At 75.5% G+C, this 42,457-nt stretch carries 10 protein-coding genes; 6 read left to right on the top strand and 4 right to left on the bottom strand.

Annotation, left to right across the window (positions count from 1 at the left end; all coding sequences use genetic code 11):
• Positions 1 to 296 (bottom strand): hypothetical protein (locus ACZ6Q9_RS32645; RefSeq protein ID WP_466021467.1); only part of this gene is annotated, 296 nt, incomplete at its 3' end.
• A 1,229-nt stretch (positions 297 to 1,525) separates the two neighbouring features.
• Here ACZ6Q9_RS32645 and ACZ6Q9_RS32640 point away from each other — a divergent pair.
• Positions 1,526 to 2,719, top strand: coding sequence for an ATP-grasp domain-containing protein (locus ACZ6Q9_RS32640; RefSeq protein ID WP_396831127.1), 1,194 nt, complete (start codon positions 1,526 to 1,528; stop codon positions 2,717 to 2,719).
• Positions 2,720 to 2,952: 233 nt separating this feature from the next.
• Here the strand turns inward: ACZ6Q9_RS32640 and ACZ6Q9_RS32635 are convergent, their stop codons facing one another.
• Both ACZ6Q9_RS32635 and ACZ6Q9_RS32630 read right to left on the bottom strand, forming a co-directional pair.
• Positions 2,953 to 3,993: a 3-dehydroquinate synthase family protein gene (locus ACZ6Q9_RS32635; RefSeq protein WP_396831125.1), complete on the bottom strand. Its 1,041-nt coding sequence runs from the start codon at positions 3,991 to 3,993 to the stop codon at positions 2,953 to 2,955.
• On the bottom strand, positions 3,974 to 4,813 hold the full coding sequence (locus ACZ6Q9_RS32630) for a hypothetical protein (RefSeq protein WP_396831122.1): 840 nt from the start codon (positions 4,811 to 4,813) through the stop codon (positions 3,974 to 3,976). Before ACZ6Q9_RS32630 ends, ACZ6Q9_RS32635 begins: the two co-directional genes overlap by 20 nt.
• A 226-nt stretch (positions 4,814 to 5,039) precedes the next feature.
• On the opposite strand from ACZ6Q9_RS32630, the gene ACZ6Q9_RS32625 reads away from it, so the two are divergent.
• From ACZ6Q9_RS32625 to ACZ6Q9_RS32615, 3 genes are all read left to right on the top strand, one after another.
• Positions 5,040 to 19,943, top strand: coding sequence for an SDR family NAD(P)-dependent oxidoreductase (locus ACZ6Q9_RS32625; RefSeq protein WP_396831120.1), 14,904 nt, complete (start codon positions 5,040 to 5,042; stop codon positions 19,941 to 19,943).
• A gap of 79 nt (positions 19,944 to 20,022) precedes the next feature.
• Positions 20,023 to 21,594 carry a bifunctional 3-(3-hydroxy-phenyl)propionate/3-hydroxycinnamic acid hydroxylase gene (gene mhpA / locus ACZ6Q9_RS32620; protein ID WP_396831118.1) on the top strand — a complete coding sequence of 524 codons (1,572 nt, stop codon included), beginning with the start codon at positions 20,023 to 20,025 and terminating at the stop codon, positions 21,592 to 21,594.
• A gap of 30 nt (positions 21,595 to 21,624) precedes the next feature.
• Positions 21,625 to 22,512: a class I SAM-dependent methyltransferase gene (locus ACZ6Q9_RS32615; RefSeq protein ID WP_396831116.1), complete on the top strand. Its 888-nt coding sequence runs from the start codon at positions 21,625 to 21,627 to the stop codon at positions 22,510 to 22,512.
• 71 nt (positions 22,513 to 22,583) lie between these two features.
• Here ACZ6Q9_RS32615 and ACZ6Q9_RS32610 read toward each other — a convergent pair whose 3' ends face one another.
• Positions 22,584 to 23,345 (bottom strand): thioesterase II family protein, encoded by a 762-nt coding sequence (locus ACZ6Q9_RS32610; RefSeq protein ID WP_396831114.1) that lies wholly within the window; start codon positions 23,343 to 23,345, stop codon positions 22,584 to 22,586.
• A 287-nt stretch (positions 23,346 to 23,632) separates the two neighbouring features.
• Between ACZ6Q9_RS32610 and ACZ6Q9_RS32605 the strand changes: the two genes are divergently transcribed.
• Both ACZ6Q9_RS32605 and ACZ6Q9_RS32600 read left to right on the top strand, forming a co-directional pair.
• Positions 23,633 to 29,206: a type I polyketide synthase gene (locus ACZ6Q9_RS32605; protein ID WP_396831112.1), complete on the top strand. Its 5,574-nt coding sequence runs from the start codon at positions 23,633 to 23,635 to the stop codon at positions 29,204 to 29,206.
• Between the two features lie 44 nt (positions 29,207 to 29,250).
• A partial coding sequence (locus ACZ6Q9_RS32600; protein ID WP_396831110.1) for a type I polyketide synthase occupies positions 29,251 to 42,457 on the top strand: 13,207 nt, incomplete at its 3' end.

Below are 42,457 nucleotides of genomic sequence, written 5' to 3'. Positions count from 1 at the left end.
CGCGACACCAACACCCCGAACCCCGGATCACCCGCCACGCCCACCCGCAACACACCACCCGACGACAGCCCCACCACCACCTCGCCCTGACCGGTCCACCGCGCCAGAACCGCCACGAGCCCCGCCACCACCACCTCACCGGCCGCCCCGCCAGGCAACGACGGGGACAGCGCCCGGAACACCGACGCCGCCCGAGCCGGCCACACCGCCGGCCGACGCAGGTCACCCACCAGGTCGAGGACCTCGGCGTCCACCGCACCGGCCACGGCGTGAGCACGCTCGAACCCGACAGACATGAGCTTGAACCTCCGATTGAAAGGGGGGCGACCGGAAAGCACCTGGCCGGAGTGGCCGGTCAGCCGATGTGCCGTACGCCGGACGGCATGGTGTGACACGCAGGTGCGGGGCGGCGTGGGATGCCGGTACCGCTCACGGGGACGCCCCAGGCGCGTTCCCGTCGGCGCGCAACCCGCCGTACCGCAGGTGATTCGCGGCTCGTGGGGACGGTTCGGCGACCGTACCGGCTCTGCCGGTCGGTCGTGGCCTCGGTGCCGCCCGTCGGGCGGATCCCGACCGGCGCGACATCCGGGCCGGTTCGCGTGCCGGACGGCCCGAGGTGTGGCCGTGGCGTGGGAACAGCCGTGCGGTCAGCGCGTGACCACCGCCCGGATCCCGGACCGTGACCACGTCGCCGATCGGCGGGAGCAGGTCGGTGTCCGATCCGGTCACCCGCGCCTCCCGTCCGTCAGGGCGCCGCGCACCCACGATCGTCCCCATTCGTTGCGGTGAAAGGGAACGACGAACCAATGGGGCCCGACCCTACGAAGCCCCGTGGAGGGGAGTACACCCCTAGAGCTACGTCCCGTCGACCCCTAGTGCCTCGGCCGGAGATCGCGGCCGGGGTTGGCCGGGGCCCGTTCCGCGTGACGGCCGGCATCGGCACGGGTGCGGTCTCGGTGCCGTCGAGTCGGCCATTTGAGCTGGTCAGTGTGGACCAGTCGTGGTTTGTCGGCGGAATGGTCCGCCGCGGCGTCCGTCCACCGTGGATCGTCGACGCCGCCCGGAACGGTTGGTTGCGATCGTCCGGTTGCGACTGCTCATGATCCCGTGGTCCTTCCGAATGCAGCTATTCGGTCAGCCCTCGGACGAGGGTCCCGCTCGGAGCATCGGCGATTCCGGCGGCGAAAAGGGCAGTCCGTGCTCGGCTGACCGGCCCATCCCGGGGCAATGAGATCTGACTATGCTTTCTCGATCATGACCCAGTCGGTGACTGGCATTTCAGACACCGCCTGATGGTGTGCACCTCGCCAACGCAGCGCTGACCACAAGCCAGTCCGCTACCTGGCCGGTCCAGCCTGAGACCCGTCCGGCCGGTGCACGCGGCACGCCCGACTCTCGTGGCCGAGCGGCCTCACCCCGACCCGGGAGCCCACAACGTCCACGTCCTCCGCTGTTCGTGGTCGTGGCGCACCCGGACTTCGTGCCACCCCGAGGCCCCGCGTGGGCCGGCATGTCAGGAGATTCCATGGATGCGCCTATCCAGGCACAGGTGTTCGCTCCGGATGGAGTGGTGCTCGCCCGACCACCGGATCCGGTGGCGACCGCCGGCAGCCGCTATCTCGCCGGCGCGGGCTCCGCCCTGTACAACGGCCTGGACATGATCACCGGACTTCACCTGACGCTGCCGCAGCAGGCGGCGGTCATCTGCAGCACCGGATCGAGTGCGGAGAAATCACTGCGCCTGCTCAGTCGGTGTGGTCTCAAGACGCCGACTGATCTGCGCGAATTCCGCTCCGGCGCGCAGGCGATGCAGCTCGCCCGGGAAGCCGCCGATCGGGGCGAAGTGCTGGAGTTCCAATTCCCTCCGCACGATCCACAGCTCCGGGAGGCGCGAGCCCGGGTGTCGCCGGATCTGCTGGCCCGCCTCAACAACAAGACCGTGCTGGAAACACTGATCGCACCGGAATATCTGCCCCGTCGCCAGGTCGCCACTCCCGCCGAGGTGCGACGGATCGTGCAGCAGGACCGCCGACCGGCCGTCGTGAAACCGGCCGGTGTCGAGGTGTACAGCGGAATCGCCATCTTCACCAGGCGGTTGCAGGACCGGTTGAACCGGTCACTGTTCAACCAACTGGAACAGGTGAGCGATCGGTGGATCGTCGAGGAGGAGGTGCCCTTCCGGACGATCTGGGGACTCCAGTTCGGCGTGACGGAAAGCGGATCGGTGCATTACTTCGGCGCGTCCGTACACCTGCCGCAGCCCACCTCGACGTGGGTCGGTTGTGTGATGGACGACGACGACCAGCCGCCGGCGGAACTCGTCGAAGCGCTTACGGTAGGGGTCCGGAAGGCCAGTGCGCTCGGATACCGGGGATACTGCGCGTTCGACGCCGGCATCAGCCGGGACGGCCAACTGCGGGTCATCGACCCGAACTTCCGGGTCAGCGGAGCCACCGCATCCGTGCTGCACCGCAGCTCGCTGCTGGGTCAACACCCCTGCGCCATGACCACGTTCTTCTCGCTCGCGCCCGGTGTCGACGCCGAGCCGATCCTCGCCCCGTTCATCGATCGTGGGGAACTGATCGTGTTCATGCACCACGACCCGGCGGAGACGGACAACGGCCCGCAGCCGGCGACCATCGTCGGCATGGTCGGCGCCTCGGACCGGTACGCCTGCGGAGTGCTGGTCGCGCAGATCCAGCGGGCGCTGGGCAGTTGACGCGTCACCCCCGGGCCGTGCAGGCGGCCCGGGGGCACCGTCACCCACCCTGACCCGGTACGACCGGCCGTCCTGGTTCGGGGGCGATCCGCTGTCGGCGCTGGAACGAGCTGTCGCGACACGTCGGACCGACCCCGCGCTGACGGCTGTTGAAGCCGACCGCGTCGCCGACGCGGCAGCCCATGTCCTCGCGACGGTGGGTGGGCGGGCGTGGGGCTGCGGCCGGTAGGCCGTCACATGCCGGTGAGGGCGGCGCGGACGGCGGGCTCGGGGACGTCGGCGACCAGCTCGGGGCCGGCCGGGCCGTCGAGCACGAACGACAGGCCGGACGTGGCCTTCTTGTCCCGCCGCATCAGCGCGAGCAACTCGTCGTGGTCGACGCCGGCCGGCAGCGTCGTGTCCAGGCCGTAGTCCGCCACCACGTTTCGGTGCTCGGCCACCCGGGCGCGTGGGATGCGGCCGAGGACGCCGGCCAGCCGGCCCGCGAAGACCGTGCCGACGCCGACCGCCTCGCCGTGTCGCAGCCGGAAGTCGGTGGCCCGCTCCAGCGCGTGCCCCAGCGTGTGTCCGTAGTTGAGGATGTGCCGCAGCCCGGAGTCGCGTTCGTCGGCAGCCACTACCGACGCCTTGAGCGCGACGCAGGCGGCGATCTGCTCCGCCACGGGCCGGTCGCGCAGCTCGCCGGCGCCGATGAAGTGCGCCCGGGCGATCTCCCCGTACCCGTTGCGCCACTCCCGCTCCGGCAGCGTGCCCAGGTGCTCGGTGTCGCAGAGCACCGCCCGGGGCTGCCAGTACACCCCGACGAGGTTCTTGCCCTCCGGCAGGTTGACCGCCGTCTTCCCGCCGACGCTGGCGTCCACCTGGGCGAGCAGCGAGGTCGGCAGGTGGATCACCGCGACACCCCGGTGGTAGAGCCCGGCGGCCAGCCCGACCACGTCCGTGGTGGTGCCGCCACCGCAGGAGACCACCGCGTCGGCGCGGGTCAGCCCGAAGCCGGCGAACGCCCGGCAGAGCTGCTCCACCGTGGCCAGGTTCTTGTCGTGCTCGCCGTCGCGGGCCGGCACCACCCGGTGCGGCACCCCCGGGTCGGGGGTCCACTCCGGCGGTCGGGCCGAGACCACCACGACCCGCCGCGCGCCGATCCGCGCCACCTCCGCCGGCAGCCGGTGACGCACGCCGGGGCCGATCAGCACCGGGTACGCGCGCTCGCCGAGCGCCACCTCGATCCGGGCCGGGTCGGCGGGGGCGGGACGGTCAGGCGCGGACGCGTGCATGCGGTTGCTGTCTCCTCTGCTGCGGGATCGGGGCCGGTGCGGGGGCGGCGGGGCGGTCGCGGACCATCGACAGGCGCAGCGCCAGCGCCGCCAGCGAGTCGACGTCCGGCCCGATACCCCAGCGTTCGTGGGTGAGTTGCGCGTGGTGCGCCAGCAGGAAGCCGCGCGGCGCTGCCGGGTGCTCCCGGCCGACCACGTGGGCCACCCGGTCCAGGTAGAGCTGCCACGCGACGGCGATCTCCCCGCCCAGCGGCAGGTCCCCGGCCGCCAGGACGATCTTCTCCGCCTCGGCGTCCGCCTGCGCGGCCAGGTCCCGCCGTTGCGCCCCGGTGAGCCGCTGGCTGCGGTCCTGCCAGTGCAGGAAGAGGAACGCCAGCCGGTCGGCCGCCGGCACCAGCCCGGTCAGGTGTCGCAGGTGCGCCACGGCCAGCGGCAGCTCGACGCCGGCCAGCCAGGGAGCGTCCCCGCCGAGCAGGGCCAGGGCCAGGTCGCTGCCGGCGGACGCGAGCGGGCCGCCCCGGGCAGCGTCCCGCACCGTGTCCGGGGCCGGCGCGAAGGACACCCGCGGGTCGTACGTGAGCAGCCGCGCCCGGACCGCGTCGAGCGCGGCCGGGGCGGCGTGGAAGCCGAGGCTGAGCCACCGCCCGGTGGACGTGTCAAGCAGGTCGAAGAACCAGTCCGTGCCCGGGTCGGCGCGGCGGGTGGCGGTGACGAGGTCGGTGAGGACCGTGCCGACCAACTCGGGCACCCGCGCGTCCGGGCGTCCGTCGGCCGGCACGGCCAGGCGGGCGAACAACCAGCAGCGTTCCAACGACGGCACCTCGGCTGACGGGGCGGGTGGAGCACGGGGCTCGACGGCCTGCGGGGGTCGCCCCATCATCGGCCTGCGGCGCGTCCCGCCATCGGATCGGCGGCCGGATCTGGGGACGACTTAGGGGGTGACAGGGGTAGGTTGCCGGCCGGGCGCTGGGAAGACTTGGGCCGTTACGGCGAGCGAGTCCAGGCCGCGGACGAGGGAGTCTCGCCGACGGACGGAATGTGGTGACATGCTGCGGAGCGACCTGATCCAGCCGTTGCCCGACCTGCTCGCGGCCCACGCCGCCAGGTTCGGCGACAAGGTCGCGTTCCGCGACGACCGCAGGGCGGTCGGGTACGCCGACCTCTACGTGCGGACCCGCCGACTGGCCGGGCACCTCGCGGCGTCGGGCGTCGGGCGGGGCGACCGGGTGGCCTTCTGCCTCGGCAACCGGGTGGAGACGGTGGAGACCTGGCTGGCCGTCACGCGGGCGGCGGCAGTCGGCGTACCGCTGAACCCGCGCAGCACGGACGCGGAGCTGGCCCACCTGCTGGACGACTCCGGCGCGGTGCTGGTGGTCACCGACCCGGAACACCTCGACCAGGTGCTGCGGCTGCGCGCCGAGCGGCCGGGTCTGCGGGTGGTGGTCACCGGCGACGGCCCGGTGCCCGCCGGGGTCACCGCCTGGAACGCGCTGGTCGACACCGAGCCCGGTGTGGCCGCCCGCGACGACCTGGGCCTCGACGAGGTCGCCTGGATGCTCTACACCTCCGGCACCACCGGCCGGCCCAAGGGCGTGCTCTCCACCCAGCGCACCTGCCTCTGGTCGGTCGCCTCCTGCTACGTGCCGATCCCCGGGCTCACCGCCGCCGACCGGGTGGTCTGGCCGCTCCCGCTGTTCCACAGCCTCTCCCACATCGGCTGCGTGCTCAGCGTGACCGCGGTCGGCGCCACGGCCCGGCTCGTCGACGGCTTCTCCGCCGACGACGTGCTGCGCGCGGTCGACGAGGACGAGGCCACCGTGCTGGCCGGCGTGCCGGCCATGTACCACCACCTGGTCACCGCCGCCCGGGAGACCGGCTTCCGCGCCCCGGCCCTGCGGGTCTGCCTGGTCGGCGGGGCGATCACCACCGGCGCGCTGCGGCGGGCGTTCGAGGAGGTCTTCGACGCGCCGCTGCTCGACGCGTACGGCAGCACGGAGACCTGCGGCTCGATCGCCGTCACCCGGCCGGACCGGCCCCGCGTCGAGGGCTCCTGCGGGCTCGCGGTGCCGGGCGTCGACGTGCGCCTGGTCAGCCCGCAGACCGGCCTGGACGTGCCGGCCGGCGCCGAGGGCGAGGTCTGGGTGCGCGGGCCGAGCCTCATGCTCGGCTACCACGGCCTGCCGGAACTCACCGCCGCCGCCTTGCGCGACGGCTGGTACCGCACCGGCGACCTGGCCCGGCGCGACGCCGACGGCAACATCTTCGTCACCGGGCGGCACCAGGAGTTGATCATCCGGGGCGGCGAGAAGATCCACCCCGCCGAGGTGGAGGAGGCGCTGCGCGCGGTGCCCGGCGTCGCCGACGTGGCGGTGACCGGCCGGCCGCACGACGTGCTCGGTGAGGTGCCGGTGGCGTTCGTGGTGCCCGGGCCGGAGGGTTTCGACCCGCGCGCCGGGTACGCGGCCTGCCGGGAGAAGCTCTCCTACCACAAGGTCCCCGAGGAGCTGTACGAGATCGCGCGGGTGCCCCGCACCGCCTCCGGCAAGGTCACCCGCCGGCTGCTGCTCGACCGGCCGGCCCGGCTGCGCGCCGTCAACGGCAGCCACCACGAGACGCTGAGCCGGCTCGCCTGGCAACCGCTGGACCTGACCGCCGTACCGCCGGTCGAGGCGCCCGTGCCGACGGCGGCCCTGACCGCCGCCGCCCCGGCCCGCCGCTGGGCGGTCGTCGGGCCCACCGGCGCGGCACTGGTGGAGGCGCTGCGCGCGGCGTCGACGGGGGACAGGTTCCGGTCCCACCCGGACCTCGCCGCCCTGCGCGGGGCCCCGGACGTACCCGACGTGACGGTGCTGGCGGTCGACCCGGCCGACGCCGTCCCGGCGGACCTCGCCGACCGGCTGCGCGGCTGGCTCGACGACGACCGCTTCGCCGGCACCCGGCTGGTGCTGCTGACCGCCGGGCCCGGCGACGCCACCTCGGCGTCCGCCGAGACCGGCGAATCCGTCGACGCGGCCAGCACGACCGCCGGGACCGACCCGGCGGCGGGCGCGGTGCAGGCCCTCGGACGCTGCCTCCAGGCCGCGCACCCGGACCGGATCGTGCTGGTCGACCACGACGCCGACGCGGCCTCGATCGCCCTGCTGCCCGCCGCGGTGGACGCCGGCGCCGCGCAGGTCGCCCTCCGCGCCGGGACCGCCCGGCACGCGGTCCTCGCGCCCGCCCCCGCGACCATGCCGGCGCGGCCGACCGCGGTGGTCGACCCGGCCCACCCGGCCGTGGTCACCGGCGCCGACGGGCCGACCGGCGCGGCGCTGGCCCGACACCTCGTCGCCGCGTACGGCGTCCGCCGGCTGCGGCTGCCGCACACGGGCGCCACCGCTGCGCCCGCGCTGGCCGACCTGGCCGCCGAGCTCACCGCCGCCGGCGCCGAGGCCGTCGCGCTGCCCGCCGACCAGGCGGGCGACGAGCCGGCCGGGGCGGTCTTCCTCTGCCTGGCCGAGGGCGACCTGGCCGACGACGACGCCGTCGACCGGCTGCTCGGCCTCGCCGGGACGCTGGGCGACGCCGCCCGGCACCCGGCCGCCGCGTTCACCGTCCTGGCCCCGTCCGCGCTGCTGCTCGGCGCCGCCGACCGGGAGCGGGCGGCGTCGGCCGTCGGCGCCCTGCACGCCCTGGCCGCCCACCGCCGGGCCGCCGGCCTTCCGGCCCGGCTCGTCGGCACGACCGCGCGCGCCGACCGGGAGCCGGCCACGCCGGCCACGGCCGGGGAGACGACCGGCGACCTGCCGGCGGAGGTGCGCGCCGACCTCGCCGCGTTCGACGTGGCCCACGACGGCGACGAGCTGGTGCTGCTCGCCCGACCGGCGGGCCACGCCGACGCCGCGCACCCCGCCTGGCGTACGCCCGTCGGGGCCGACCGCGACGCCGCCGACGACCGGGAGGCGGCCGAGCTGCGCCGCCGGCTGGCCGGGCTGACCACCGCCGAGGGCGACCGGATCCTGCTCGACCTGGTCCGCGCCGCCACCGCCGAGGTGGCCAACCTGCCCGGGCCGGCCGCGGTCCGCCCGGGCCGGGCCTTCAAGGAACTCGGCTTCACGTCGGTCAGCGCGGTCGCCCTGCGCGACCGGCTGGCCCAGGCCACCGGGGTACGGCTCTCCGCGACGGCCGCGTTCGACCAGCCCAGCCCGGACGCCCTCGCCCGACACCTCGCCGCCCGGCTGCGCGGCGCCACCCCGGAGCCCGGCGCGGTGCCCGACCGGCCCGCGCCGGCGTCCACGGTGGACGACCCGGTGGTCGTCGTCGCCATGGCCTGCCGGCTCCCCGGCGGCGTCAGCTCCCCCGAGGAGCTGTGGGAGCTGGTCGACCAGGGCCGGGAGGGGCTCACGGAGTTCCCCGCCGACCGGGGCTGGGACCTGGCGCACCTGTTCTCCGACGACCCCGACCGCCCCGGCACCTCGTACGTCCGGGTGGGCGGCTTCCTCACCGACGCCGCCGACTTCGACGCCACCCTCTTCGCGATCAGCCCCCGCGAGGCGCTGGCCATGGACCCGCAGCAGCGGCTGCTGCTGGAGACGTCCTGGGAGCTGTTCGAGCGGGCCGGCATCGACCCGACCTCGCTGCGCGGCAGCGCCACCGGCGTCTTCACCGGCGTCATGCACCACGACTACGCCGCGAACCCGCGCCAGGCGCCGCCCGGCACCGAGGGCTACCTCGGCGTCGGCACCGCCGGCAGCGTCGTCTCCGGCCGGGTCGCGTACGCGCTGGGGCTGGAGGGGCCCGCGGTCACCGTCGACACGGCGTGCTCGTCTTCGCTGGTGGCGCTGCACCTGGCCGCCCAGGCGCTGCGCGCCGGGGACTGCTCCCTCGCGGTGGCCGGCGGCGTGGCCGTGATGGGCACCCCGCAGGCGTTCGTCGAGTTCAGCCGGCAGCGCGGGCTCGCCCCGGACGGCCGGTGCAAGGCGTTCGCCGAGGGCGCCGACGGCACCGGCTGGTCCGAGGGCGTCGCCGTGCTGCTGCTGGAACGGCTCTCCGACGCCCGCCGGCGCGGGCACCCCGTCCTCGCCGTGCTGCGCGGCTCGGCCGTCAACCAGGACGGCGCGTCCAACGGGCTCACCGCCCCCAACGGCCCCGCCCAGGAGCGGGTCATCCGCCGGGCGCTGGCCGTCGCCGGCCTTGCCGCCGCCGACGTGGACGTCGTCGAGGCGCACGGCACGGGCACCCGGCTCGGCGACCCGATCGAGGCGCAGGCGCTGCTCGCCACGTACGGCGCGGGCCGCGGCGACGCCGAGCCGCTGCGGCTGGGCTCGCTGAAGTCCAACCTCGGTCACACCCAGGCCGCCGCCGGCGCCGCCGGGGTGATCAAGATGGTGCTCGCCATGCGGCACGGGACGATGCCGCGCACCCTGCACGTGGACGCCCCGACGTCCGAGGTGGACTGGTCCGCCGGCGCGGTCGAGGTGCTCACCGAGGCCCGCCCGTGGCCCGACGTGCGGCGGCCCCGCCGGGCCGGCGTCTCGTCGTTCGGCATCAGCGGTACCAACGCCCACGTCATCGTCGAGGCGCCCTCCGCCGACCCGGCGACCGACGGGCCGCAGCCGCGGACCGAGCGCACCGACGGCCGGCGGAGGCCCGTGCCGTGGCTGATCGCCGCTGCCTCCGGCGAGGCGCTGCGGGACCAGGCGGCCCGCCTGCTGACCTGGCTCGACGGGCCCGGGGCGGACGCCGACCCGGCCGACGTCGGGCACGCGCTCGCCACCACCCGCGCCGCCCTGGAGCACCGGGCGGTCGTGCTGGCCGGTGATCCGGCCGCCGCCCGCGCCGGGCTGACCGCGCTGACCCGGGGCGAGCCCGACCCGGACGTCCCGGCGCTGCTGACCGGCCGCGTCGTCGACGGTCAGCTCGGCCTGCTCTTCGGCGGGCAGGGCGGCCAGCGTCCCGGCATGGGTCGCGAGCTGCACGCGGCGTATCCCGTCTTCGCCGACGCGTTCGACGCCGCCTGCGCCGAACTCGACCGCTGCCTCGCCGGCCACGCCCCGCACCCCGTCGCCGACGTGGTGTTCGCCCCCGAGGGCAGCGACCTGGCCGGGCAGCTCGACCAGACCCTCTACACCCAGCCGGGGCTGTTCGCCTTCGAGGTGGCCCTCTACCGCCTGCTGGAGTCCTGGGGCGTACGCCCCGACGCGGTGCTCGGGCACTCCGTCGGCGAGCTGGCCGCCGCGCACGTGGCCGGGGTGTTCCCGCTCGCCGACGCGGCGGCGCTCGTCGCCGCCCGGGCCCGGCTCATGCAGCAGTTGCCCGCCGGGGGCGCGATGGTCGCCGTCGAGGCCGACGAGGCCGAGGTCGCCGCCCACCTGACCGACCGGGTCGGTCTCGCCGCCGTCAACGGACCGACCAGCGTGGTCGTCTCCGGCGACACCGACGCCGTACTGGCCGTCGTGGCCACCCTGCGCGCCGCCGGGCGGCGGACCAGCCGGCTGCGGGTGTCGCACGCGTTCCACTCGCCGCGCATGGAGCCGATGCTCGATGCGTTCCGCGAGGTGGCGGCCGGCCTCACGTACCGCACCCCGCACCTGCCGGTGGTGTCCAACCTGACCGGCCACCCCGTCGACCCGGCCCGGCTCTGCTCGCCCGACTACTGGGTGGCGCACGTGCGGGGCACCGTCCGCTTCCACGACGGCGTGCGGGCCCTGCACCGGCAGGGGGTCACCACCTTCCTGGAACTCGGCCCGGCCGGCGTGCTCACCGCCATGGCCCAGGACTGCCTCGCCGCCGAGTCCGACGAGCTGGCCTTCGTGCCCGCCGTGCGGGGCGGCGCCGACGAGCCGGCGGCGCTGCTCGCCGCCGTGGCGCGGCTGCACGTGCGGGGCGTCGCCGTGGACCGCGCCGCTCTCGCCGGCCCCGGCCCGCACCGCCCGGTCGACCTGCCCACGTACGCCTTCCAGCGCCGGCACTACTGGCTGCCCGCCGGGGCCGCGGCCGGCGGCCCGGCCGGCATCGGGCTGGCCGACGCCGGGCACCCGCTGCTCGGCGCGGTGCTGCCGGTCGCCGGCACCGGGCAGGTGGTCTGCACCGGCCAGGTCTCCGCGGCCACCCAGCCGTGGCTGGCCGCCCCCGGCGACGGCGCACCGGCGCTGCTGCCCGCCACCGCGCTGCTGGACATGCTCACCCACCTCGGCGAGCAGCTCGGCGCCCCGGCCGTGGAGCGGCTGCGCGTCCCCGAGCCGGTGCCGCTGCCCGCCGAGCTGACCGTCGAGGTGCAGGTCGTCGTCTCCGCGCCCGACGAGCACGGGCGTCGGACGGCGCGCTGCCACGTCCGGTCCGGCGACGGGCAGCCGTGGCGGGAGGTCGCCGAGGCGGTGCTCGCCCCGGTCGACGCCGAGAGCGGGCACAGCGTCCACGCCCCGGCCTGGCCGCCCGTCGGGGCCCGGCCGGTGGACCTGACCACCCCGCAGCGCCGGGCGGTCGCCGGGGAGCTGGCCCGGGCCGCGTGGGTCGCCGCCGACCGGCTCTTCGTCGACGTACGCCTGCCCGAGGACGCGCGGGATCCGGACGCCGAGCGGTACGGCGTGCACCCGCTGGTGCTGGACGCGGCCCTGCGCCTGCTCCCGCTCGCCGACTTCGCGCCGGGCGCCGACGCCGCGCCAACCGATGACGCCGCGCCCACCGCCGACCCCGACGCCGCGCCCACCGTCCGGCTGGTGCCCACCGACTGGACGGGCGTGCGCGTCCACGCCACCGGCGCGCACGCGCTGCGCGTCAGCCTGGCCCCCGCCGGGGCGGACGCGGTGACGCTGAGCGCCGTCGACGACGCGGGCGCGCCCGTGCTCGACGCGGACCGGGTCGTGCTGCGGTCCGTGGCGCTGCCGCCCGCCGAAGCGCCGGCGCCGGAGCCCGCCCCCGCCGGGCTGTACGCCGTCGACTGGCTGCCGGCGGCGTTCCCGGCGACGCCGGCGCCCTCCTGGACGCTCGCCGACGACACGCCCCCGGACGGGCCGCTGCCGCCGCTGCTGGTGCTGCGCGTCGGCGACGGCGAGCCGGGCGGCCCGGTGCCCGACCGGGCGCACGCCGTCGGCCTCGCCGTCCTCGACGTGCTCCAGCGCTGGCTGGCCGACCCCCGCGCGGAGACCACCCGGCTGGCCGTGGCCGTCCGCGACGGCGACCCGGTGCACGCCCCGGTGGCCGGGCTGGTCCGGGTCGCCCAGGCCGAGCACCCGGACCGGTTCCTGCTGCTCAGCCTCGACGCCACCGACGACGCCACCGTCCGGGCGGCGCTGGCCGTCGCCGCCGACGAGCCCGAGGTCGCGGTCCGCGACGGCCGGGCGTTGCTGCCCCGGCTCCGCCCGGTCGAGCACCCGCCGGCCGGCACGCCGGCCCCGGCGCTGGCCGGCGGCACCGTGCTGGTGACCGGCGGCACGGGCGGGATCGGCCGGCACGTCGCCGCCCACCTCGCCACCGTGCACGGCGTCGCCGAGCTGGTCCTGCTCAGCCGCACGGGCCGGGCCGCCGACTGGACCACCGACCTGGCCGACGCCGGCGTCACCGTCCGGGTGGTCGCGGTCGACGTGGCGGACCGGACGGCCCTCGCCGAGGTCGTCGCAACGCTGGCCGACCGGCTGGTCGCCGTGGTGCACGCCGCCGGGGCCACAGACGACGCGCTGCTCACCGACCTCGACCCGGCCCGCTGGGAGCGGGCCCTGCGATCCAAGGTGCACGGGGCGTGGCACCTGCACGAGCTGACCGCCGAGCTGGACCTGGCCGCGTTCGTGCTGTTCTCCTCGGCCGCGGCCGTCTTCGGCAGCCCCGGCCAGGGCAACTACGCGGCCGGCAACGCGTTCCTCGACGCGCTCGCCGCGCACCGCCGCGCGCACGGCCTGCCGGCGACCGCCCTCGCGTGGGGCCTGTGGGCCACCGAGGACGGGATGGCCGGCCGGCTCACCCCGGCCGACCTGGCCCGGCTCGCCCGGGGCGGCACCCGCCCCCTGGACACGGCCGCCGGCCTGGCGTTGCTCGACGCCGCGCTGCACGCCGACCGGCCGGCGCTGGTGCCGATCGGGCTGGACCTGGCCGCCGTCCGGGCCTCCGGCGAGGTGCCCGCCCTGCTGCGGGCGCTGCTGCCCCCGCCGCCCCGCCGGGCCGTCAACGCCGCCGCCGCGCCGGCCGCCACCGGTGGCTTCGCCGACCGGCTGGCCGAGCTGGCCGAGCCCGACCGCGCCGCCCTGCTGCTGGACCTGGTGCGCACCCGCTGCGCCACCGTGGTCGGGCACACCGGCCCCGAACAGGTCGAACCGCGCCGCCCCTTCAAGGAACTCGGCTTCGACTCGCTGATGGCGGTGGAACTGAGCAACCGGCTCACCGCCGTCACCGGCGTCCGGCTCGCCCCGCACGCCGTGTTCAATCATCCCACCCCGGAGCTGCTCGCCGCGCACCTGCACGCCCGGCTGCTCGGCACCGCCGCCGCCGAGGTCACCGACGCCACCACCGTCGCCCTGGACGAGCCGGTCGCCGTCGTCGCCATGGCCTGCCGGTTCCCCGGCGGCATCGGCTCCCCCGAGGAGCTGTGGCGGCTGCTCGACGCCGGCGCGGACGTCATCGGCGACCTGCCCGGCGACCGGGGCTGGCCGCTGGCCGACCTCTACGACCCGGTGCCCGGCACGCCCGGCCGGACGTACGTGCGGGCCGGCGGGTTCCTCACCGGCATCGCCGACTTCGACGCCGAGTTCTTCGGCATCAGCCCCCGCGAGGCCCTCGCCATGGACCCGCAGCACCGGCTGCTGCTGGAGACCTCGTGGGAGGCGCTGGAACGCGCCGGCATCGACCCGGTCACCCTGCGCGGCAGCCGCACCGGCGTCTTCGCCGGCACGCACGGCCAGGACTACGCCAACCAGGTCGCCCCGGGTGTCGCCTCCGACGACGGTGAGGTCACCGCCGACGAGGGGCACCTGCTCACCGGCACGGCCGGCAGCGTCCTGTCCGGACGGGTCGCGTACGCGCTCGGGCTGGAGGGGCCGGCGGTCACCGTGGACACCGCCTGCTCGGCGTCGCTGGTCGCGCTGCACCTGGCCGTCCAGGCGCTGCGCCAGGGCGACTGCGACCTGGCCCTGGCCGGCGGCGTGTCCGTGATGTCCACCCCGGCCGGGCTGACCGGGTTCAGCCGTCAGCGTGGCCTCGCCGCCGACGGGCGGTGCAAGGCGTTCGCCGAGGACGCCGACGGCTTCGGCATGTCCGAGGGCGTCGGGATGCTGGTCGTGGAACGCCTCTCCGAGGCCCGCCGCCGGGGCCACCCGGTGCTCGCCGTGGTCCGTGGCTCGGCGGTCAACCAGGACGGCGCGTCCAACGGGCTGACCGCCCCGAACGGGCCGTCCCAGGAGCGGGTCATCCGGGCCGCGCTGGGCGCCGCCGGGCTGACCCCCGCCGACGTGGACGTGGTGGAGGCGCACGGCACCGGCACCTCGCTGGGCGACCCCATCGAGGCGGAGGCGATCCTTGCCACGTACGGGCAGCGCCCGGCCGACGCCGCGCCGGTGCTGTTGGGCTCGGTCAAGTCCAACCTCGGGCACACCCAGGCCGCGGCCGGCGTGGCCGGGGTGCTGAAGATGGTCCTCGCCATGCGGCACGGCCGGCTGCCCCGCACGCTGCACGCCGAGCGCCGCAGCTCCCGGGTCGACTGGGACGCCGGGTCGGTGGAGCTGCTCACCGAGGCGCGCCCCTGGCCCCGGGCGGACCGGCCGGCCCGCGCCGGCGTCTCGTCGTTCGGCATCAGCGGCACCAACGCCCACGTGATCGTCGAGGCCGTCGCCGAGCCGGCACCGGCCCCGGAGGCCACCGGGCCGGCCCCGAAGGCGGTGGCCGCGACGACGCCGGAGACCGCCGCCGGGACGACTGGCGCGCTGCCGTGGCTGCTCTCGGCGCGTACCCCGGAGGCGCTGGCCGGGCAGGCCCGCCGGCTGCGGGCCCACCTCGCCGAGCGACCCGACCAGCGCCCCCTCGACGTGGCCTGGTCGCTGGCCACCGGCCGGAGCGCCTTCGACGCCCGCGCGGTGCTCGTCGGCGCCGACCCGGACCGGATCGCCGCCGCCCTCGACGCGCTCGCCGAGGGCCGCCCCGACCCCGCCGTGGTACGCGGCGACGTCGGGCCCGCCGGCAGGTGCGTCTTCGTCTTCCCCGGCCAGGGCTCCCAGTGGCTCGGCATGGGGCTGGACCTGCTCGACCAGTCCTCGGTGTTCGCCGAGCGGATGGCGGCCTGCGAGGCGGCCCTGCGGCCGTACCTGGACTGGTCGCTGCTGGACGTGCTGCGTCGGGCGCCCGGCGCGCCCGGCCTCGACGAGGTCGACGTGGTGCAGCCCGCCCTGTTCGCGATGATGGTGTCGCTCGCCGAGCTGTGGCGCTCGTACGGCGTCCAGCCCGCCGCCGTGGTCGGCCACTCGCAGGGCGAGATCGCCGCCGCCTGCGTCGCCGGGGTGCTCTCCCTGCCCGACGCCGCCCGGGTCGTGGCGCTGCGCAGCCGCGCCATCCGGGCGTTGGCCGGGCACGGGGCGATGGCCTCCGTCGCGCTGCCCGCCGACACGGTCCGCGAGCGGATCGCCCGGTTCGGCGACCGGATCGCGGTGGCCGCTGTGAACGGCCCGGCCGCCGTGGTGGTCTCCGGCGAGCCGGCCGCGGTGGAGGAACTCCTCGCCGAACTGGGCGCCGAGCAGGCCCGGGTGCGGCGGATCGCGGTGGACTACGCCTCCCACTCGGCGCACGTGGAACGCATCCGCGACGAGCTGGCCGAGGTGCTGGCGGGCATCACCCCCGGCCCGGCGGCCGTGCCGCTGTTCTCCACCACCGACCTGCGCTGGCTCGACGGCGAGGAGATGGGCCCCGACTACTGGTACCGCAACCTGCGGCAGCCGGTCGAGCTGGAGCGGGCCGTCCGGTCGCTGGCCGACCAGGGCCACGACACGTACGTCGAGTGCAGCCCCCACCCGGTGCTCACCGTCGGCATCGAGGAGACCCTCGCCGACCACGACGGCGGGACCGTGGTGGTCGGCTCGGTGCAACGCGACCAGGGCGGCCACGACCGGTTCCTGCTCTCCCTGGCCCAGCTGCACGTGGCCGGGGTCCCCGTCGACTGGCGGCCCGCGCTGGCCGGCGGCCGGCGGGTCGACCTGCCCACGTACGCGTTCGCCCACCGCCGCTACTGGCCCCGGCCCGTCGCCGGCCCCGGCGACGTCGGCGCCGCCGGCCTGGACGCCGCCGGGCATCCGCTGCTCGGGGCGTCGGTGGCGCTGGCCGAGGCGAAGGGGCACCTGTTCACCGGGCGGCTGTCGACCGACGTCCAGCCGTGGCTCGCCGACCACCGGGTCACCGACAGCGTGCTGGTGCCCGGCACCGGCCTGGTGGAACTCTGCCTGCGCGTCGGCGACGAGATCGGCCACCCCGTCCTCGACGAGCTGGTCATCGAGGCCCCGCTGACCCTGCCCGCCAACGGCGCCAGCCAGATCCAGGTGGCGGTCGGGGCGGCCGGCGACGACGGGCGCCGCTCGGTGACCCTGCACTCCCGGCCCGCCGACGGCCCGGCCGGGAGCCCGTGGACCCGGCACGCCAGCGCGACCCTCTCCGCCGTCCAGCCCACCCCACCGCCGCAGCTCACCGACTGGCCGCCGCGCGACGCCCGCCCCGTCGACCTGACCGGGTTCTACGCCACCCTCGCCGCCGACGGCTACGCGTACGGGCCGGCGTTCCAGGGGCTGCGGGCGGTGTGGACCAGCGGCGACGAGGTCTACGCCGAGGTGGAGCTGCCGGCGGTCCAGCGGGTCGACGCCGACCGCTACGGCCTGCACCCGGCCCTGCTCGACGCCGCCCTGCACGCCGCCCACTTCGGCGGCCTCGCCGACGCGGGGGCCGGCCGGCTGCTGCTGCCGTTCGCCTGGAACGGCGTCACCCTGTACGCCACCGGCGCGACCGCGCTGCGGGTCCGGCTCACCCAGGTCGGGCCGTACGCCATCGCGGTGACCGCCGCCGACCCGACCGGCGCCCCGGTCGCCGACGTGACCGCCCTGACGATGCGGCCGATCTCGGCCGCGGAGCTGGCCGTCACCGACGACAGGGCCACCCGCGACGCCCTGTTCCGCCTCGACTGGACGCCCCTGCCGCCGGCCGACGGGGTCGCGCCGGTCGCGGCCGTGGCGGTCGCCCCCGGCCTCGACGGGTTCCCGCTCCACCCGGGGCTGGACGGGCTCGCCGCCGCCGTCGACGCGGGACTGGACCTGCCCGGGGCCGTGCTCGTGCCGCTCGACGCGGAGCCGGCGCAGCCGGCCCCCCAGGCGGCCCGCCGCGCTGCCGTCGCGGCCCTCGACATGGTCCGGCGCTGGCTCACCGAACCCCGCTGGGCGGCCTCGCGGCTGCTGCTGGTGACCCGCGGCGCGGTGGCCGTGCACGGCGCCGGCGAGGTCACCGACCCGGCCGCCGCGGCGGCGTGGGGACTGGTCCGCTCCGCCCAGTCGGAGAACCCGGACCAGCTGGTCGTCGTCGACGTCGACGCCGACGGGATCGACCCCGACCAGGTCGCCGCGCTGCTGGCCGCCGCCGAGCCGCAGGCCGCCGTCCGCGGCGGCGTCGCGTACGTGCCGCGGCTGGCGCGGGCCGGCTCGGCGGGCGAACTCGCCGCGCCGCCCGCCACCGCGTGGCGGCTGGACGCGCCGGTGCGCGGCAGCCTGGAGAACCTCACGCTCAGCCCGACCGACGCCGCCGACGCCGTCCTCGGCCCCCGCGAGGTCCGCGTCCGCGTCCACGCCGCCGGCCTGAACTTCCGCGACGTGCTCAACGCGCTCGGCCTCTACCCGGGCGACGCGGGGCCGCTCGGCGGCGAGGGTGCCGGGGAGGTCGTCGAGGTGGGCGCCGAGGTGACCGACCTGCGCCCCGGCGACCGGGTGTTCGGGGTGTTCGTGGGCTGCTTCGGGCCCGTCGCGGTCACCGACCGCCGGCTGCTGGCCCCGATGCCGGCCGGCTGGTCGTACGTGGCGGCCGCTTCCGTGCCGGTGGTCTTCCTGACCGCGTACCACGGCCTGGTCAACCTGGCCGGGCTCGGCCGGGGCGAGTCGGTGCTGGTGCACGCGGCGGCCGGCGGCGTCGGCATGGCCGCCGTGCAGCTCGCCCGGCATCTGGGCGCCGAGGTGTACGCCACCGCCAGCCCCGCCAAGTGGGACGCCCTGCGGGCGATGGGCATCGACGAGGACCACCTGGCCTCGTCCCGGACCCTGGACTTCGAGACCCGGTTCGCCGACGCCACCGGCGGCCGGGGCGTCGACGTGGTGCTGGACTCCCTGGCCCGCGAGTTCGTCGACGCCTCGCTGCGGCTGCTGCCGCGCGGCGGACGGTTCGTCGAGATGGGCAAGACGGACATCCGGGACGCCGCCCGGGTCGCCGCCGACCACCCGGGCGTCGACTACACCGCCTTCGACCTGACCCTCGAGGACCCCGACGAGGTGCAGCGCATGCTCGTCGTGCTGCTGGGGCTCTTCGAACGCGGCGCGCTCACCCCGCTGCCCACGCAGGTGTGGGACGTGCGCCAGGCGCCGGAGGCGTTCCGCTACGTCAGCCAGGCCCGGCATGTCGGCAAGGTGGTGCTCACCATGCCCCGGGCGTGGGACCCCGACGGCACCGTGCTGCTCACCGGCGGCACCGGGACCCTGGGCCAACTGGTCGCCCGGCGACTGGTCGAGACCCACGGCGTACGACGGCTGCTGCTGGTCAGCCGCCGGGGCGAGCAGGCCCCGGGCGCGGCCGAGACGGTCGCCGAGCTGCGAGCCCTGGGCGCCGAGGCCACGGTGGTGGCGACCGACGTCTCCGACCGGGACAGCCTGGCCGGGGTGCTGGACGCGGTGCCGGCGCGGCACCCGCTGACCGCGGTCGTGCACCTCGCCGGGGTGCTCGACGACGGGGTGGTCACCGCCCTGACGCCGCAGCGCCTCGACACGGTCTTCGCGCCGAAGCTCGACGCCGCGTGGCACCTGCACGAGCTGACCCGGCACCTCGACCTGGCCGGCTTCGTGCTGTTCTCCTCCGGCGCCGGCGTCTTCGGCGTGCCCGGCCAGGCGAACTACGCGGCGGCCAACGCGTTCCTCGACGCGCTCGCGCTGGCGCGCCGCGCCGAGGGGCTGCCGGGCCGGTCGCTGGCCTGGGGCCTGTGGGAGCAGGCCAGCGAGATGACCGCCAAGCTGGACCGCACCGACCCCCGGATCACCGCCCGGGACGGGCAGCTCGCGATCCCGTCCGACCTGGGCATGGCCCTGTTCGACGCGGGCCTGCGGACGGCCGAGCCGGTGCTGGTGCCGACCAGGATCGACGTCGCCGCCCTCGGCGCGGTCGACCGGCCCCCGGCCCTGCTACGCGGACTGACCCGGCGGGAACGGCCCAGCGCCCGGTCGGCCGCCCCGGCCACCGGCGGCCGCACCCTCGCCGACGAACTGGCGGCCCTGGCCGGTCCCGACCGGCACACCCTGCTGGTCGACCTGGTCCGCGAGCAGGCGGCGAGCGTGCTCGGGCACGGCAGCCGCGCGGCGGTCGCCCCCGGCCGGGCGTTCAGCCAGATCGGCTTCGACTCGCTGACCGCCGTCGAGCTGCGCAACCGGCTCACCACGGCGACCGGAATGCGCCTGCCGGCCACGCTGATCTTCGACTACCCGGACCCGAACGCGCTGGCCGAGTTCCTGCTCGCCCAGCTCGCGCCGGACACCGGCCCCGACGTTCCGCCGGTCCTCGCGGACCTGGAGAACCTGGAACGCTCGCTGACCGAAGCCAGCGTCGAGCCGGAGCTGCACGCCCAGATCGGCTCCCGGCTGGAGGTGCTCATCGCCAAGTGGCGGACGATGCGCGCCGGCTCGGACGGCAGCCCCGACCTCGACATCGACCTCGACCGGGCCAGCGACGACGAGATCTTCGACCTCATCGACGCCGAACTCGGCCTCTGACCGCCGTCCGGCCGCCCCGGACGGCGCAAACCGTCCCCACGACACCGTGTCCGACCGACCCCGCGAGGAACCGATACCGATGCTGATGACCGACGTGCTGATCGTGGGCTACGGCCCGGTCGGTGAGATGCTCACGATCCTGCTGGCGCAGCGAGGGCTCACCGTCACGGCGGTCGAGCGGTGGGCCACCCCGTACGACTTCCCCCGCGCCGTGTCGTACGACGGCGAGGCGAGCCGCATCCTGGCCGCCGCCGGGGTCGTCGACCGGCTCGGCCCGGTGGTGGAGTCGTCGGGCGAGTACACCTTCAAGAACGGCTTCGGGCGGACCCTGCTGCACGTCAAGGTGACCGGCGACGGCCCGATGGGCTGGCCCGACTCGGTCTCCTTCTACCAGCCCGGCCTGGAGGCGCTGCTCGCCGAGCGGGGAGCGGAACTGCCGGGCGTCACGGTGCTGCGCCCGTACCAGGTGACCGGCCTGGTCGAGCACGACGACCGGGTCGAGGTCACCATCGCCGGGCCGGACGGCGAGGAGGTCCGCGCGGCCCGTTGGGTGGTCGGGTGCGACGGGGCCAACAGCTTCGTCCGGGAGCACCTGGGCAGCGGCGTCACCGACCTCGGCTTCACGTACGACTGGCTGGTCTGCGACGTGGTGCCGCACGAGGCCCGCGAGTTCAAGCCGAACAACCTCCAGGTCTGCGACCCGGCGCGGCCCCGCACCGCAGTGTCGGCCGGCCCCGGGCACCGCCGGTGGGAGTTCATGCGGGTGCCGGGGGAGAGCCGGGAGGAGTTCGAGAGCGTCGAGAGCGTCTGGCGGCTGCTCGGCCTCTTCGACATCACTCCCGACAACGCGACCCTGGAGCGGTACGGCGTCTACACCACCCAGGCGTGCTCGGCCGACCGCTGGCGCTCCGGCCGGATCCTGATCGCGGGCGACGCGGCGCACGTGATGCCGCCGTTCATGGGGCAGGGAATGAGTTCCGGTTTCCGGGACGCCATCAACCTCACCTGGAAGCTCGACCTGGTGCACCGCGGGCTCGCCGACGAGACCCTGCTGGACACCTACCAGGAGGAGCGCTGCGCCCACGTGCAGCACGCCATCCGGATGTCCATGGACTCGGGCACGGTGATCTGCGAGACCGATCGGACCGCAGCAGCCGGCCGGGACTCCGTCATGCTCGCCGAACTGCGCCGGCGCACGGCCCGCCCGCGCACCCGTTCCCTGCTGGAGCCGCTGGCCGGCGGCGTCCTGCACGGCCGGGGCGACGACGCCGCCGGCGCCGGCGTGCCGATGCCGCAGGGGCGCGTCGAGGTCGACGGCCGGGCCGGGCTCTTCGACGAGGTGGTCGGCACCGGCTTCGCCCTGCTCTGCGCCGAGGACCCCGACGGCCTGCTCGACGCGGACGCCCGGGCCGTCCTGGACTCCTTCGACGTTCGGGTCGTCCGGATGCTCCCCGCCGGTGCCCCCGCCCCGGAACCGGGCACCGGGCCGACCGCGTACGACCTCGACGACGTGTACCTGCCTCTCCTCAAGCGGTACGACGCCGTGGCGGTGCTCGTCCGGCCCGACTTCTACGTCTTCGGCACGGCCGCCGACCCGGCCGGTGTGCCCGCGCTCATCGAGGACCTGCGTCGGCAGGTCCGGCGCGGCTGATCAAGAGACCACCCACGGAAGGAACACCACATGTTCGAGAACCTGAAGATCGCCGGTCGGGCGATCCGCACGGTCTTCACGGCCGACCCCATCACCCGGGTCCGGCGCTTCTACGAGATCCAGTCGCCCGACGTGGAGTTTGCGGCGCGCCGCACCCACTACATGAACGTCGGCTACTGGTCCGACGGGGTCACCGACCTCGACACGGCGGCCGAGGCGCTGGCCGACAAGCTGGCCGACGCCGCCGGGATCAAGCCCGACGACACCATCCTCGACGTCGGCTTCGGCTACGCCGACCAGGACTTCAAGTGGCTGCGCGAGCGCCAGGTAGCCAAGATCTACGGCCTCAACATCACCCCGCACCACGTCGAGGCCGCGCAGCGCCGGGCACAGGAGGAGGGCTTCGCGGACCGGACCGACTTCCGCCTCGGCAGCGCCACCGAACTGCCCTTCGAGGACAACACCTTCGACCGCGTCGTGGCCCTCGAATCCGCCTTCCACTTCTACCCGCGCAGCGCGTTCTTCGCCGAGGCGCTGCGGGTGCTGCGCCCGGGTGGCGTGCTGGCCACGGCCGACATCATCCCGGTCAGCGCCGACGTCGTCCGGGCGGCCATCCAGTCGGGCCCGCTGAGCTTCGTCAAGTTCAGCATCCCGAAGGAGAACTGGCACGACCGGGACACGTACCGGCAGGAGCTCGTCGAGGCCGGCTTCGCCAGCCCGGAGGTGACTTCGATCAAGGACCAGACCTGGGAGGGCTGGCGGGCGTACATGGCCGACCGGACCAACGACCCCGAGTTCCGCGCCGTCGTCAAGCCGGCCGTGCGCAAGAGCATGGCCGCGCACTGGAAGAACCAGGACCTGATGAAGCGGGAGCTGGCGCAGCTCGACTACGTGATCGCGGTGGGCCACAAGCGGTGACACCCCGCACGGACGAGGGGCCCGCCGACCGGTCGTGACAACCGGTGGACGGGCCCCTCGTCCGATGAGGATCAGATGGCCGGCGCCACGGTCAGGGCGGTCGAGATGGCCCGCAGGACCGCCGCCTGGTGCTCGGCCAGGAAGAAGTGCCCGCCCGGGTAGACCTGCAGGTCGAACTGCCCCGTGGTGTGGGTCGACCAGGCGCGGGCCTCCTCGACCGTCGTCTTCGGGTCGTCGTCGCCCGTGAAGACGGTGATCGGGCAGCTCAGCGGCGGACCCGGCCGGTAGGTGTAGGTCTCCGCGGCGCGGTAGTCGCTGCGGATCGCCGGCAGGGCGGCCCGCAGCATCTCCTGGTCGCCGAGCACGGCCGGGTTGGTGCCGCTCAGCTTCCGGACGTCGGCCAGCAGGCCCTCGTCGTCGAGCAGGTGCACGGTCTCGTGCCGCGCCTGCGACGGCGCGCGGCGGCCGGAGGCGAACAGGTGCGCGGCCGAGCCGCCGTCCTGCTCGATCAGCCGGGCCAGCTCGAAACCGACGCTGGCGCCCATGCTGTGCCCGAAGATGGCCACCGGCTCGTCCAGCCAGGGCCGCAGCACGGTGAAGACCTCCCGCGCGAGCTGGTGGATGTCGCCGATGCACGGCTCGTGGCGCCGGTCCTGCCGGCCCGGGTACTGGATCGCCAGCACCTCGACGCCCGGGGAGAGGCTGCGGGAGACGGGGAAGTAGAAGCTGGCGGAGCCGCCGGCGTGGGGCAGGCACACCAGCCGCCTGGCGCGGCCCGGTGCCGGGTGGAAACGTCGCACCCACAGGCCGTTGTCGGTATCTGGCGTGGTCATCCTCGGCGGTCCTTCCCGGCGGCTGGAGTTCCCGACCGGGCCGAACGCAGACCCGGTCGAGGCGACGCTAGTGCGACCGGTCGGCACCCGGACACCCCTAGCTGGCCGGACGCCTGGTTAGGGGTTGTCCGCGCTCGCGCACACCCAATAACTTCTCCCCGCAGATGGGGATCCTCGTGGCTCTCGGCCGAGCGAGCCGAACGACAGATACAGGTGTCGCCTGAGACTTCTGCGCATTCGTACCGTCGCTTACGTCGAGTCTCCGCCGTGCATCGCGATGGGCTGGGTTGATGGACACCGAAGACAAGCTCCGGGAGTACCTGAAGAGAGTCACCGCCGACCTGCGGCGGACCCGGCAAAGGCTCCGCGACGTCGAGGCCGACGCGCAGCAGCCGATCGCGATCGTCGGCGTCGGCTGCCGCTTCCCCGGCGGGGTGCGGACGGCCGATGAGCTGTGGGACCTCGTCGCGGCCGGCGGGGACGCCATCGCCTCCTTCCCCACCGACCGTGGCTGGGACCTGGACACGCTCTACGACCCCGGGCGGTCCCGGCCGGGCACCTCCTCCGTGCGGGAGGGCGGCTTCCTGCCCGACGCCGGCGCGTTCGACCCCCGGCTGTTCGGGGTCTCGCCGCGTGAGGCCCTCGCCATGGACCCGCAGCAGCGGCTGCTGCTGGAGACGTCCTGGGAGGCGGTCGAGTCCGCGGGGATCGACCCCACCAGCCTGAAGGGCGCCCGCGTCGGCGTCTTCGCCGGCATGACCCACAACGGGTACGCCCACCCGCCGGAGACGCCGCCGGCGGGGGTGGAGGACTACCTGGGCCTCGGGAACGCGGGCAGCATCGCCTCCGGTCGGGTGGCGTACTCGTTCGGTTTCGAGGGGCCGGCGGTGACGGTGGACACGGCGTGTTCGTCGTCGTTGGTGGCGTTGCACCTGGCCGTGCAGGCGCTGCGGTCCGGGGAGTGCGACCTGGCGCTGGCCGGCGGCGTGACGGTGATGCCCACCCCGGCGGTGTTCGTCGACTTCACCCGGCAGGGGAACCTCTCCCCGGTGGCCCGCTGCCGGGCGTTCGCCGACGCGGCGGACGGCACGGCGCTCGCCGAGGGCGTGGGCGTGCTGCTGGTGCAGCGGTTGTCGGACGCGCGGCGGGACGGTCGGCGGGTCCTGGCGGTGGTGCGCGGCACGGCGGTGAACCAGGACGGTGCGTCGAACGGTTTGACGGCGCCGAACGGTCCGTCGCAGCAGCGGGTGATCCGGCAGGCCCTCGCGTCGGCGGGGTTGTCGGCCGGTGACGTGGATGTGGTGGAGGCGCACGGCACGGGTACGACGTTGGGTGATCCGATCGAGGCGCAGGCGTTGCTGGCGACGTACGGGCAGGGTCGGGACGAGCCGCTGTTGTTGGGTTCGGTGAAGTCGAACATCGGTCACACGCAGGCCGCCGCCGGAGTCGCCGGCGTGATCAAGATGATCTCCGCGATGCGGGCGGGCCTGGTCCCGGCGACCCTGCACGTCGACGCGCCGTCGTCCCACGTGGACTGGGCGTCGGGTGCGGTCGAGCTGGTGACCGAGTCCCGGGCGTGGCCCAACGTGGAGCGTCCACGGCGCGCGGGCGTGTCCTCGTTCGGCATTTCCGGCACGAACGCGCACGTGATCCTGGAGCAGCCGGAGCCGGAGCCGGAACCCGAGGGCGGTGCGGAGCCGGTGGCGGCGGGACCCGTCGGGTTGCCGGTGCCGTGGGTGGTGTCGGCGCGGTCGGAGCGGGGCCTGTCGGGTCAGGCGGCGCGGTTGGTGTCGTTCGTGCGGGACCGGTCCGACCTCGCGGTGGCCGACGTGTCGTGGTCGTTGGCTACCTCCCGGGCGGCGTTGGAGCACCGCGCGGTGGTGTGGGGCTCGGACCGCGAGGAGTTGGTGGCCGGCCTGGCGGCGGTGGCCGAGGGTCGGTCGTCGGTGGTGTCGGGTGTGGTGTCGGCGGGTCGTCGGGCGGTGTTGTTCACGGGTCAGGGTTCGCAGCGCGCCGGTATGGGTCGCGAGTTGCACGAGGCGTTCCCGGTCTTCGCCTCAGCCCTCGACGAGGTGTGCACCCATCTCGATCCGTTGTTGCCGCGCCCGTTGCGTGAGGTGGTGTTCGTCGAGCCGGGCAGCTCCGAGGCCGGTCTGGTGGATCAGACGGTGTTCGCGCAGGCGGGGTTGTTCGCGGTTGAGGTGGCGTTGTGGGAGTTGTTGTCGTCGTGGGGTGTGCGGGTGGACTTCCTGGCGGGTCACTCGATCGGTGAGGTGACGGCCGCGTACGTGGCGGGGATGCTGTCCCTGTCGGACGCGTGTGCGCTGGTGGCGGCGCGGGGTCGGTTGATGCAGGCGTTGCCGGCCGGTGGGGTCATGGCCGCGATCGGCGCGTCGGAGGACCTCGTCGCGGAGCTGATCGAGGCGTCGGGTGCGGCGGTGGACGTCGCGGCGGTGAACGGTCCCGCGGCGGTGGTCGTCTCGGGCGCCGCCGACGAGGTCGCCTCGGTGGTGGCGACCTCACGTGAGCGGGGTTGGCGGGTCAAGGAGCTGTCGGTCAGTCACGCGTTCCACTCGCGGTTGATGGATCCGATGCTGGACGAGTTCGCGTCGGTGGTGGCGGGGCTGGGCTGGCAGTCGCCGAGGATTCCGATCGTGTCGAACGTGACCGGGGCCGTGGCGGACACGGCGGAGATCACCGACCCGGGCTACTGGGTGCGGCACGTACGGCAGCCGGTGCGGTTCGCCGACGCGGTGCGGACCCTTCACCAGCAGGACGTGACACAGTTCCTGGAGGTGGGCCCCGACGCCGTACTGACCGCGATGGCGCAGGACTGCGTCGAGGCGACCGACGACGTCCGGTTCACCGCCACGCTGCGCGCCGGCCACTCCGAGGCCGGCACGCTGCGCACCGCCCTGGCCGAGCGGTACGTCACCGGCGGCCACGTCGACTGGGCCGGGTACCTCGCCGGCACCGGGGCCCGCCCCCGCGCGGTCGACCTGCCCACGTACGCCTTCGACCACCAGCGCTACTGGCTCAACGCCACCATCACCAGCGACGTGGGGGCGCCCGGCCTCGGCGTCCGCGCCGTCGACCACGCGCTGCTCGACGCCGCCGTCCGCGTGGCCGACGACGACGTACGGGTCTTCGGCACCGAGCTGTCCGCGCGGACCCACCCGTGGCTCGCCGAACACGTCGTCTGGGACTCGGTGGTGGTGCCGGGCGCCGCCTTGGTCGAGATGGTCCTGCACGCGGGCGCGCAGGTCGGCTGCGACGCGCTGGACGAGCTGACCCTGGAGGCGCCGCTGACGCTCGCCGAGCAGGGCGCCCGGGCGGTGCAGGTGAAGCTGGGGAGGGCGGACGACGAGGGACGCCGGCCGGTCACCATCCACTCCCGACCCGCAGCCGACCCGGAGGGGAAGTGGGACCGCCACGCGACGGGCGTCCTCGCACCCACCGCGGCGCAGCCCGACGCGTCCGATCCGTCGCCCTGGCCGCCCACGGCCGCGGTCGGCGTCGCGGTCGACGCCGTCTACACCGAGCTGTCCCGCCTCGGCGTCGAGTACGGCCCGCTCTTCCGCGGCCTGCGCGCGGCGTGGCGTACCGACGACGAGGTGTGCGCCGAGGTGGCGGTGCCCGACGGCACCGAGGTCACCGGCTTTGGCATCCACCCCGCCCTGCTCGACGCGGCGCTGCACGTCGTCGGCCTGCTCGACGAGGACGGGGAGGCGTCCGGCGTACGCCTGCCCTTCGCCTGGACCGGCGTCACCCTCGCGGCGGTCGGCGCGACCGCGCTGCGCGTGCGCGCCCGGCGCAGCGGCGGCGGGGTCACCCTGACCCTGACCGACCCGGCCGGCTCCCCCGTCGCCCGGATCGGCTCGCTGGTCTCCCGCCCGGTGACCGCCGACCAGGTACGCGGCGCCGGTGCCGGCCTCGATTCGCTGTTCGACGTCGCCTGGCAGGCGGTGCCGATCGGCGGCCCGGCGGCCGCCCGCGCGGTGCTCCTCGGCGACGCTCCGTCCGGCCCGGCCGGCCTCACCACGGTCGGGCTCGCCGAGCTGGCCGAGGCGGTCGACTCCGGCCGGCTCGACCCGGACCTGGTGCTGCTTCCGGCGTACGCCGACGACGAGCGCGACCCCGTCCCCGCCACTACCCGGACCCGGCTCGCCGCCGTGCTGACCGCCGTGCAGGGCTGGCTCGCCGACGACCGGCTGGCGGAGCGGCGGCTGGTCGTGCTGACCCGGGGAGCCGTCCCCGCCGGCGACACCGGCCGGGCGACGGACCTGCCCGGCGCCGCGGTCTGGGGCCTGCTGCGCTCGGCCCAGGCGGAGCACCCCGACCGCTTCGTGCTCGTCGACCTCGACGAGGCGGGGCGACCGGAGCCCGGCGGCGTTGCCGGCACGGTCGACCTGGTGGCCCGCGCGGTCGCCACCGGCGAACCCCAGCTCGCGGTCCGGGGCGACCGGGTGCTGGCGCCCCGGCTCACGCCCGCCGTCCTCGACCCGGCGCTGGGCACCGAACCCGACCCCGACGGGACGGTCCTGGTCACCGGCGCCACCGGCGCCCTCGGCGGCCTGCTGGCCCGACACCTGGTCGCCGCGCACAAGGTGCGCCACCTGCTGCTGGTCAGCCGCCGGGGACCGGACGCCCCCGGCGCGGCCGAGCTGCTGGCCGGGCTGGCCGCCCTGGGCGCGCAGGCCCGGCTGGTGGCCGGCGACGTGGCCGACCGGGACACCGTTGCCGCCCTGCTGGCCGACATCCCCGCCGAGCACCCGCTCACCGGGGTGGTCCACGCCGCCGGCGTCCTCGACGACGCGGTGGTGTCGGCGCTGACCCCGGATCGCGTGTCCGCCGTGCTGGCCGCGAAGGCCGACGCCGCCTGGCACCTGCACGAGCTGACCCGGGGGCGGAACCTGCCGATGTTCGTCCTCTTCTCGTCGGTCGCCGGCGTTCTCGGCGGCCCCGGGCAGGGCAACTACGCCGCCGCGAACGCGTTCCTGGACGGCCTCGCCCACCACCGGCGCGCCGCGGGCCTCGCCGCCACCGCCCTGGCCTGGGGCCTCTGGGCCGCGGACAGCGGGATGACCGGCGCCCTCGACGCCGCCCAGCGGCAACGGATGAGCCGTAACGGCCTCAGCCCGCTCGACACCGATCAGGGGCTGCACCTGTTCGACGCCGCCCTGCGCGGCGGCGGCCCCCACCTGGTGCCGGCGCTGCTCGACCTCGCCGCGCTGCGCCGCCAGTCCGATACCGGCCAGTTGCCGGCGCCGCTGCGCGGCCTGGTCCGGGCCAGGCGGCGCGTCGTCGACGGCGGCGGCGACGGCGGGCCGTCCTTCGCGCAACGCCTCGCCGGAACGCCCGAGGCCGAGCGCGGCCGGCTGGTGGAGGAACTGGTCAAGGCGCAGGTCATCGAGGTGCTCGGCTACCCGCCGGCCACCGTCATCCCGTCCGGCCAGACGTTCACCGGCCTCGGCTTCGACTCGCTGACCGCGGTGGAGCTGCGCAACCGGCTGACCGCCGTCACCGGGATCCGGCTGCCGGCGAGCCTGATCTTCGACTGCCCCACGCCCGCCGCGCTCGCCGACTTCCTGCTGGCCGACGCCGCGCCGCCCGCGCCCGCGTCGAGCCTGCTGGCCGAGCTGGACCGGCTGGAGGCCGCGTTCGCCGCGACCGGGCCGGACGAGCTGGAACGACTGGCCGGCGACGACGAGACGCGGACCGCCGTCGCGGTTCGCCTCCGGGCGCTGGTCACCCGGTGGAGCGACGCCACCGACCGGCCCGCCGACGTCAGCCAGGCCATCGACGATGCCTCGGACGACGAGCTGTTCGACTTCATCGACCAGAAGTTCGGCCGATCCTGACCACGAGTCCGCCGCTTGCCCCTTAGCGACAGGTGATCACCCCGATGGCGAACGAAGCCAAGCTCCGCGAGTACCTCAAGCGCGTCACCGCTGACCTGCACGAGACCAGCGAACGCCTGAGGGCCGTCGACGAGCAGAACCACGAGCCCATCGCGATCGTGGGGATGAGCTGCCGCTACCCGGGCGGGGTGCGGACCCCCGAGGCGCTGTGGCGGCTGGTCGAGTCCGGCACCGACGCCGTCACGGAGTTCCCGGCCGACCGGGGCTGGGACGTGGCGAACCTCTACGACCCCGACCCGGACGCGCACGGCAAGTCGTACACCCGGGAGGGTGGCTTCCTGCACGACGCCGGCGAGTTCGACGGCGGCTTCTTCGGCATCTCCCCCCGGGAGGCGCTGGCGATGGACCCGCAGCAGCGCCTGCTGCTGGAGGTCGCCTGGGAGGCGGTCGAACGGGCCGGCATCGCCGCCGACTCGCTCAAGGGCAGCCGCACCGGCGTCTTCACCGGCGTCATGTACCACGACTACGTGTCCCGCCTGAACGGCGTGCCGGAGGAGGTCGAGGCCTTCGTCGGCACCGGCAACCACGGCAGCGTCGTCTCCGGCCGGATCGCCTACACGTTCGGGTTCGAAGGCCCGGCGGTCACCGTCGACACCGCATGCTCGTCCTCCCTGGTGGCGATGCACCTCGCCGTGCAGGCGCTGCGCTCCGGCGAGTGCACGCTCGCGCTGGCCGGCGGCGTCACCGTCATGTCCAGCCCCGACACGTTCATCGGCTTCAGCCGCCAGCGCGGCCTGTCCCCGGACGGGCGGTGCAAGTCCTTCGCTGCCGCCGCCGACGGCACCGGCTGGAGCGAGGGCGCCGGGCTGCTGCTGCTGGAACGGCTCTCCGACGCCCACCGCAACGGGCACCCCGTGCTCGCCGTGGTGCGCGGCACCGCGGTCAACCAGGACGGCGCCTCGAACGGCCTCACCGCGCCCCACGGCCCGTCCCAGCAGCGGGTGATCCGCCAGGCCCTGGCCAACGCGCGGCTCTCCCCGGCCGACGTGGACGCGGTGGAGGCCCACGGCACCGGCACCCGCCTCGGCGACCCCATCGAGGCGCAGGCGCTGCTCGCCACCTACGGCCGGGACCGGGCCGACGACCAGCCGCTGTGGCTCGGCTCGATCAAGTCCAACCTCGGGCACACGCAGGCCGCGGCCGGCGTCGCCGGCGTGATCAAGATGGTCATGGCGATGCGGCACGGGGTGCTGCCGAGGACCCTGCACGTCGACGAGCCGTCCCCGCACGTCGACTGGTCGGCCGGCGCGGTGAGCCTGCTCCGCGAGCCGCGCCCGTGGCCGCACGGGTCCCGCCCGATGCGGGCCGGCATCTCATCCTTCGGCGTCAGCGGCACCAACGCCCACGTCATCGTCGAGGCCGCCCCGCCCACGCCGCAGCCGGCCGCCGACGCCGTCGCCGGGCCCGACCCGCTGCCGTGGGTCGTCTCCGCCCGCAGCGCCGCCGCGCTCACCGCCCAGGCCGACCGGCTGCGCACCTGGCTCGCCGACCACCCCGACGCCGCGCCGGCCACGGTGGGCCGGGCCCTGGCCGTCGGACGGTCCGCCCTGGAACACCGGGCCGTGGTGCTCGGGGCCGACCGGGACGAGCTGATCGCCGGGCTCGCCGCGCTGGCCGACGGCGTCCCGGCCGCGTCCGTGCGGCGCGGCGTCGCCGGCCCCACCCGCGTCGCGGTGCTCTGCACCGGGCAGGGCGCCCAGCGGGTCGGGATGGGCCGGCAGCTGTCCGCCGCCTTCCCGGTCTTCGCCGCGGCCTTCGACGCCGCCTGCGCGGAACTGGACCGGCACCTCGACCGGCCCCTGCGCGAGGTCCTCGACGGTCCCGCCGACGTGCTCGACCGCACCGGTTACGCCCAGGCGGCGCTGTTCGCCGTCGAGGTGGCCGCCTACCGGCTCGTCGAGTCCTGGGGCGTCGTGCCCGACTTCGTGGCCGGGCACTCGGTCGGCGAGGTGGCCGCCGCGCACGTCGCCGGCGTGCTGTCGCTGCCGGACGCCGCCCGCCTGGTCGCCGCCCGGGGCACCCTGATGCAGGCGCTGCCCACCGGCGGCGCGATGGTGTCGGTCCGCGCCACCGAGGCCGAGGTGCGCCAGCACCTGGACACCACCGTCGAGGCGGCCGGCGCGGGGCTGGCCGCCGTCAACGGCCCGGAGTCCGTCGTCGTCTCCGGCGACGAGGACGCGGTGCTGGCGGTCGCCGACCACTTCGCGGCCCTCGGCCGGCAGACCAAACGGCTGCGGGTCAGCCACGCGTTCCACTCCGCCCGGATGGACCCGATGCTCGACGCGTTCGCCGACGTGCTCGGGCAGTTGACCTTCGCCGCCCCCCGGATTCCCGTGGTCTCCACCGTGACCGGCGTCGTGCTCACCCCCGACGAGGTGCGCTCGCCGGCGTACTGGCTGCGCAACGTCCGGGAGACGGTCCGCTTCGACGCGGCCGTGACCGCCCTGCGCGAGCTGGGCGTGGGCGCGTACGTCGAGGTGGGCCCCGGCGGGGTCCTCTCCGCGCTGACCCAGGAGATCGTCGGGTCGGACCAGGTGGTCTGCGCCCCGGTGCTGCGCGCCGACTCCGACGAGCCGGCGACCGCGCTGGCCGCCGCCGCCACCGTCTGGGCCCGCGGCGTGCCGGTGGACTGGGCCGCCCTGTTCGACGGCCCACCCGCGCCGCTCGACCTGCCGACGTACGCGTTCCAGCGCCAGCGCTACTGGCTGCTGCCCCTGCCGCAGGCCGCCGACGTGACCGCTGCCGGGCTGACCCCGACCGGGCACCCGCTGCTCGGCGCGGTGTTCCGCTCCGCCGACGGCGACGAGGTGACGCTCACCGGCCGGCTGTCGGTGGAGAGCCAGTCCTGGCTGGCCGAGCACGCCGTCCGCGGCGTGGTGCTCCTCCCCGGCACCGGGTTCGTGGAGCTGGCGTTGCGGGCCGGCGCGGAGGTCGGCGCGGACCGGCTCGCCGAGCTGACCCTGGAGGCGCCGCTGGTGCTGCCGGAGACCGGCGGCGTCGACGTGCAGGTCGCCGCCGAACGCGGCAGCGCCGACACGTGGCAGCTCACAGTCCACGCCCGCCGGTCCGGCACCGACGACCTGTGGGTCCGGCACGCCACCGGCCTGCTCACCCCCGAACCGGGAGAGGACGGGACCCCGCTGACGGCCTGGCCGCCGGCCGGCGCCACCGCCCTCGACGTGTCCGAGCTGACCGGGCGGGCGGCGGAGGCCGGATTCGCGTACGGCCCGACCTTCTCCGGGCTGCGCGCCGCCTGGCGGCTCGGCGCCGACGTCTACGCCGAAGTCGCGCTGCCCGAGCCGGCGGCCGGCGAGGCCGGCGGGTACGGGCTGCACCCGGCGCTGCTCGACGCCGCCGTGCAGGCGGTCGGGTTGGGCATCGTCGACCCCGGCCAGGCCCGGATGCCGTTCTCCTGGTCCGCCGTCACGCTGTCCGCCCACGGCGCCGACACGCTGCGGGTACGGCTCACCCCCACCGGCCCGGACACCGTGGCCATGCTGGTCGCGGACGCGGCCGGCGAGCCCGTCGCCCGGGTCGGGTCCCTGGTGCTGCGGCCCCTGCCGGCCGGGGAACCGGCCTCCGGCGCGTCCTCCTGGCGTCGCTCGCTGTTCCGCCTCGACTGGCCCCGGCACGGTGGCGGCGCCGGCGCGCCCGACGACACGACCTGGGCCGTGCTCGGCGACCACCCCGCGCCGCTGCCGTCCGGCGTGACCGCCGCCCGGCACGCCGACCTCGACGCGCTGGTCGACGCCGGAGTGCCCGACGTCGTCCTGTTCCCGGTGGCCGGTGCCACCGCGACCGGCCCCGGCCCGGTCCACGGCCTGCTCGCCGAGGTCCTCGGCGTGCTCCAGGGCTGGCTCGCCGCCGAGCGGCACACCGGCGGATCCCGGCTGGTGGTGCTCACCCGCGGCGCCGTCGCCGTGGACGACGACGCCGAGGTGGCAGACCTGGCCGGCGCGGCCGTCTGGGGTCTGCTCCGCTCCGCGCAGGCCGAGCACCCCGGCCGGTTCCTGCTCGTCGACGTCGACGACCCGGACCGCTCCGCCGCCGCCCTCGCCGGCCTGCTGTCCGCCGACGAGCCGCAGGCGGCGGTGCGCGACGGCGTGGTCCGGGTGCCCCGGCTCGTCGCCGCCACCGAATCCGACGCCCCGGCCCCGTCGCTGGACCCGGACGGCACGGTGCTGGTCACCGGCGGCACCGGCGCCCTGGGCGCACTGACCGCCCGCCACCTCGTCACCCGGCACGGGGTCCGCCACCTGGTGCTGACCAGCCGGCGCGGGGCCGACGCGGACGGCGTCGCCGACCTGCTCGCCGAGCTGGCCGACCTGGGCGCGACCGCGACCGTCGAGGCGTGCGACGCCGCCGACCGGAACGCCCTGGCGGCGCTGCTGGACCGGATCGACCCCGCCCACCCGCTGACCGGCGTGGTGCACTCCGCCGGCGTGCTCGCCGACCGCACGCTGACCTCGCTCACCGCCGAATCCCTCGCCGAGGTGCTGCGGCCCAAGGTGGACGCCGCCGCGCACCTGCACGAGCTGACCGCCGGCCTGGACCTCGGCCTCTTCGTTACGTACTCGTCGGCGGCGGGCGTGACGGGCAGCCCCGGCCAGGCCAACTACGCCGCCGCCAACGCCTTCCTCGACGCGCTCGCCCACCGACGGCGGGCCGCGGGCCGCCCGGCGCTCTCCCTGGCCTGGGGGCCGTGGGCCGAATCGGGCGGCGGCATGACCGCCGCCCTCGACCGGGCCGACACCGACCGGCTGGCCCGCGCGGGCGTCCGGCCCCTCCCGCAGGCGGACGGCCTCGCCCTCTTCGACGCCGCCCTGCTGACCGGCCGGTCGGTGGCGGTGCCGATGACGGTGGACGGCCCGGCGCTGCGCGCCCAGGCCGAGGCGGGCACCCTGCCGTCCGTGCTGCGCGGGCTGGTCCGGACGCCCCGCCGCCGCGCCGCACGGACCGGTCCGGCCAGGACCGCCGCCCTCACCGACCAGCTGGCCGGGCTCGACCGCGAGGAGCGCGCCGCGGCCCTGCTGCGGCTCGTCCTCGACCAGGTCGCGGCGGTGCTGGGGTACGCCGACGCCGCCGCCGTCGAGGCCGCGCGTCCGTTCACCGACCTGGGCTTCGACTCGCTGACCGCCGTCGAGCTGCGTAACCGGCTGGGTGCGGTCACCGGCCTGCGGCTGCCGGCGACCCTGGTGTTCGACCACCCGACGCCGCTCGCCCTGGCCGACCACCTCGACGCCGAGACCGGCACGGACACCGGCCCGCTGCCGGCGCCGGTCGCCAGCGCCGCGGCGCTAGACGAACCGATCGCGATCGTCGGGATGAGCTGCCGCTACCCTGGCGGCGTACGCTCCCCGGAGCAGCTGTGGGACCTCCTCGTCGCCGGCGGCGACGGCATCACGGACTTCCCCGCCGACCGCGGGTGGGACCTCGAGGAGCTGTACGACCCGTCCGGCACGCGCCGGGGCACCAGCTACGCCCGCGAGGGCGGCTTCCTGGCCGACGCTGGTGACTTCGACGCCGACCTGTTCAAGATCTCGCCGCACGAGGCCCTCGCCATGGACCCGCAGCAGCGGCTGCTGCTGGAGACCTCGTGGGAGGCGATCGAGGACGCCCGGATCGACCCGCTCGCGCTCCGGGGCCGCCCGGTCGGCGTGTTCGCCGGCATGATGTACCACAACCACGCCGCCGGGCTGGCCGACGTGCCAGAGACCCTCGACGGCTACCTCGGCGTCGGCACGGCGAGCAGCGTGCTGTCGGGTCGGGTGGCGTACTCGTTCGGTTTCGAGGGGCCGGCGGTGACGGTGGACACGGCGTGTTCGTCGTCGTTGGTGGCGCTGCACCTGGCCGTGCAGGCGCTGCGGTCGGGCGAGTGCGACCTGGCCCTCGCGGGCGGCGTCACCGTCATGGCGACCCCCGAGACGTTCATCGACTTCTCCCGCCAGCGGGGCATGTCCCCCGACGGCCGGTGCAAGTCGTTCTCCGATGACGCGGACGGCACCGGCTGGTCCGAGGGCGTGGGCGTGCTGCTGGTGCAGCGGTTGTCGGACGCGCGGCGGGACGGTCGGCGGGTCCTGGCGGTGGTGCGCGGCAGTGCCGTGAACCAGGACGGCGCGTCGAACGGGTTGACGGCGCCGAACGGTCCGTCGCAGCAGCGGGTGATCCGCCAGGCTCTCGCGAACGCCCGGCTGGGCGTCGCGGACGTCGACGTCGTCGAGGCGCACGGCACGGGCACGACGCTCGGCGACCCGATCGAGGCACAGGCGCTGCTCGCCACGTACGGGCAGGAGCGAGGCGACCACGACGCGCTGCTGCTGGGTTCGGTGAAGTCGAACATCGGTCATACGCAGGCGGCTGCCGGGGTGGCGGGGATCATCAAGGTGATCTTGGCGATGCGGGCCGGGGTGGTGCCGGCGTCGTTGCACGTGGGCGAGCCGTCGTCGCATGTGGACTGGTCGTCGGGTGCGGTGGAGTTGGTGACGCAGGCGCGGGAGTGGCCCGTGGTGGGGCGCCCGCGTCGGGCGGGGGTGTCGTCGTTCGGCATTTCCGGCACGAACGCGCACGTGATCATCGAGCAGGGAGAGCCGGAGTCCGCTTCGGCGTCCGTCGCGCCGGTCGGGTTGCCGGTGCCGTGGGTGGTGTCGGCGCGGTCGGAGCGGGGTCTGTCGGGTCAGGCTGCGCGGTTGGTGTCGTTCGTGGGGGACCGGCCTGACCTGTCTGTGTCGGATGTGTCGTGGTCGTTGGCTTCGTCCCGGGCGGCGTTGGAGCACCGGGCGGTGGTGTGGGGCTCGGACGTGGACAACCTGACGGCGGGGCTGTTGGCTGTGGTGGAGGGCCGTCCGGCGGTGGTGTCGGGTGTGGTGTCGGCGGGTCGTCGGGCGGTGTTGTTCACGGGTCAGGGTTCGCAGCGGGCCGGTATGGGTCGTGAGTTGTATGACGTGTTCCCGGTGTTCGCGGCGTCCTTCGATCGGGTGTGTGGGAAGTTCGACGGGCTGTTGCCGCGTGCGTTGCGGGAGATCGTGTTCGCCGAGCCGGGTACCCCCGATGCCGGTCTGGTGGATCAGACGGTGTTCGCGCAGGCGGGGTTGTTCGCGGTTGAGGTGGCGTTGTGGGAGTTGTTGTCGTCGTGGGGTGTGCGGGCGGATTTCCTGGCGGGTCATTCGATCGGTGAGGTGACGGCCGCGTATGTGGCGGGGATGTTGTCGCTGACCGATGCGTGTGTGTTGGTGGCGGCGCGGGGCCGGTTGATGCAGGCGTTGCCCGCCGGTGGGGTGATGGCCGCGGTCGGCGCGTCGGAGGAGTCGGTCGTCGAGCTGATCGATCTCACGGGTGCGGCGGTGGACGTCGCGGCGGTGAACGGTCCGGCGGCGGTGGTGGTGTCGGGTGCCGCTGCCGAGGTGGCCTCGGTGGTGGCGGTTTCCCGTGAGCGGGGGTGGCGGGTCAAGGAGTTGTCGGTCAGTCACGCGTTCCATTCGCGGTTGATGGATCCGATGTTGGACGAGTTCCGGGCGGTGGTGGCGGGGCTGGATTGGCGGGTGCCGCGCGTGCCGGTGGTGTCGAATGTGACCGGTGGGGTGGCGGATCCGCTGGAGTTGGTGGATCCGGAGTACTGGGTGCGGCACGTGCGGCAGGCGGTGCGGTTCGCCGACGGGGTGGCGGCGCTGCGGGAGCAGGGGGTCGACACGTTCCTGGAGGTCGGCCCGGATGCGACGTTGACGGCGATGGTGGCGGAGATCGTCGGCGGCGGTGGCGTGCGGCGGATCCCGGCGTCGCGGCGGGAACAGGCGGAGGTCGACGCGCTGACGTCGGCCGTCGGGCAGCTCTGGGTCGCGGGTGTCCCGGTCGACTGGGCGGCCTACCACGGCCAGGCCGGCATCCGGCCGCGCGTGGTCGACCTGCCCACGTACGCCTTCGACCATCGACGTTACTGGATCAATGCGGCGACGCGGTCCTACCGGCCCCCGGTCGCCGGGCGTACCGCGGCCGACGAGGACTTCTGGCGGGCCATCGAGGCGGAGGACGTGGCGAGCCTCGCCGAGAGCCTGGCCGTCGACGCCGACGCCCCGCTCGCGGACGTGCTGCCGGCCCTGTCCACCTGGCGGCGCCGCCGGGACGCCGAGGCAACCCTCGACTCGTGGCGCTACCGGGTGGCGTGGCAGCCGCTCGCCGACGAGCCCGCCCGTGCCGAGGCTGCGGAATTCCTACTCGTCGTACCGGCCGACGCGGGCGCGGCCGTGACGGACTGGGTGGCCGCCCTCGGTGCCGACGGCGCGCGGGTCGTCGAGGTCCACGCCGCCTGCGACCGCAAGCGCATCGCCCACGACCTGGTCGAGGCGTCGGCCGGCCGCGACGGCGAGCCGCTGCCCGTGCTCTCCCTCCTCGCGTTCGACGACCGGCCGTACGCCGGTGCCGAATCCGTTCCGGCCGGTCTCGCCGGCACCGTCGCGCTCGCCCAGGCGCTCGGCGACGCCGGGGTCGCCGCCCGACTCTGGATCGCCACCCACGGCGCCGTCTCCGTCGGCTCCCGCGACCGGCACGTCGACCCCGTGCAGGCGATGGCGTGGGGCTTCGGCAGCGTGCTGCGGGCCGAGCACCCGCACCGCTGGGGTGGGCTCGTCGACCTGCCCGAGCAGCCGGACCAGGGTGTCGTGCGCAGGCTCCGTACGCTGATCGGCGGCGCCGGCCGGGAGGACGAGGTCGCCCTGCGCCAGGCCGGTGCCCACGCCCGCAGGCTGGTTCGCGCGACGGACCGCGACGCCGGCCCGCGCCGTTCCCGGACGCCGCGCGGCACGGTGTTGGTCACCGGCGGCACCGGCGCCCTCGGCGGTCACGTCGCCCGGGCATTGGCCGGCGACGGCGCCGAACACCTCCTGCTGGTCAGCCGGCGCGGTCCCGAGGCGCCCGGCGCCGCCGCCCTCGCCGAGGAACTCACCGGGCTCGGCTGCCGGGTCACCGTCGCATCCTGCGACGTGGCCGACCGGGACGCGCTCGCGGCGTTGCTCGACTCGATCCCCGACGAGCTTCCGTTGACCGGGGTCGTGCACACCGCCGCCGCCCTCGACGACAACGTGGTCGACGCGGTGAGCGTCGACCAGCTCGCCACCGCGCTGCGGGCGAAGGTCGACGCCGCGCGCAACCTGGACGAGCTGACCCGGGGCAGGGACCTCTCCGCGTTCGTCCTCTTCTCCTCACTCGCCGGTCTCCTGGGTGCCGCCGGCCAGGCCACCTACGCGCCCGGCAACGCCTTCCTCGACGCTCTGGCGCAGCGGCGTCGCGCGGAGGGGCTGCCGGGGACCTCGCTCGCCTGGGGCCTGTGGGCCGACGGCGGGGTGAGCGCCGGCGAGTTCGAGCAGCGGCTGAGCCGCACCGGGTTCGGCGCGATGGCGCCGGAGACGGCGGTGCGGGCTCTCACCCGGGCGCTGGACCGCGACGAGACGTACCTCGTGGTGGCCGACATCGACTGGGCCCGGGTGGCCACCGCCGGCGGTCGGCGGCACGCCCCGTTGGTCCGGGACCTGCTGGCCGCGGCCGGCCCCGCGGCAGCCGACGAGGCCTCCGCGCCGGCGGCCGACCTGCGCCTTCGCCTGTCCGGAATGTCTGATACGGAACAGCTCCACGCGCTCCGCGAACTCGTCCGTGCCGAGGTCGCCGCCGTGCTGGGCCACGAGTCCGCCGAGCGGGTGGCACCGGATCGGGCGTTCCAGGACCTGGGCTTCACCTCGCTGGCGGCGGTCGAGCTGCGCAACCGGCTCGACGCGGCCACCGGCCTCGCCTTGCCGAGCACGCTCGCGTTCGACTACCCGAACTCGACCGTCCTCGCCGGGCACATCCACGCCGAGCTGCTCGGCGGGCAGGCCCTCTTCGACGCCGCCGCGCTCACCGGCCCCGTCGTGGGCGACGACCCGATCGTCATCGTCGGCATGGGCTGCCGTTTCCCCGCCGGAGCCGAGTCCCCGGAAGGGCTCTGGGGCCTGCTGACGGCCGGCGTCGACGCGATGTCGGACTTCCCGACGAACCGGCACTGGGACCTGGAGTCGCTGGCCGACCCCGGCGCCGAGGGCGACGATCACTCCTACGTCACCCGAGGGGCCTTCCTGGCCGACGCGGGCGGCTTCGACGCCGAGTTCTTCGGGATCTCGCCCCGCGAGGCCCTCGCCATGGACCCGCAGCAACGGCTGCTGCTGGAGGTCACCTGGGAGGCGTTCGAGGACGCCCGGATCGAACCCCTCGCGTTGCGCGGCAGCCGCGTCGGGGTGTTCGCCGGCACCAACGGACAGGACTACGAGACCGTCGTGCGTCAGGCCGGCGAGTCCCTCGCCGGGTTCGGCGCGACCGGTGCCTCGGCGAGCGTGCTGTCGGGTCGGGTGGCGTACTCGTTCGGTTTCGAGGGGCCGGCGGTGACGGTGGACACGGCGTGTTCGTCGTCATTGGTGGCGTTGCACCTGGCCGCGCAGGCGCTGCGGTCCGGCGAGTGCGACCTGGCGCTGGCCGGCGGTGTGACGGTGATGGCGACTCCGGGAGCCTTCATCGAGTTCTCCCGCCAGGGCGGGCTGTCGGCGGACGGCCGCTGCAAGGCGTTCGCCGAATCGGCCGACGGCACCGCGTGGGGCGAGGGCGTGGGCGTCCTGGTCGTGCAGCGGCTGTCGGACGCGCGGCGGGACGGTCGGCGGGTCCTGGCCGTGGTGCGGGGTACGGCGGTGAACCAGGATGGTGCGTCGAACGGTTTGACGGCGCCGAACGGTCCGTCGCAGCAGCGGGTGATCCGGCAGGCCCTCGCGTCGGCGGGGTTGTCGGCCGGTGACGTGGACGTGGTCGAGGCGCACGGCACGGGCACCACGTTGGGCGACCCGATCGAGGCGCAGGCGTTGTTGGCGACGTACGGGCAGGGTCGGGACGAGCCGTTGCTGTTGGGTTCGGTGAAGTCGAACATCGGTCATACGCAGGCCGCCGCCGGAGTCGCCGGCGTGATCAAGATGGTCCTGGCGATGCGGCACGGGGTGGTGCCGGCGTCGTTGCACGTGGATGCGCCGTCGTCGCACGTGGACTGGTCGTCGGGCGCGGTGGAGCTGGTGACGCAGGCGCGTGAGTGGCCGGCGGTGGGGCGTCCGCGTCGGGCGGGCGTGTCGTCGTTCGGTATCTCCGGCACGAACGCGCACGTGATCATCGAGCAGCCGGAGCCGGAGAACGCTCTGGCGTCCGCCGCGCCGGTCGGGGTGCCGGTGCCGTGGGTGGTGTCGGCGCGGTCGGAGCGTGGTCTGTTGGGTCAGGCGGCGCGGTTGGTGGCGTTCGCGCGGTCCCGCACGGATGTCGCGGTGACGGACGTGTCCTGGTCGTTGGCCATGTCGCGGGCGGCATTGGAACACCGCGCGGTGGTGTGGGGTAGCTCGGGCGAGGAATTGACGGCGGGATTGTCGGCTGTCGCCGAGGGCCGGTCGTCGGTGGCCTCGGGTGTGGTGTCGGCGGGTCGTCGGGCGGTGTTGTTCACGGGTCAGGGTTCGCAGCGGGCCGGTATGGGTCGGGCGTTGTACGAGGCGTTCCCGGTCTTCGCTTCGGCTTTCGACGCGGTGTGCGGAGAGATCGATCCGCACCTTCCGCGTCCGCTGCGGGAGATCGTGTTCGCGGAGTCGGGCAGTGTCGACGCTGGTCTGGTGGATCAGACGGTGTTCGCGCAGGCGGGGTTGTTCGCGGTCGAGGTGGCGTTGTGGGAGTTGTTGTCGTCGTGGGGTGTGCGGGCGGATTTCCTGGCGGGTCATTCGATTGGTGAGGTGGCCGCCGCGTATGTGGCGGGGATGTTGTCGCTGTCGGATGCGTGTGTGTTGGTGGCGGCGCGGGGCCGGTTGATGCAGGCGTTGCCGGCTGGCGGGGTGATGGCGGCCGTCGGTGCGCCCGAGGCTGCGGTGTGGGAGGTCATCGAGGCGTCGGGTGCGGCGGTGGATGTCGCGGCGGTGAACGGTCCGGCGTCGGTGGTGGTGTCGGGGGCCGCGGGCGAGGTGGCCTCGGTGGTGGCGGCGTCTCGTGAGCGGGGGTGGCGGACGAAGGAGTTGTCGGTCAGTCACGCGTTCCATTCGCGGTTGATGGATCCGATGCTGGACGAGTTCCGGGCGGTGGTGTCGGGGCTGGACTGGCGGGTGCCTCGGGTGCCCGTGGTGTCGAATGTGACCGGCGCGATGGCGGATCCGTTGGAGCTGGTGGATCCGGAGTACTGGGTGCGGCACGTACGGCAGGCGGTTCGGTTCGCCGACGGGGTGGCGGCGCTGCGGGAGCAGGGGGTCGACACGTTCCTGGAGGTCGGCCCGGACGCGACGCTGACGGCGATGGTGGCGGAGATCGTCGCCGACGTGCGGCGGATCCCGACGTCGCGGCGGGACCAGGCGGAGGTCGACGCGCTGACCTCGGCCGTCGGGCGGCTCTGGGTGGCGGGTGTCGCGGTGGACTGGGCGGCGTACCACGGCCAGGCCGGTGCCCGGCCGCGCGTGGTCGACCTGCCCACGTACGCCTTCGACCACACCTGGTACTGGCCCGAGGCCGCGGCCTCGATCCGTCGGGACGCTCACGCCGACGCACTCGACGGGCGGTTCTGGGCGGCCGTGGAGTCCGGCGACCCCGACCGGATCGGCGGCGAGCTGGGCGTCCGCTCCGACGAGCCGTTCAGCGAGGTCCTGCCGAAGCTCGCGCAGTGGCGGCGGACCGCCCGGCAGCAGTCCGTCGTGGACTCCTGGCGGTACCGGGTCGAGTGGCGGCCGGCAGCCGTCGCCGAGCGTGAGGGCCTGACCGGTACGTGGCTGGTGTTGATCCTCCCCAGCCAGGAGGACCACCCGCTACTGGCCGGGCTGGCGCAGCGGGGCGCCGAGGTGGTCCCGGTGGTGCTGGACGAGTGGGACCGTGACCGCATCGCGCGCCAGCTCACCGAGACGCGGGAGACCCGCGGGCCGGTCGCCGGCCTGGTCTCGCTGATCTCGCTCGCCGGCGCGGGCGTGGTCGAGGCCATGACGGTGGCGCAGGCTCTGGCCGTGGCGACGGTCGACGCTCGCTTGTGGTGGCTCACCTCCGGCGCCGTCGCCGTGGACGACTCGGAGACCCTGGGCGACCTCTCCGCGGGTGCGGCGGTGTGGGGTTTGGGTCGGGTGGTGGGTTTGGAGTTGCCGTTGCGGTGGGGTGGGTTGGTGGATGTGTCGGGTGTGTGGGATG

The sequence above is a fragment of the Micromonospora sp. NPDC049139 genome (assembly GCF_055586845.1).
Note: the sequence above shows the minus strand (reverse complement) of the source record. Positions and strands in the feature narration are given on the sequence as shown.

Coding starts and splice junctions, on each gene's coding strand:
- ACZ6Q9_RS32635 (WP_396831125.1), bottom strand. CDS start 3,993: ATGCACGCGTCCGCGCCTGACCGTCCCGCCCCCGCCGACCCGGCCCGG.
- ACZ6Q9_RS32615 (WP_396831116.1), top strand. CDS start 21,625: ATGTTCGAGAACCTGAAGATCGCCGGTCGGGCGATCCGCACGGTCTTC.
- ACZ6Q9_RS32640 (WP_396831127.1), top strand. CDS start 1,526: ATGGATGCGCCTATCCAGGCACAGGTGTTCGCTCCGGATGGAGTGGTG.
- ACZ6Q9_RS32610 (WP_396831114.1), bottom strand. CDS start 23,345: ATGACCACGCCAGATACCGACAACGGCCTGTGGGTGCGACGTTTCCAC.
- mhpA (WP_396831118.1), top strand. CDS start 20,023: ATGCTGATGACCGACGTGCTGATCGTGGGCTACGGCCCGGTCGGTGAG.
- ACZ6Q9_RS32625 (WP_396831120.1), top strand. CDS start 5,040: ATGCTGCGGAGCGACCTGATCCAGCCGTTGCCCGACCTGCTCGCGGCC.